Below are 44,499 nucleotides of genomic sequence, written 5' to 3' on the forward strand. Positions count from 1 at the left end.
CGGTCCCGCAGCCCGCGGTCCACTGCCAGCCGTGCTGGTTGGAGGCCAGGTCGGCGTCCACGAGCCAGTGCATGAAGTGCCGGGCGCCGTGCTGCCACTCCAGGTGGAGGTCCTTCACCAGGAAGCTCGCGACGATCATCCGGACCCGGTTGTGCATCCACCCGACGGCGCGCAGCTGGCGCATCCCGGCGTCGACGACCGGGAAGCCGGTCCGACCCTCCTGCCACGCCTCGAGCTGGGTGCCCGGCCGGTCGTAGGCCATCCGCGCGAACTCGGTCCGGAGGTACTCCCGCGCCGTCCGTGGCTCGCGGAAGAGCACGCCGGCGTAGAACTCACGCCACGCGAGCTCCTTGCGGTACGTCGCGGCGCCCGTGCTGCGCTTGCGGGCCAGCGCGGCCAGCATCGTGCGCGGGTGGATCTCGCCCCACTTCAGGTGCACCGACATGCGCGAGGTCCCGTCGACCCCGGGCTTGTCACGGTCCTCGTCGTAGGCGTCGACGCGGTCGAGGAACTCCTCCCAGCGGCGCAGCGCCGCGGCCTCGCCCGCCTCGGGCAGCTCCAGTCCCGCCGGGGGAGCGGGGTCGGGGATCTCGGTCGTGCCGTCCTCGAGCACGGTCCAGCTCGCGCCGGAGGGCGGGTCGGCCGGCGCTCGCCAGCCGTGCTCGGACCACGCCCGGGAGAACGGCGTGAAGACCCGGTAGCCCTCGCCGGAGCCGTTCGTGACCCGGCCCGGTGCGACGGCGTACGGCGTCCCGGTGCGCACCAGCTCGATGCCGGCCTCTGCGAGCGCGGCCTCGACCGCGGAGTCGCGGCGCCGGCCGTAGGGACCGAAGTCCGCCGCGGCGTGCACCCGCTCGGCGCCGACCGCACGGGCGGCCAGCACCACCCGGCGCACGGGGTCGCCGCGGACGACGGAGAGCCGGGTCCGGTGCTGGCGCAGCTGCTCGTCGAGGGCGCGCAGCGAGGCTCCCAGGTAGGCGCGCCTGGTCGGCCCGGCAGGACCCCAGAGCGCAGGATCGAGGACGAACAGCGGCAGCACCGGCCCGTCGGCGACCGCGTCGAGGAGGGCGGGGTTGTCGGCCAGCCGCAGGTCGCGGCGGAACCACATCACGCTCGTCGGCATCGCGACCGTCCCTCCTCGGCGTCCAGGCCGGGGCCGGTACCCGCTCGTAGGACAGAATGTCTCGTGTGACCACCCCACGAAACCGCGCCGGAGAGGCGCTTCGCGCGGAGGCCGCTCGCTTCCGCGGGGACCCCGGAGAAGCATGAGCGACCTGATCGACACCACGGAGATGTACCTCCGGACCATCTACGAGCTGGTCGAGGAGGGCATCGTCCCGCTGCGTGCGCGGATCGCGGAGCGGCTGCACCAGAGCGGGCCCACCGTCTCGCAGACCGTGGCGCGGATGGAGCGCGACGGCCTTGTCACGGTCGAGGGCGACCGTCACCTCCAGCTGACCGAGGAGGGCATGCGCCTCGCCACCCGGGTGATGCGCAAGCACCGCCTCGCGGAGCGGCTGCTCACCGACGTGATCGGCCTCGACTGGGAGCTCGTGCACGAGGAGGCCTGCCGCTGGGAGCACGTCATGTCCGAGACCGTGGAGCGGCGGCTGGTCGAGCTGCTCGACCATCCGACCGAGTCGCCGTACGGCAACCCGATCCCGGGCCTGGCCGAGCTCGGCGAGGAGACGCTCGGCGAGCACTTCATGACCGGTGTCGAGGCGCTGTCCGACGCCGCCTCCCGCGAGGAGGGCCGGGTGCTGGTCCGCCGCATCTCCGAGGAGATGCAGAAGGACGAGTCCCTGATGAGCGCGCTGCGCCGCGTGGGTGCCCTGCCCGACAAGACGATCACGGTCATCTCCACGCCCGAGGGCGTGCTGGTCGGCTCCGGCGGCGAGACCGCCGAGATCGTGCCGGAGGCGGCAGACCACATCTTCGTGCGCAAGCTCTGAGCTTCGGCACTCTCCGGTGACGCGCTAGGAGGCGTGGGGAGCCCGCCGCAGGTCGAGCGCGGTCAGGAACTCCGACGTCCCCGCGTGCAGGCGGTACGTCGCCAGGTCGTCGCCGCGCGTCTCGCCGCGGTTGACGACCACGACGGGCGTGCCCGCCTTGGCCGCGCGCCGGACGAAGCGGAAGCCGCTCATCACCGTCAGGCTCGAGCCGGCGACCAGCAGGGCCCCGTCGCACCCCGTGAGCGCGTCGACGGCGGCGTAGCAGCGCTCGACGCGGTCGGCCGGCACGTTCTCGCCGAAGAACACCACGTGCGGCTTGAGCACGCCGCCGCAGTCCTGGCAGCCGGCGACCACGAAGCCGGAGGTGTCCTCGAGCTCGACGTCACCGTCGGGGCGCACGTCGGCGGCCAGGTGCCGCTCCGCGAAGCCCGGGTTGAGCTCGGTCAGCCGCTGCTGCAGCGCGCTCCGCGCCGTGACCGCCCGGCAGGCCAGGCAGACGACGTCGGCGATCCGGCCGTGCAGGGCCACCACCCGCCGCGATCCGGCCCGCTCGTGCAGCCCGTCGACGTTCTGGGTGACGAGCAGCGCGGGGTCGATGCGGGCCAGCGCGTGGTGACCGGCGTTCGGCTCGGCGGTGCGCATCCGGCTCCACCCGAGGTGGCTGCGGGCCCAGTAGCGCTGCTGCGCCTCGGGACCCGACACGAACTCCTGGTAGGTCATCGGGGTGCGCGCCGGGCTGCCCGGCCCGCGGTAGTCGGGGATGCCGGAGTCCGTCGAGCACCCCGCGCCGGTGAGCGCGACCAGCGGACGGTCGGCCAGGAAGTCGAGGACCTCCGTCGCCGCTGGTTGAGGAGGTCGTTCTGCGACCGTCTCGAAACCCCGGCCGGCCAACGTCATTGCGCGTAGCGGAGCGCCGCCCGCTCGCGCGCCTTCGCGGCCTCGACCTCGCGGTCCTTGGGCGGCGCGGTGGTGACCAGGTCGTCGATCAGGTGCCGGACGACGTGCGCGATGTCGTGCACGGCCTGGTCGAAGATCGCCTGGTTGGCGGCCGACGGCTTGGTCGCCCCGCTGACCTTGCGCACGAACTGCAGGGCCGCGGCGGTCACCTCGTCATCGGTCGCCGGGGGCTCGAAGTTGTTGAGCGGACGGATGTTGCGGCACATGTCTGCAAGATTACGTCGGCGAAGCATCGCCGTTGGTCGAGCTTGTCGAGACCGCCGCAACGAGCGGTGCACCGGCCCCAGCCCGGGCTGCGGCGTGTCTCGACCCGCTGCAGCGACTTCGTTCCTCAGTCGCTGCGCTCGCTCGACCCGACCTCGCCCACGTCGTCCGCTCGTTCCTCGCGGTCGACTGCGAGGTCGAAAAAGTCGGCACCGTCGCCGGTCACCAGCACCACCCGGCCGTCGGCCAGCGGCACCAGCCGGACGGCGGTGACCTCGTCGCCGTGCTCCACCTCGACCATCCGGTTGGACAGCTCGCCGTCCCCCAGCGTGAGCACCGAGACGTAGCCGACGTTGCCGCGGTCGCCGTACTCCGCGACCACGGTGAGGACCGTGCGGCCGTCGGGCAGCCAGGTCAGCTGGCGGGGGTCCTGCGCGGCCAGCGCCTGGCTGCCCGGGCCGAACTCGACGACGTCGAGCTGGCGCGGGTGGGTCAGGTCGGTGACGTTGAACAGCCCCGCCTGGGCGCCCCACGCGCCGCGCTCGCCCTGCAGCTGCCCGAGGCCGAGGAGGCGGTGCCGGCCGAGCGGATGGAGGTAGCCCGAGTAGCCCGGGATCTTGAGCGAGCCCATCAGCCTCGGCTGGTCGGAGGTGAGGTCGACGGCGTAGAGCGGGTCGACCTGGCGGAAGGTGACGACGATCGCGAGGGTGTCGAACCACCGCACCGACTCGATCTGCTCCCCGACGCCGAGGTCGTCGAGGCGGCCCGCCTCGACGAGGTCGTTGCCCTCCTGGCGGAAGGTGACGACGGAGTTGAAGTCGCCGGTGCTGGCGCTGGGACCGACCGCGACGCGGAGGACGGCGTCGGTGCCGCTGCCGACGGCGTCCATCGACCAGCGGTCGCGGATCACGCCGTCGACCTGGCCCGACGCGGCGAAGGTCGTGTCGATGCCGTCGAGGTCGAAGGCGTAGAGGTGGCTGGAGCCGTCGTACGCCGCGGAGGTGGTCGCCGGGCCGCGGCGGCCGGTGAGCCAGCCCGGGAGGAACCCGCCCGACTCCGGCGCCGGACCCGGCGGCAGGCACTCCCAGCAGCCGAACGCGAAGGTCGGGCTCGTGGCGAGGTAGAGCTGGTCGGCCGAGGCGTAGGCGAGGTCGGTGTCCGCCGCCAGCCCGCTGACCGACGGCGCCTCGGGTGCCGACGCGTCGAAGCCGACCACGGCGAGGGTGCCGAGCGACGCACCGTCGTCGGGGACGGCGACGTCCTCGCAGGCGAGCAGGGGCTCGCGGTCGGCCTCGTCGAGCGAGGCGCCCGGCAACCAGTCGCCGATGGTGCTGGCTCGCACGGCCGCCTGGTTGGCCTCGGTGGCCTCGAACTCCGTCGTCGTCCGGTCGGGGAGGGTGAAGTCGAGGTCGGGCAGGCCGGCACCGAGCACGACACGGACCACGCCGTCGTGGAGGCGCGCGGTGACCAGGCCGCTGTCGTAGTCCACCGTGTGGGTGACCTCGGGGTCGGCCGGGTCGGAGACGTCGATGGTCGCGATCCGGGTCTCGGCCCGGCGGGCTCCGTCGTCGTCGCGGTGGGAGAGGGCGACGACGGTGTCGCCGGCCAGGAGGATCTCGGTCGCACCGCCGCTGAGGGTGTGGGGCAGGTCGAGCGAGGTGAGCCGCTCGACCTCGGCGCCGCTCACGTCGTAGGTGACCAGGTCGCCGTCCTGGACCCGGAAGAGCGTGTGCCCGTCGGTCTTCACGACGTCGGGCTCGTCGACGCCGGCCTCCTGCACGTTGGTGCCGGTCTCGCCGTTGGTCGAGCGCACCGGCGACGGCGCCAGCGGCCCGCGCGAGGACGGCGCGGCCTCGGCGGCCTGCGGCACCAGGACGCCGCCGCCGACCGAGCTCTGTGCGAAGTCGTAGACGACGTCGGGGTTGCCGGCCCAGCCGTAGGGGCCGACCAGCTCGAGCCCGCGCTCGACGTACCAGTCCAGCAGGTCGTCGCAGGAGCCCGGCACCGACAGGTCGGAGCCCGAGAACGCCGCCGGCGACACCCGGGTATCCGGCCCTCGCTCGCCGCGGGTGCCGGCGTGGTCGGTGCCGCCGTACGACGTGCCGAGCACGAACGCGCCAGCGAGGCCGGCGAGCGCGGTGAGGGAGACGAGGCTGCGGGACAACAGCGGCGGCAGGGACATGATCTGGTCCTTCGACGATCAGGAGCCGGCCCGACCGGCGGGCTCCGCCGATCGGACGCGCCGGGCGCGCCCCTGGTTCCTTCTGGGAGAGTCGGACCATGCCGTCCGCCGCCCAGGAGCCGTCCTCGCGAGACCTCGACATCGTCCTGCTCGGTGCCACCGGGTTCACCGGGGCGCTCACGGCCGAGTACCTCGCCGACCACGGGCCCACGGGGCTGCGCTGGGCGCTGGCCGGCCGCAACCGCGGCAAGCTCGAGGCGGTGCGCGACAAGCTCGCGACGATCGACCCCGCGCTGGCCGACCTCGAGCTGATCGAGGCCGACAGCGGCGACCGCGCCTCGCTCGACGCGATGGTCCGCCGCGCGAAGGTCGTGATCTCGACGGTCGGGCCCTACATCCACTTCGGTGAGCCCCTGGTCGCCGCGTGCGCGGAGGCCGGCACCGACTACGTCGACCTCACCGGCGAGCCGCTGTTCGTCGACCTGATGTACGTCGCCCACCACGCGACGGCGGTGAAGAGCGGCGCCCGGATCGTGCACTCCTGCGGCTTCGACTCGATCCCGCACGACCTCGGCGCCTACTACACGGTCAAGGAGCTGGCCGCGAAGGGGCCGGTCGCGGTGCGTGGAGTCGTGCGGGCCGGCGGCGTGCCGTCCGGCGGCACCTTCCACTCGGCGATGGAGATCATGTCCCGCGCCCGCGAGACCCGCGCGGCCGCGAAGGCGCGCAGGGCTGTCGAGCGCCGCCCCGAGGGCCGCTCGTCCAAGGCCGTGGCCGGCAAGCCGCACCGCGACAAGGTGCTCGGCTGGTGGCTGCTGCCGCTGCCGACCATCGACCCGGCGATCGTGGCGCGCAGCGGGGCCGCCCTGCCGGCGTACGGGCCGCGCTTCACCTACTCCCACTACGCCGGCGCCAAGAAGCCCTGGAACGCCGCGGGGGTCGCCCTCGGTGCCGGAGCAGTGATGGCGTCGGCCCAGGTGGCGCCGCTGCGCAACTTCCTGCTCGGCCGGGTCAAGCAGGGGGACGGTCCCGACGAGGCCCGGCGTGCGAAGTCGTGGTTCACGGTCGACTTCGTGGGCGAGGGCGACGGGCGCACCGTGCACACGCGGGTGAAGGGCGGCGACCCGGGCTACGGCGAGACCTCGAAGATGCTCGCGGAGTCCGCGCTCTGCCTCGCCTTCGACGACAACCCGAAGACCGCCGGCAGCGTGACCACCGCCGAGGCGATGGGTGACAACCTGATGGCCCGCCTCGTTGCCGCGGGGATCACCTTCGAGACCCGCTGAGCCGTTTGCGCCGGGCCCGAACCGGCTACCCCTCAAGACGGATCGCGGCCCGTTCGGCTGCGACCTGGACTGAGGAGATTGTGATGGGTTACGGCTTCGGCGGATTCCTGCTGGTGGTCGGGCTGGTGCTGGCACTGGCCGTCACCGACCAGGTGAACGGTGTCGACCTGACCACGGTCGGCTGGATCATGGCGCTCGTGGGCGCCCTCATCATCGTGCTGACCGCTGCCACGCTGGCCCGGGCCCGCGGCACCCGCTCGGTGGCGACCACCACCCACTCCGACGGCACCGAGACGGTGAGCGAGCGGCGTACCGAGATCTGAGCCCAGATGGGCGCTCTCGGGCTGAGGGCCTTGAGGGCTCGGCTACCATGAAGGCACGACTGCAAGTGTTCGACCGCGTGCCGTGACCCACGGCGCAGTGCGACCCTGACGCCAGCAGCGACCTGAGGCGGCGGCGACATCTCGCGGCAGTGCACCAGTCATCGACCTTGCGCGGCGAGGACCCGGTGATCTCGTTCGTCTGGTCGCCCGGAGAGCGGCTCCCTGCGGGCACCGGAGGCTCGGAGAACTACACCGTGGGCCAGGTCCGCGAGCTGAACAGGCGCGGGATCGCCGCGCGGGTCGTGACGATCGGCCTTGGCTCTGCCGACGGGCGCTCGGAGTTCGTCGACATCCCGTTCCACTCGCTCGCTCACCTCGACGACGTCGGCCGGCTGGACGACACGATCGTGTTCGTCACCCATGCCCCGCACCTGGCCACCCGACGTCCGGCCTACCAGATCCTGCACGTCCCGCCGCCGCTGCGCACCCTCCAGCGGGCCGCAGTCGTGAGCGCGACTCGCGACCGGATCTTGATCGCGACGAGCACGTACGCCGCGGCGTTGTGGGCCCGCTTCCTCGACGTGGACGTGGCAACGGTGCACGTCGTGCACCCGTTCGCCGAGCCCGCCTTCGGCCTCGAGCCGCGGACGGCGCGGACCGCGGGTCGACAACGGGTGCTCTACGCCGGGCGGTTGAGCCCGGAGAAGGGGATCTACACCCTTCTCTCGATGCTGCACAACGACCTGATCGAGGACGACGAGTCCCTGGTCTTCACCGTGACGACCGCCGGATCGGACAAGCGGCAAGGTCGCATCATCGAACGGATGCTCCGCACGCATCCGCGCGTCGAGCTGGTGCCTGCGCGGACCACTCCTGACGGCATGGCCGCGCTCATGGCCGAGCACGACGTCGTGGTGATGCCCTCGAACGGGCAGTACTGGCACGAGACCTTCGGGATCGTCTCGATCGAGGCCCAGCACGCGGGTGCCCGCGTGGTGGCGTCCGACGACGGCGGCCTGCCGGAGACCCAGTGCGGCGCCCTGCACCTGGTGGAGCCCGACAACTCAGAGGCACTGGCCCTGGGCATCATCGACGCCCTGTCGCGAGGCCCCGTCTCGCCAGCGGCGCGCGGGTCGGCGGCGCGCTGCTTCACCGTGGGTCAATCCGTCGACTCGCTCCTCGAGGTGGTGCGCAGCCCCCAGCCGGTCACGCCGTTCCGCCTGGTCCACGAGCTCGAGGAGCTGCTGACCTTCGCGCCGAACCCGCCCGACCCGAGGCTCACCACGCCGGGAGCTGTGTCGGTCGCGTCGGGCACGTCTGGATGGACAGGAGCAGCCACATGACCATTGCGCCGCTTGCCCCGAGGCATGGCTTCAACGGAGCCGACCTCCGCTACCTCCGGGGTGCCGTGCAGACCCTGTCCGATGCGCTCGGAGCCAGCAGGGTGGCCGCTGACCAGGCGGTCCATCCCGCCGTGCGAGCGTTGGCAGCGCGGGTGACCCAGACGCTCACAGACGACATCGGCGCGGTCACCGCACTGCTGGGCGGATGGGGCGACCAGGAGGGCGTTCGCAACCAGGCTTCACAGCTACGGCAGGGGCCTCTCGAGACCTCCGGAACGAGCGAGCTGCGCTCCTGCAGCGGTGTCGAGGTCGACCTACGCTTCCTGGAGATCCTCGCGGCGCACACGCACACGGTCCTCGCGGGGACCCGCGAAGAGATGAACGAAGGGTTCGCGCTGCCAAGCCGGGTCCACGCGGAACAGGCCAGCCGCAGGTGCTGGCAGGAGCTCACCGCGCTCACGGTGGTCCAAGGTGAGCTCGACCCCTTGGTGGGGCCGGCTTCTGCCGGCGGAACCCCCGCGCCGGGCGCCGGCACAGCGAACGCTCTGGTGCCCCAGGCAGGAGTCGAGCTTGCGGTGCCCCAGGCAGGAGTCGAACCTGCGACCTTTCGCTTAGGAGGCGGCTGCTCTATCCGCTGAGCTACTGGGGCTGGTGGTGCTGGTGGTCGTCGATGCAGTGAGACCGCCGGTCATCTTGTCACGGAGGCTCGCGCCGAGGTGTCGCGGATGTTTGGCGTTACCGGCCGGTCACGGCCATCATTTACCTCACACCCGTAATCTGGCGCGGACGAGCGCGCACCCATGTGAGCGGTCCTCCTCCTCGTCAACCAGACACCGGCCCATGTGAAGGTGACGATGCCCGACGCTGCGCAGCACTCTGCCCAGCCCGAGCTGCCGTCCCCTTATCAACCCGGCAAGCGTCGCGGGCGCGCCCGCCGATCGCACACCGTCGCCAAGGTGCTGCTCTCGACGCTGCTCACCCTGGGCCTGGTCAGCGGCCTGTCCGTGGCGTTCCTCTACCGCCACCTCGACGGCAACATCAACCACCAAGAGGTGGCCGACCAGCTCTACGACCGGCCGGAGAAGGTGCACATCGACGCGCCGAAGCAGCCGATCAACATCCTGGTGATGGGCAGCGACTCGCGCGACTGTGAGGGCTGCGGCATCGACGGCGAGGCCGGCGGCGGGTCCGACACCACGATCCTGTTCCACCTCTCGGCCGACCGGCAGTCGGCGTACGGCGTCTCGATCCCGCGCGACTCGCTGGTCGACCGGCCCGACTGCAAGACCGAGGACGGCGACACCATCCCGGGCGGCAGCAACGCGATGTGGAACGCCGCCTACACCTACGGCGGCCCCGCCTGCACGATCCAGCAGTTCGAGCAGGACACCGGCATCAAGGTCGACAACTACGTCGTCGTCGACTTCGGCAGCTTCAAGGGCATGGTCGACGCCGTCGACGGCGTCGAGGTGTGCGTGCCCGAGGACATCGACTCCTCCGAGTACGGCATCACCATCCCGGCCGGCACCCGCACCCTCGACGGCAAGGAGGCGCTCGCCTACGTGCGCGTGCGCCACGGCGTCGGCGACGGCAGCGACATCGGCCGCATCAAGCGCCAGCAGGCCTTCATCGGGGCCCTGGTCGCCAAGGTGCTCTCCAGCGGCACCCTGACCCGCTTCGACCGGCTGGTCCGGTTCCTCAACGCCGCGACCAAGGGCCTGACCACCGACATCAACAGCATCAAGGACATGGCGAAGGTCGGCCTGCAGTTCCAGGACATCGGCCTCAAGCGCATCCGGTTCATCACCGTGCCGTTCGTCTACAGCACCGCCCAGCCCGGCCGGGTCGAGTGGACCTCGGACGCCGCCGTCCTGTGGGACCGGATCGCCCACGACAAGCCGCTGGGCAAGCTGCGCGACGGCTCGCTCGGGGCCAACCAGGTGCCGAGCGGCACGGCGAGCGAGTCGGCGTCGGGCACCTCCTCGCCGTCGGGCTCCGAGTCGTCCAGCAGCGAGTCGTCCAGCAGCGAGTCCGCCGACACCGAGTCGCCGTCGAGCACGACGTCGCCGTCCGCCGACGAGACCGAGGAGTCCGACGACGGCGTCGACGCGAGCGCCGACGACCTTGAGTTCGCCGGACTGTGCACATGAGCACGCCCGAGCCCGACTGGCAGCGCAAGCGGCGGCTGACCGAGGTCTTCGGCGACGTGCTTCCGGAGACGACCAGCGACGAGCGCGACCCCGCCGAGCAGGACGGGAGCGCGGCCGAGCGCAGCGACACCTGGCTCAAGGAGCAGGTGCCGCCGCACCACGGCAGCTAGATCAGACGGTCGGCGGGACGGCGGGGGGAACGCCGCCACCCTGCTGGGCCGCGAGCAGGTCGCGGATCTCCTGGAGCAGCTTGATGTCCTCGGGCGTGCCCGGCTCGGGGCTCGGGAAGTAGCGCTCCTTGGCCTCGGTGTAGGGCAGGACGATCACGAAGTAGACGACCGCGGCCAGGATCAGGAACGTGATCACCGCGGTGATCCACGCGCCCACGCTCACCCCGCCGGGATGGTAGTTGGAGAAGTCGGGCGTGCCGCCGATCTTGCCGACGAGGTCCATCAGCATGTTGACGGTCGCCGTCACGACTGCGGCGAACGCCGCCGCCATCACGAACGCCACGGCGAGCTCGACCAGGTTGCCGCGCAGGATGAAGTTCTTGAAGCCGGTCACGATGACCTCCGAGTCGGTTGGATCCGGCCACGCTAATGGGACCAGGCCACGGTGAGGAACCTCGTCAGCGTCGCGGACGAGACGCCGGCGACCTCCGACGGACGCACGCCCAGCACCACGAGCCGCCCGGGCAGGCCGTCGGCCGCGGCGTCGGCGGGCGGGGGTGGGAGGGCCAGCACCAGCGCGGCGCGGGCCACGGTCGAGGCCGGCCCGCCCTGCGGGTCGACGGAGATCACGTCGACCTCGTCGCCGGTGCGGAGCAGGTCGGCCATGGCCGTGTCGGGCAGCCGGACCGGCAGCGCCACGAGGTCTGGACGGTCGCGCACCAGCGCGGCGCCGAGCAGCGCGGCGTCGGTGATCGGCTGGCCCCGCCGCAGCGGCCCGGCCAGCCGGCGTCCGACCGGGTCACGGAGGTGGCCGGCCGGGACCGTGCCCGGGGCGAAGCGGGCCGTGGTGAGGTCGTCGGGCTCGAGCACCGCCCCCGCGCCGAGGTCGTGGGCGGCGACGGTCACCGGCACCCGGTCGGGCGGTGGCGCCGCCGTCGCCCGGAGGCCGGCCCACACCGCGAGCAGGGCGCAGAGGGCGGCGAGCAGCCGTCGGCGTCGCAGCCCCGCACGACGCACGCGGCGGCCGGCGGAGCGCAGTCGGGTCAGGAGGGACACGCGGGCGACGCTACGAGCGCGCGCCTATGGCCCTCAGCCCCCGGACAGCGGGCTGTGGAGAAGACTCAGCTGGCGGTCGGCTGGGGAGACTTCGTGGCCGAGCTGGACGAGCTCGATGAGCCCGACGAGCCCGAGTCGCTCGACGTCGACGTCGAGGACGACGAGCTGTCGCTGGACGAGGTCGACTTCTCCGACGAGGCGGCGGGCTCGGACGAGGTCTGCTTGCCGCGGCTGTCGGTGCGGTAGAACCCGGAGCCCTTGAAGACCACGCCCACGGCGTTGAACACCTTGCGCAGCCTGCCCTGGCACTGCGGGCAGACGGTCAGGGCGTCGTCACTGAAGCTCTGGACCTGCTCGAACGCGTGCCCGCACTCGGTGCAGGCGTACTGGTAAGTGGGCAACGGAGCTCCTCGGGAGGTTTAGCACTCGACCGGGTCGACTGCCAGATGGTACCCCGTCAGAACGCCGACACGAACCTCGTGATTCCCGCCGGGCTGGCGGCGGCCGTCACCGGCCGGTCGTGGGGCTCCACCGGGACGTCGAGGCCGACCTCGTCGTCGTAGAGCAGCACGCAGGTGAAGGTCCCCACCGGCACCCGCGCCAGGGCCCGGTCGTAGGACCCGCCGCCGCGCCCCAGCCGCTCGCCCCGCGCCGAGACCGCGAGGCCCGGGAGCAGCACCACGTCGGCGGTGGCCACGGCCTCGGGCCCCAGCCGCGGACCGCCCGGCTCGAACAGCCCGAACCGCGCCGGCACGAGGTCGTCGTCTCCGGCGTACGCCGCCCAGTCGAGGTCGTGGTCGGGCAGCAGCACCGGCAGCACGATGCGCGTGCCGGCGGTCGCGAGCGCGTGCAGCAGGGGAGCGGTCCCGGGCTCCGGCCCGGTCGCGACGTACGCCGCCACCGTGGCCGCCCGGTGGAGCTCCGGAGCGGCGAGGAGGTGACGCGCGATCTCGCCCGCGGCCTCCGAGCGTTCGAGCAGCGGGCGCCGGTTGCGGGTGGTCACCAGCTGGTCGCGCATCGCCGTCTTCGCCCCGACCACGAAGCCAGCCTACGATCAAGGTATGGGTAGTTCAGGGCTCAACAAGGCCCGCGACAAGATGGCCGCCGCCGGGGTGGACGAGGTCGCCATCGAGACGTTCGCGCACTACTTCCGCCTGCTCGAGCACGGCGAGACCGGGATGATCCCCGAGTCCATGATCGAGCCGGTCGACATCGAGGCCCTCGCCGACGTCGAGGTCGGCGACGACGACGCCGCGGCCGCGATCCGCACCACCGCCGTCATCAAGCTCAACGGCGGCCTCGGCACCTCGATGGGCATGGACCGCGCCAAGTCGCTGCTCTGCGTGCGCCGCGGCCTCTCGTTCCTCGACATCATCGCCCGGCAGGTGCTCCACCTCCGCCGGGAGTACGACGCCCCGCTGCCGCTGCTGTTCATGAACAGCTTCCGCACCTCCGAGGACACGATGGCCGCCCTGGCGCGCTACGAGGACCTCCCGGTCGAGGGGCTGCCGCTGGAGTTCCTGCAGAACAAGGAGCCCAAGCTCCTGGCCAAGGACCTCTCGCCGGTGAGCTGGCCCAAGGACCCCGACCTCGAGTGGTGCCCGCCCGGCCACGGCGACCTCTACACCGCGCTGCGCGGCACCGGTCTCCTCGAGCAGCTCATCGAGGCGGGCTACGACCGCGTGTTCGTGTCCAACTCCGACAACCTCGGCGCCGTCCCCGACGCGCGCGTGGCCGGCTGGTTCGCGACCAGCGGCGCGCCGTTCGCGATCGAGGCCGTCCGGCGCACCCCCTCGGACAAGAAGGGCGGCCACTTCGCGCGCCGCCGGTCCGACGGGCGGATCGTCCTGCGCGAGACCGCGCAGACCCTCCCGGAGGACCGCGAGTCGCTCGCCGACCTCGGCCGGCACAGGTTCTGCTCGACCAACAACCTGTGGTTCGACCTGCGCAAGATGAAGGAGGCCCTCGACGTCCGCGACGGCATCCTCGGCCTGCCGCTGATCCGCAACGAGAAGACCGTCGACCCGGGTGATGCCTCGAGCCCCGCGGTCATCCAGGTCGAGACCGCGATGGGCGCGGCCGTGGAGGTCTTCCCCGACTCCCGGCTGATCGAGGTCGGTCGCGACCGCTTCGTGCCGGTCAAGACGACCAACGACCTGCTCGTCATCCGCTCCGACGTCTACGACATCGGCTCCGACTTCGTGCTCGACCAGGTCTCCGACGAGATCCCCTACGTCGACCTCGACGGCAAGGTCTACAAGGTGGTCGGCGAGTTCGACCGGCGGTTCCCGGCAGGCACGCCGTCGATGAGGAAGGCGACCAGCCTCACCGTCTCGGGCGACTTCACCTTCGGCGCCCACGTCCAGGTGGTCGGCGAGGTCGAGCTGTCGACGACCTCGGCGGAGCGGATCCCCGACGACGCCGTTCTTGCTGCAGACTCCTGAGCGTGATGGACCAGCCCTGCACCGTCGAGGAGCACCTCGCGCGCGTGCTCGGGGGCGTGCGTCCGATGGCGCCGGTCTCCCAGCCGCTGCTCGACACGCTCGGCCTGGCCTGCGCCGAGGACGTCGTCGCCGCGGTCTCGCTGCCGGGCTTCGACAACTCCGCGATGGACGGCTACGCCGTACGCCGGGCGGACGTCGCGTCCGCCACCGCGGACCAGCCGGTGACGCTGCCGGTGGCCGGCCAGATCGGCGCCGGGCAGGCGACGCTGCGCGAGCTGCCGGCCGGCGCGGCGGCCAAGATCATGACCGGCGCGCCGATCCCCGAGGGCGCCGACGCGGTGGTCCCCTACGAGTGGACCGACCGCGGCGCCGACGTCGTCCGGATCAGCCAGGCGCCCGCCGCCGGGCAGCACGTGCGGCCGCAGGGCGACGACCTCTCCGCGGGTGACCTCGTCGTGGCCGAGGGCACGGTGCTCGGCCCGCGACACCTCGGGCTGCTCGCCTCGGTCGGCCGCGCCAGGGTGCTCGCGCGCCCGCGGCCCCGCGTCGTCATCCTCTCCACGGGCTCCGAGCTGCGCGAGCCGGGCGACGAGCTCGGCCACGACTCGATCTACGACGGCAACTCCTACCTGCTCGCCGCCGCGGTGCTGCGGGCCGGTGCGGTGCCCCACCGCGTCGGCATCGTCACCGACGAGGCCGGGGTCTTCCTCAAGACGCTGCACCAGGAGCTGGCCGGCGCCGACCTGGTGGTCACCTCGGGTGGCGTCTCCCAGGGCGACTTCGACGTCGTGAAGGAGGCCCTGCGCGAGGAGGGCGTGTGGTTCGGCGGGGTCGCCATGCAGCCCGGCAAGCCCCAGGGCTTCGGGCTGGTCGGCCCGGAGGGCCGCGGGGTGCCGATCGTGACCCTGCCCGGCAACTCCGTCTCGGCGTACATCTCCTTCGAGGTGTTCGTGCTGCCGGCGATCCGCACGCTGATGGGCCTGACACCGACCTCGCGTCCGCTGGTCGAGGCGCGGCTCACCCGCGCCATGACGTCGCCCGCGGGCCGGCGCCAGTTCATGCGCGGCGAGGTCGGCACCGACGCCGGCGGGCGGTACGTCGACCCCGTGGGCGGCCCCGGCTCGCACCTGATCGGCGCGCTGGCCGAGGCCAACAGCCTGATCGTCGTCCCCGAGGACGCCACCGAGCTGGCCGAGGGCGACCGGGTCCAGGTGCTGGTGCTGGACGGGGAGTTCTGAGATGGCCATCGGCGACCGCCTCACCCACGTCGACGAGTCCGGGGCCGCCCGCATGGTCGACGTCTCCGACAAGGACGTCACCGCGCGCTCCGCGACCGCCAGCGGCCGGGTGCTCGTGTCGGCGCGGGTCGTCGAGCTGCTCAGGGGCGAGGGCGTCCCCAAGGGCGACGCGCTCGCGGTCGCGCGGCTCGCCGGGATCATGGGCGCCAAGCAGACGCCGTCGCTGATCCCGCTCTGCCACCCGCTCGCCATCTCGGGAGTCACCGTCGACCTCGCCGTCTCCGACGAGTCGGTCGACATCACCGCCACCGTGCGCACCACCGACCGCACGGGGGTGGAGATGGAGGCGCTCACCGCGGTCTCCGTCGCCGCGCTCACGGTCGTCGACATGGTCAAGGCCGTCGACAAGGCCGCCGTGATCACCGACGTGCGGGTCGAGGCGAAGTCCGGCGGCCGGTCGGGGGACTGGTCGCGATGACCGCGGAGCCGATGCTCGGCGTCGTCGTCGTGGCCTCCAACCGCGCCGCCGCCGGGGTCTACGAGGACACCACCGGCCCGCTGCTCGTCGAGTTCCTCGCCGGGCTCGGGTTCGAGACCGGGCCGCCGGCCGTCGTACCCGACGGCGAGCCCGTTGCCGACGCCATCCGCGCGGCCGTGGGCTCGGGGGCGCGCGTCGTCCTCACCACCGGCGGCACCGGCCTCACGCCGACCGACCGGACGCCGGAGGTGACCAGGCCGCTGCTGGACGCCGAGATCCCCGGGCTGGCCGAGGCGATCCGCGCCCACGGGGTCGACAAGGGTGTGCCCACCGCCGTCCTCTCGCGCGGGCTGGCCGGCCGGGTCGGCAGCTGCGTGGTCGTGAACCTGCCCGGCTCCCGCGGCGGAGTGAAGGACGCCATCGCGGTGCTCCAGGACGTGCTGGTGCACGCCGCCGAGCAGGTGGTGGGCAGTGACCACTGACTGGCCGGTGCGACTCGTCGACGGCGAGCTCACGCTGCGGCCGCTCGCGACCAGCGACCACGAGGCGTGGCGCCGGGCCCGGCAGCGGAACGCCGCGTGGCTGGTGCCCTGGGACGCCACGGTGCCCCCCGGCGGCGAGGCGCGGCCGACGAGCTTCAAGCAGCTGGTCCGCCGTCTCTCCAGGCAGGCGCGTCAGGGCGTGACGTTCCCGTTCGCGATCGAGGTCGACGGGCAGTTCGCGGGTCAGGTCACCGTCAACAACATCGTGCGCGGCTCGGCGCAGTTCGCGTCCGTCGGCTACTGGCTCGACAAGGACTTCGCCGGGCGCGGGCTGATGCCGCGGGCGGTGGCCATGGTGATCGACCACTGCTTCTTCGTCGCGGGTCTGCACCGCATCGAGGTCGCGATCCGCCCGGAGAACTCCAACTCGCTGCGGGTGGTCGAGAAGCTCCAGATCCGCGAGGTCGGCTACGCCCCGAAGTTCCTGCACATCGACGGCGACTGGCGCGACCACCGCATCTACGCCATCACCAAGGAGGAGGTGCCGGACGGCGTGCTCGCCCGACTGCGCGCCACCGAGACGGCGACGCCGCAGGCCGAACCTCAGTAGTCACACGAGACTTTTTGCGACACACGGGTTGACATGCGCCCCGTGATGCGCTGCGCCTCCTAGCCTCAGCAGCGTGGATCCCAGCGCACTGATCTTCGTGGCCCTGGCCGTGGCCTGGGCCGTCTACCTGATCCCGAAGGCGCTCGAGCACCACGAGGAGAGCGCCCGCACCCGCACCGTCGAGCGGTTCTCCAAGACCATGCGCGTCCTGGCGCGCCGCGAGCCCGTCAACCGCCGCACCGCTCGGCTGGTGCCCGCCGGTGCGCCGTCGAGTGACCCCGTGCGGTCGTCCGAGGCCCGCCTGAGCAGCCACGGGGGGTCACTCGACGACAAGCAGCGGCTGCACGCCCACCGCCTGGCCGCCGCCCGTGCCGCCAAGCGCCGCCTGCGGGTGGTGACGCTGATCCTGGTCGCCAACGTCGGGGTGGCCGTGGCGGCCTACCTCACGGTGTTCGACTGGGTCTGGTGCGCGGTCCCGGTCGGCGTGCTCGCCGTCTGGCTCGTCGCGTGCCGCGTCATGGTCAAGCGCGAGCGCGCGGTCCGGCCGCGCGGCCGCATCCCTGCAGAGATCCCCGGCGACCGGCCCGCCGACCCCCGGGCGAGCACCGGCGAGATCGCCCGCGTCGACGCACCCGTGGCCGAGCAGGAGCGCGACCCCGACAGCTGGGACCCCGTCTCGGTGCCGCTGCCCACCTACGTCTCCAAGCCGGTCGCCGCGCGCAGCGTCACCACGATCGACCTCGACTCGACCGGCGTCTGGAGCTCGGGCCACAACGCCGCCGACAGCCGGCTGGCGCGCGAGGCCGAGGCCGTCGACCGTTCCGGTTCGGAGTCCGCCGCGACCGACCGGCGCGCATCCGGCGCCTAGGCCGAGACATGGCCTAGGCCTACCGTGGGGCTCGTGCCCCGCGTGCTCCCGGTCCTCCTGCTCGCCGGCCTCCTGGCCGCGCTGCCGTTCTCGCCCGGCCCCGGCGGTGCGTCGTACGCCGGTGCGCCGCACGCCGGCGCGGCCCACCGCGTGGTCGGGCACGGCACGCCTGCGAGCTGCACGGCGGCGGCCTTCCGCAAGGCGGTCGCGAAGGGCGGCACCATCACCTTCGACTGCGGCCCTGACCCGGTCACGATCGTCATGGACCGCCAGGCCGAGGTCCACAACGACGCGGCGCGCAAGGTCGTGATCGACGGCGGCGGCCTCGTGACGCTGAGCGGCGGCGGCAAGCACCGCATCCTCTACCAGAACACCTGCGACCAGCGTCTCGCGTGGACCACCTCGCACTGCCAGGACCAGGCAACCCCCCGCCTGGTGCTGCGCAACCTCACCTTCACCCGCGGCAACGCGACCGGCGCCCACGAGGAGGGCGGGGGAGGCGGTGCGGTGCTCGTCCGCGGCGGGCGGCTCACCGTCGTCAACTCGGTCTTCACCCGCAACCGCTGCGACAGGACCGGGCCTGACCTGGGCGGCGCGGCGATCCGGGTGCTCGACCAGTTCCGCGACCGCCCGGTGCGAGTCAGCGGGAGCACGTTCCGGAGCGGCCGCTGCTCCAATGGCGGCGCCCTGTCCAGCATCGGGGTCTCGTGGCTCGTCACCGACAGCACCTTCCGGGGCAACAAGGCCGTCGGGCGCGGCGCCAACCCGGCCGGCGCCGGCACCCCGGGTGGTGGGAGCGGTGGCGCGATCTACCTCGACGGCAACCTCTTCACGCTCCGCCTCGTGCGCAGCACGATCGAGGGCAACGTCGCCCGCGAGGGCGGTGGGGCGGTGTTCTTCGTGAGCAACGACCGCACCGGCACCCTCACCATCCAGGACTCCACGCTGCGCGACAACCCGAGCCTCGGCTTCGAGAACTACCCCGGGATCTTCTTCCTCGGCCACGGCCAGCCGCAGGTCACGGGCTCCACCGTCGAGTAGATCGCCGCGCGGCGAGGTTCGATTCGGACGCGCGCGACGCGGCTGATACCGTTTCCGCTCGCGTCTCCGGACGCATCCAGGGGCTGTGGCGCAGCTGGTAGCGCACCTCGTTCGCAACGAGGGGGTCAGGGGTTCGAGTCCCCTCAGCTCCACTCGCGGCACTCTGCGGTTGCGCAACCGGACCCGCGATCGACCGACATAGGTATGGACCACCGGCCGCGAGGCAGGTCAGGTAGCGGCATTCCGCCCCCCGCCAGACCGCCCGCGTGCCAGCCTGAGCGCGCGGCGCGCGCCAGCCCCCGCCTCCGGCGCTGCCGCTCACCCCCACACCTCGAGCGAGCACCCCCCCATGACACCTGTCTCCAGGCAGCCGACCGCGCCCGCGCGCAGCCGTCGTTCGGTCGGCCGCGCCGTCGTGGGCGGCGTGGCGGCCCTGGCCGTGTCGCCCGCGCTGGGCCGGACGGAGACCGCCCGCGCCGCCGAGCCGGAGAAGCGCAGGCCGAAGAAGAAGTGGCACCGCTGCAAGGTCCACACCAAGCACACCTGCTGGCACGCGCGCACCTGCCGGCACCGCAAGCACAAGCCGACCACGCCCACCGAGCCGCCGCCCGGGCCGCCCACGCCGCCCACGCCGACACCGCCCGGCGCCTACGACCAGCCGGCCGCCGTCGACGGGCTGGCGACCGCGCTCGCCCTGCACGTCGCCAACCGCTTCACCTACGGCATGACGCCCGCGCTGCTGCAGGAGATGAGCGGCTACCCGACCGTCCAGGCGTGGCTCGACGCCCAGCTGGCGCCGGCGACGCTCGGCGACCCCGCGGGCGACGCCCTCGCGACGTGGTGGCCGCGGCTCGCCTGGGACGCGCCGACCATGTGGGCGCACGAGCAGGCGAAGTCGGGTGAGGCGTGGACCGCCATGGCCGACTACCAGCGCTGGTGCCTGCTGCGCCGGATGCGGTCGAGGCGCCAGCTGCTGGAGTCGGTGACCGAGTTCTTCGAGAACCACCTGCACGTGCCGGTGCACGACGACGGCGTCTTCGGGTTCCGCGTCGACTACGGCCGCACGATCCGCACCCACGCGCTCGGCCGCTTCGACCAGATGCTCGTCGCGGCCATCACGCACCCGGCGATGGGCATCAGCCTCGACAACGCGAACTCGAAGAAGAACGCGCCCAACGAGAACCTCGGCCGCGAGCTGCTCGAGCTGCACACCGTCGGGCGAGGCAGCTACACCGAGGACGACGTCAAGGCCTCCGCGAAGATCCTCACCGGCTACAAGGTCGCGATGTGGACCACGTGGGAGACGTCCTACGACCCGTCCGCGCACTACACCGGCCCGGTGCAGGTGATGGGCTTCAGCCACCCGAACGCCGACCCCGACGGCCGGCCGGTCGTCGCGGCGTACCTCACCTACCTCGCCCACCACCCCGCCACCGCGCACCGCCTCGCCCGCAAGCTCGCGGTGCGCTACGTCTCCGACGACCCGTCGGCCGGCCTGGTCGACCACCTGGCGCAGGTCTACCTCGCCCACGACACGGCGATCGTGCCGGTGCTGCGGGCGCTGATGGCGCACCCCGAGTTCATCGCCGCACGGGGTGCGAAGGTCCGCAACCCCGCCGACGACGTCGTCGCGACGTGGCGCGCGCTCGACGTCCAGGCCGCCCCGCCGACCAGCGACGCCGCCGGCGCCAACGCGGTGCTGTGGCAGACCGTCGAGCTGGGCCAGGCACCGTTCGACTGGGCGCGGCCAGACGGCCAGCCCGAGGACGGCGCGTCGTGGTCGTCGGTCTCGCGCGTGCTCGCCTCCTTCGAGGTCCACTACACGCTGTCCGGCGGCTGGTGGCCGACCGCGCAGACCACCTACCACCCGGTCGCGTCGTGGGTGCCGCTCCAGCCCGGGCAGTCGATGCGCTTCGACGCGCTCGTCGAGCACCTGTCGCGCACCCTCCTCGGTCGCACCACGCCGGTGCGCCTGCTCCAGGCGTGCTGCCTGGCCACCGGGCTCACCGCGGCGACCTCCGTCACCCTCAACCACGCGCTCGTGAAGTGGGGCATGCCCGTGCTGCTGACCACCCTGCTCGACAGCCCCGAGCACATGAGCCGGTGAGGGAGGAACCCATGGAGACCACGGCGCACGGCTGCTGCGAGGAGTTCGAGCGCGCCGCTCGCCTCGGCCGCCGCGGCTTCCTGCGCGGCCTCGCCGCGGTGGGCGGCACCGCCACCGTCACGGCTGCGTACGGCGAGGCGTTCACCTCCACGGCGTACGCCGCCGCGCCGGTCGACAACGTGCTCGTGCTGCTCTCGATGCGCGGGGCGTGCGACGGCCTCAACCTGGTCGTCCCGCACGGCGACCCCGCCTACTACGCCGCGCGGCCGTCGATCCAGGTGCCGTCATCGCGGCTGCTCGCGAAGGACGGGTTCTTCGGGCTGCACCCCGCGCTGGCCCCGCTGCTGCCGTGGTGGAACGCCGGCTCGATCGCGGCCGTCCACGCGACCGGGCTGCCGGCGCCGAACCGCTCGCACTTCTCGGCGATGGAGGAGCTCGAGGACGCCGACCCGGGCTCGTCGGCGCGGATCGGCTGGCTCAACCGCCTCGTGGGGCAGAACGCCGCGAGCACCCCCATCGAGGCCATCCAGTTCGGCGGCGGGGTGCCGATGACCGCGCTGGCCGGGCCCGAGCCCGCGCTGGTCACCACCGACGTCGACTCCGTGAGCCTGTCGGGCTACTGGGACGCCGCCTCCGAGGCGGCTCGGCGGGCCTCCCTGGCGACGCTCTGGGACGGTGTGGCCGGCCCGCTCGGAGCGGGTGCCCGCAACGCCTTCGAGGTGGTCGACGAGTTCGAGCCGGTCAGGGACGGCCCGACCGCCCCGGCGAACGGCGCGGCGTACCCCGCGGGCTCCGACCTCGGCACCGCACTGGCCGCCGCGGCGCGCACGATCCGGGCCGACGTCGGGGCGGAGGTCATCGCGGTCGACCACGGCTCGTGGGATCACCACACCTGGATCGGCACCCCCGACAGCGGCAACCTGCGTCAGATGGCCGACGAGCTCGCGCTCAGCCTGGCGGCGTTCCTCACCGACCTGGGGCCGCTGGCCGCGAACGTCACGGTGGTGACCGTCAGCGAGTTCGGCCGTCGGGTCAAGGAGAACGCCAACCAGGGCCTCGACCACGGCTACGGCAACGTGATGTTCCTGCTCGGCGGGGGCGTGAAGGGTGGCTACTACGGCACCTGGCCGGGCCTGGCCACCAGCGTGGACGCCGACCTCCTGGTCACCACCGACTACCGCAGCGTGCTCAGCGAGGTGGTCACCCGACGGCTCGGGGCCTCGGCGGCGGCGGTGTTCCCGGGCTTCACCCCGGAGCCCGTGGGAGCGGTGCTCTCGATCTGAGCGTGCTGGTGTGCGGCTCACCGCTCTGACCTGCACGTAGGTGGTGTCGACAGCGGTCCGGAGTGGGTAAATTACCGGTGAGATCGGTAGGCACGACCCCCTCGGAGCACTCGCATGGACGACGAGACGAGCGCGGTGGAACACTCCCACACGGCTCTGGAGGCTGGCGTGGTCACGGAGTACAGCGCCCGCATGGGTGAGCTCGCGCGCACCCTGCGGTCCCAGCGCACCTTCCTGCTGACGCTCCAGCACGTCGTGACCGCGGCGTGCGAGATGGTCAAGAACTGCGACGACGCCGCCGTGACGCTGGCACGCACCGACGGCTCGGTCGAGACCCGCGCGTCGCTCGGATCGGGGCTGGCCGACCAGGCGGACCAGCTCCAGGCCCAGCTGGGCGAGGGGCCGTGCATCTCCAGCGCGTGGGACACCCCGCTCGTGCGCGCCGTCGACCTCCCGACCGACGGCCCCTGGCCGCGCTGGGGCGCGGCGGTCGTCGACCAGCTCGGGATCCGCAGCGTGCTGTGCGTCCAGCTCTACACCCACGAGAACCACGAGCTCGGTGCGCTCCAGCTCTTCGCCACCCAGCCCCACGCCTTCGGGCCCGACGCGAGCGACGAGGTGATGGGCATCGCGTCGCAGGCGGCGGTCGCCCTCGGGGCGATCGCCAACCACGAGTCCCTCCAGTTCGGGCTCGTGCGGCGCACGATGATCGGGCAGGCGACGGGCATCCTCATGGAGCGCTACCAGCTCGACCAGCACGCGGCGTTCGAGGTGCTGCGCCGCATCTCCCAGGAGAGCGGCCGCAAGGTCTACGACCTCGCGATCGACCTCGTCAACGGCCTCAACCCGTCCGGGCTCTGAGCCCGCCGGGAGCGTCCGCCCGGGTCGCGGATGGCGACTTCCGGGGCCAGGGGGAGTAGGGTCCAAGAAGAGGACCGCGGCGCAAACCCTGCTGCACCTCCATTTCCCGAAGTCTGGCGTTGCACTCGGCAGGCATCCGTTCCCGCCGGCACACGCGCGTCGGTGGCTCTCTCCAGAGAGCGGTGCCAACGTGACGTCCACTTTCCTCAGGTCGGTGCGCCCGACGACCGGGTCGAACCCCGCAGCGAGCCGACGGTCCTACACCGTACGTCCTCCCGTCCGCTCGACGATCCAGCTGTCCTACCCGCCCGCCCCGCCGCCGCCGGCGTGGGGCCGGGTGCTGGTGAGCGGCCGACGCAGGGCGCCGGGCTTCGTGCCTCGCGTCGTCGGCGCCGACGAGGCGGGTGAGTGATCCCGGTGCTCCCCGTCTCCGACCTCCCGCTGCCCGGGCGCCCCACCGGTCCGCGCCTGTCCGTGGTCCTCGTCGACGACGACGAGGACTTCCGCGGGGTGGTCCAGCGCTACTTCGAGCGCACCGACGAGCTCGCGATCGTCGGCGAGGCGGTCGACGGTGCCACCGGGGTCGAGGTCGCGGCCGCACTGCACCCCGACGTCGTCCTCCTCGACATCGACCTGCTCGCGCTGGGCGGCCTCGAGACGCTGCCCGCTCTCGCGCAGCGGTGTCCCGGCACGATCGTCGTGATGCTCACCGCGATGTCGCCGAGCGCGCAGCTCGACGCCGCACTGCGCGCGGGAGCCGCGGGCATCATCCGCAAGGGCTCCTCGATGGCCAACATGGTGGCGCAGCTTCGCGGCCTGGTCGGGCTCGCGCAGATCCCCGAGATCGAGATCGAAGGGGTCGGCTGACCCCGCCCCCCACCTCCGGTGGCCAGGTCGGGCGTGACCTGGACCCCCGCGTCGTCGTTGGGTGAGCATCGTCCCGTGGGGGCCGAGGGACCCGTCCGTCGCGATACTGGAGGAGCATCAGTGTCCGTGCTGCTGGCTCGAGTGCGCACGCACCCGGTGCTCGGTCGCATCTTCCGGTTCCGCCCGCTCGCTCCGCTGATCGCCGTGCTCCTCGTGCTGGCGACCGCCACCGCCACGGCCGAGGCGCCGACCGGCTCGGTCATCTACGGCCGCCTCAAGGCCCAGGACGTCCGCCTGTCGATGCCTCCGACCGAGCACCCCAAGGGCATTGCCATCTACTTCCACGGGCAGAACGGCGGCGTCGACAACCGGATGGACGAGCCCTGGCTCCAGGCGCTCGTGCGGGCCGGCTGGATCGTCGCGTCGTCCGACTTCCACACCGACTCCTGGGGCAACGAGGCGTCGACCCAGGACACCACCAACCTGGTCGCGTGGGCGGAGGAGCAGAGCGGCGGCGTGCCGATCAAGCTCTACGTCTCGGGGTCGATGGGCGGCACGGTCTCGCTCAACGCCATGACCCACGCCGGACTCGCGCCGCCGTGCTGGTACGGCGTGAAGCCGGCGATCGACCTGACGAAGATGGACAAGGTGCCCGGTGGCCCGCGAATCATCCGCGAGGCGTTCGGGGGCGACGTGCCCTTCGACCGCAACCCGGTCAACACGATCGACCAGCTGCCGACCTCGACCCGCTACCGGATGGTGACCTCCCCGGAGGACACGTGGGTCCGGGAGTCGGAGAACTCCGGGCGGCTGGCCGCCGGCCTCCAGGCGCGCGGCGCGGACGCGTCTCTGTACGTCGTCCACGGCCCCCACGACGACCCGTCGCACTTCGACGTCGACGACCTGCTGTCCTTCGCCGCCAGCTGCGAGAGCGAGGAGGGCCAGGCGGTCACCGGCGACGGCACCGCCAACGCCGCGTCGTAACCGACGGCGCCCCGCGCGCGCTCAGATCCAGCGCCGGAACCAGATCCGTCCGACCCACTCGCTGTGCGTGAGCAGCTGGTCGGTGAAGATCGGCCAGAACCACGCGAAGTTGAGCAGGGTCAGCACCACGAACGACCCGCCGACCACCACGCCGGCCGTACGCCGCGCCGAGGGCGCGCGGGACCTGCCGATCAGCTTGCCGATGGTGAGGGTGAGCGCGAGCACGACGAACGGCAGGATCGCCACGGCGTAGAACAGGAAGATCGGCCGGGTGTCGTACTGCAGCCACGGCAGCCACGTCGACGCCGTGCCCACGACGGCCACCCCGAACCGCCAGTCGCGCGCACCGACCCACATCCCCACGGCGTACACCAGCGCGAGGATCCCGCCCCACCAGATCGTCGGCGTGCCGATCAGCAGCACCTGCTTGATGCAGCTGCTCCCCTCGGGCGCGTCGCAGCCGCGGGTGCCCGGCTTGATGTCGGTGTCGGCGGCGACGCCTACCGGCCGGTTGAGCAGCAGCCAGCCCGACGGCTTGGAGGCGTAGGTGTGCGTCGAGCAGTTCAGGAAGTGCGTGTGGAAGGTGTAGAGGTCGCGGTGGTAGTAGTACAGCGACCGCAGCGACTGGACGGCCTCGCCGAGGCCGTGCGCGTCGGGCTCGCTCGCCGTCGGCCAGCGCTTGCCGCTGTCGGCGACGTTGTTGTCGGAGGTCTCGGTGGTGCCGTCGTCCTTGACGGTCACCTTGCAGGGCTGCTCCTTGACGAACTGGGTGTACTGCGTCGACGACAGCGACTTCTCGTACTCGTGCGCGTGCACCAGCCAGCCGGTCCACGTCGCGGTGTAGACGATCCCGCCGATCACGACCAGGTGCACGAACGCCGGCACGCCGTCGGTGACGACCGAGCGCAGCGTCGCCCACCGGACGCCGAACGAGCGCCGCGCGCCGGCGCCCCACAGCCAGACCAGGACGCCGAAGGCCGCGAGCGGGTAGATCGCGGTCCACTTGGTGCCGATCGCCAGGCCCCAGCAGACCCCGCTGGCGAGCAGCCACGGCCGGAAGAGCAGCCCGCGCACCGGCCCGTACGACGCCGGGTCGGACACCTGCTCCGGGACGAGCCGGGCCATCCGGGCGCGGTACCAGTCGCGGTCGGCGACCAGGCACGAGACGGCGCAGAGGATGAAGAACGCCAGGAAGATGTCGAGCAGCGCCAGCCGCGACAGCACGAACTGCAGCCCGTCGAGGCTGAGCAGCAGCCCGCCGACCAGCCCGAGCGCGGTGGAGCCGGTCATCCGGCGCACGAGCCGGCACATCACCAGCACCATGAGCGAGCCGACCACCGCCGCCGCGATCCGCCAGCCGAAGGGGTCCATGCCGAAGGCCTTCTCGCCGAGTGCGATCAGCCACTTGCCGGCCTCGGGGTGCACGATCATCGACGGGCCGTCGGTCCACTGGCCCATGGTGTGGCCGTCGAGGATCTTCTCGTTGGCGTCGTCGACGTAGCCCCGCGCGTAGCCGTGGTGGAGCAGCGACCACGCGTCCTTGGCGTAGTAGGTCTCGTCGAACTCGAAGGTCCGCGGCGACCCCAGCTTCCACAGCCGCAGGAACAGCGCCAGCAGCGTGAGCCCGATGCTCGCCGTCCAGCCGACCACCGGGTCCTCGAGGTCGACCCGGCGCCGCGCTCGCTCCCACGCCGTCGGCACGCGGCGGCCGGAGGAGTCGGAGGACAAGGCCTCCTGCTCCACCACAGCCGTCACGACGCGCAACTGTACGGGTGATCGGGCCGACACCCTGCGATGATCGGCGGCATGGCCACCCCCGGGACGCTGGTGCTCGCGGGCACGCCGATCGGGCGGGTGGAGGACGCCTCGCCGCGGTTGGCGCGCGAGCTCGCCGAGGCCGACGTGGTCGCCGCGGAGGACACCCGGCGGCTCAAGCGGCTCACGACCGAGCTGGGCGTCACGGTCGGCGGGCGCATCGTGTCCTACTTCGAGGGCAACGAGTCGCAGCGCACGCCCGCGCTGCTCGAGGAGCTCGAGGCCGGACGCAGGGTCCTGCTCGTGACCGACGCGGGCATGCCGAGCGTCTCCGACCCGGGCTACCGGCTCGTGGCGGCGGCGGTGGCGGCCGACGTACCGGTCACCACCGTGCCCGGCCCCTCCGCGGTGCTCGCCGCGCTGGCGGTGTCGGGGCTGCCGGTCGACCGCTTCTGCTTCGAGGGCTTCCTGCCGCGCAAGCAGGGCGAGCGGGCGCGGCGGCTGGCCGCGCTCGCGGGCGAGGAGCGGACGATGGTGTTCTTCGAGGCGCCGCACCGCACCGAAGCCGCGCTGGCGGCGATGGCCGAGGCCTGGGGTGACGACCGCGCGGCCGCGGTCTGCCGCGAGCTGACCAAGACCCACGAGGAGGTACGCCGCGGGCCGCTCGCCGAGCTCGCCGCCTGGGCCTCCGACGGCGTGCGTGGCGAGGTCACGGTCGTCGTGGCCGGCGCCGGCCCCGAGCCGGGCGTCGCGGCCGACGACGACAGCCTGCGCGCGGCCGTGGACGAGCGGGAGGCCGCCGGCATGACGCGCAAGGAGGCGATCGTGGAGGTGGCCCGCTCGGCCGGGGTACCTCGCCGGGTGGTCTACAACCTCGTGCACTCGAAAGGCCCGCGATGACCCGCCTGCTGCGCTACCGCCACGACGGCCTCACCTTCGACGTGAAGGACGAGGGGCCGCTCGACGGCGACCCGGTGGTGCTGCTGCACGGCTTCCCCCAGCGGGCCACCTGCTGGCGCCTCCTCACGCCGCTCCTGCACCCCCACGGGCTCCGCACCTACGCGCCCGACCAGCGCGGCTACTCGCCCGGCGCGCGGCCCGGGCGGCGCCGCGACTACCGGCTGCCACACCTCGCGGACGACGTCGCCGCGCTGGTGCAGACGATCGGCCGGCCGGTGCACCTGGTCGGCCACGACTGGGGCGCGGTCGTCGCCTGGGCGGTGGCCGCCCAGCGGCCCGACGACGTCCGCGCGCTCACGGCCGTCTCCGTGCCGCACCCGGCCGCCTTCCTCCGGGCCTTCGCGACGTCGACCCAGGCGATGCGCTCGTGGTACATGGCCGCCTTCCAGGTGCCGTTCCTCCCCGAGCGGATCGGCCGCACCCGGTGGTCCGACGCGAGCCTGGCGCGGATGGGCATGGACGAGGCGAGCCGCGCCCGCTTCCGCAGCGAGATCGTCGACGACGGCGCTCTCCCGGGCGGCCTGATGTGGTACCGCGCCCTGCCCCTGGTGACCCCCGGGCACCTCGGCGGCACGGTCCGCGTGCCGACGACCTTCGTCTGGAGCGACGGCGACCCGACCATCGCTCGGGCCGGCGGGCTGCGCACCCACGAGCACGTCGACGCGCCGTACGAGTACGTCGAGCTCGAGGGCGTGAGCCACTGGATCCCCGAGGACGCGCCCGACCTGCTGGCGCGGGCGATCCTCGACCGGGTGGCGACGGTGGCGCCCGCGTGAGCGAGCGGCCGCCCGCACCGGACCCGCTCCCGCACCCGGTCGTCGACAACCACTGCCACCTCGACGTGGCGCGCGGCGACGAGGCCGCGCTGCCGGTCGAGGAGGCGCTCGCGGCCGCGGCCGCGGTCGGCGTGCCGCGCATCGTGCAGATCGGCTGCGACCTGCGCGGCGCGCGGTGGGCGGTGGAGGCAGCCGCCACCCACCCGGAGCTGGTGGCCGGCGTCGCGCTGCACCCCAACGAGGCGCCCCGCCTCGCCGACCTCGACGCGGCCCTGACCGAGATCGAGCAGCTCGCCGCGGCGCACGACCGGGTGCGGGCGGTGGGGGAGACCGGCCTCGACACCTACCGCACCGGCGCGGAGGGCCGGGCGGTCCAGGAGGAGTCGTTCCGGCGCCACGTCGACCTCGCGAAGCGGCTCGACAAGACGCTGGTGATCCACGACCGCGACGCCCACGACGACGTGCTGCGCGTGATCGACGACGAGGGCGCACCCGAGCGATGGGTGATGCACTGCTTCTCGGGCGACGCGGCGTTCGCGCGGGCCTGCCTCGACCGCGGCGCGCACCTCAGCTTCGCCGGCACGGTGACGTTCAAGAACGCCGACCAGGTCCGCGAGGCCGCCGCGATCGCGCCGATCGACCGGGTGCTCGTCGAGACCGATGCGCCCTACCTCACGCCGATGCCCCACCGCGGCCGGAGCAACGCGTCCTACCTCGTGCCGCTCACCGTGCGCACCCTCGCTGACCTGCGAAAAGACGACCTGGAGACGCTCTGCGCGGCCATCGACGAGAACACCGAGGGGGCCTTCGGAGGGCCCTGGTAGCGCCCGCACAGGGCCTCTTGACGGGCAGGGAGAGGCTCGTCACACCGGGGGGTCAGGATTTGGACCGACCCCCGCAACGCTGGTGTTGTCGTGACCCATGCAGTCACAGATCCGCAATGCCAGCAGCCGTGTCGGCGTGCGTGCAGCGGCCCTCGCGGCCCTCACCACCCTCGTCCTGACGGGCACCGCCGGCGCCTCCTCACCGGCCCAGGCGGTCGAGTCGGGCGGGGAGTACGTCGCGGTGACGACGGTCCAGAAGCACGTCAAGCGCGAGCGCTTCGCGGCGCCCGTCGTCGAGAAGAAGGACAGCTCGATGACCTCCGGCGAGACCCGGGTCGTCCGCGACGGCAAGCCCGGCGTGCGCAACGTGACCTACACGTTCGTCTACGCCGACGGCAAGCTCACCGCGAAGCACGTCAAGAGCCAGCACGTCCTGAAGAAGCCGCGGCCCAAGGTCGTCCGCGTCGGCACCAAGATCTCGACCGGTGTCTGGGACCGCCTCGCGAAGTGCGAGTCGGGCGGCAACTGGCACATCAACACCGGCAACGGCTACTACGGCGGCCTGCAGTTCAGCCTCGGCACGTGGCACTCCTACGGCGGCGCCGGCCTGCCGAGCGAGCACAGCCGCGAGACCCAGATCGCCGTCGCGACGAAGCTCCGCAACGCCTCCGGCGGCTACGGCGCCTGGCCGGCGTGCGCGGCGAAGCTCGGTCTGCCTCGCTGAGAGGCGGCACCCGCAGGGACAGCGCGGGCCGACCACGGCTACCCGACGACACCCGCCCAACTAACCTGCCCACGTGGAAAGCCTGGTTCGACTGCTCGGCGCGGCCGACGTACGCCGGCTGGCCGCCGAGCTCGACCTGCGGCCCACCAAGCAGCGCGGGCAGAACTTCGTGATCGACGCCAACACGGTGCGTCGCATCGTCCGTGAGTCCGGGGTCGGCCCCGACGACGTGGTCGTCGAGGTCGGCCCCGGACTCGGCTCGCTCACCCTCGCGCTGCTCGAGGTGGCCGACCGGGTCGTGGCCGTCGAGGTCGACGACCTGCTCGCGGCCCGGCTGCCGGCGACGATCGCGGAGCGGGCGGGGGAGCGCGCCGCTCGCTGCGAGGTGCTCCACGCAGATGCGCTGCGCATCGACGGGGTACCAGGACCGCCACCGACCGCCCTGGTCGCCAACCTTCCCTACAACGTCTCGGTGCCCGTGCTCCTCCACCTCCTCACCGTCCTCCCGTCGCTGGAGAAGGGCCTGGTCATGGTCCAGGCCGAGGTGGCCGACCGCCTGGCCGCGCCGCCCGGGTCGCGCACCTACGGCGTGCCGTCGGTGAAGGCCGCGTGGTTCGCCGACGTGCGCCGTGCGGGTGCCGTCGGCCGCAACGTCTTCTGGCCGGCCCCCAACGTCGACTCCGGCCTCGTCGCCTGGACCCGGCGCGAGCCGCCCGAGACGACGGCGTCGCGCGAGCAGGTCTTCGCGGTCGTGGACGCCGCCTTCGCCCAGCGGCGCAAGACGCTGCGCGGCGCCCTCGCGCGCCTCGCGGGATCGGCCACTGCCGCCGAGACCGCCCTGCGCGCCGCGGGCGTCGACCCCACCGCGCGCGGGGAGGTGCTCGAGGTGTCGGCGTACGTCCGCATCGCCGAGGCCCTCGCGCAGGAGGCGCCGGCATGACGGTCACCGTCCGCGCGCCGGCGAAGATCAACCTGCACCTCGGCGTCGGTGCGCCGCGCGCCGACGGCTTCCACCCGCTGGTGACCGTCTACCAGGCCGTCGGACTGTGCGACGACGTCACGGCCGAGTCCTCGCCCGGCTGGCTGCTCGACGTGACCGTCCCCGACTGGATGGACGCCGACGCCGTGCCGGTCACCGGCGACAACCTCGTCGACCGCGCCGCACGGCTGCTCGCCGGGCACCACGGCATCGACGCACTGGCCTCGGTCTCGGTCGCGAAGGCGATCCCGGTCGCGGGTGGCATGGCCGGTGGCTCGGCCGACGCCGCGGCCGCCCTCGTCGCGCTCGACCGGCTCTGGCAGCTGCACACCTCCGACGACGACCTGCTCGCGCTCGCGGCCCGGCTCGGCAGCGACGTGCCGTTCGCCCTGCTGGGCGGTACGGCGCTCGGCACCGGCCGCGGAGAGCTCGTCGAGCCGGTGCCCGACCAGGCCACGTGGTGGTGGGTCGCGGTGCCCTCGGGCGAGGGGCTCTCGACGCCCGCGGTCTACCGGCGCTTCGACGACCTCACCCCCGACGCGCCCGCGGAGCCGGAGGGAGCGGGCGCGGTGCTGCTCGCCCTCTCGACCGGCGACCCCGAGATCCTGGCCGGCGCGCTCCACAACGACCTCGAGGCGGCCGCCCTCGACCTGCGCCCTGACCTCGGCGACCTGCTCGAGCTCGGCGAGCGCTGCGGCGCGCTGCGCGGGCTGGTGTCGGGGTCCGGGCCGACCTGCGTGTTCCTCGCCGAGAGCGCCGACGCCGCCCGCGGCGTCGCCGGCCGCCTCGCGGAGCACCACGAGGTCGTGCTGGTCACCAACGGCCCCGTCGCCGGCGCCCACGTGGTCACCTATGGCTAGCCCGGCGACGAACCTGCTCAACCTCGAGCGGGTCTCCAAGTCCTACGGCGTCCGGCCCCTGCTCACCGAGGTCTCCCTCGGCGTCGGCGCCGGCGAGCGGATCGGTGTGGTGGGCCGCAACGGCGACGGCAAGACCACGCTGCTCAACGTGATGACCGGGCTCACGGAGCCCGACTCGGGCCGGGTCTCCCGCCAGCGTGGTCTCCTCGTCGGCCACCTGCGCCAGCACGACGAGCTCGTGGACACCCACACCGTCCGCGAGGCGGTGCTGGGCGGGCGCTCCGACCACGAGTGGGCCGCCGACGCGGGCACCCGCGAGGTGGTCGAGGTGCTGCTGGCCGGGGTCACGCTCGACCGAGCGGTCGCGGGGCTCTCCGGCGGCGAGCGCCGCCGGTGCTCGCTGGCGGCGCTGCTGCTGGGTGACCACGACCTGGTCGTCCTCGACGAGCCGACCAACCATCTCGACGTGGAGGCCGTGGCGTGGCTGGCCGACCACCTCGCACACCGTGCCTCGGCGCTCGTGGTCGTCACGCACGACCGGTGGTTCCTCGACGAGGTGTGCCAGTGGACGTGGGAGGTGCACGACGGGGAGGTCGACGTCTACGAGGGCGGCTACGCGTCGTACGTCCTCGCGCAGGCCGAGCGCCAGCGCCAGGCGGCGGCCACCGAGCTGCGCCGCCGCAACCTCGTGCGCAAGGAGCTCGCCTGGCTGCGGCGCGGGCCGCCGGCGCGGACCTCCAAGCCGAAGTTCCGCATCGACGCCGCCAACGAGCTGATCGAGGACGTCCCCGCGCCGCGCGATCGCCTCGAGCTGCAGCGGTTCGCGACGCAGCGCCTCGGCAAGGACGTGATCGACCTCGAGGACGTCGACCTGCGGCGCGGTGACCGCCAGCTGCTGTCGCACGCCACGTGGCGGCTCGGTCCCGGCGACCGGGTGGGACTCGTCGGCGTCAACGGCGCCGGCAAGAGCTCGGTGCTCGGCCTGCTGTCGGGCGAGCTCGCGCCGTCTGCCGGGAAGGTGCGGCAGGGGCGCACGGTCGCGCTCCAGCACCTCACCCAGCACATCGACGACCTCGACCCCGAGGCGCGGGTGCTCGCCACCGTGGAGTCGGTCCGACGGGTCACCAAGACCGCCGACGGCGAGATCACGGCGACGTCGATGCTCGAGCGCTTCGGGTTCACCGGCGACCGGCTCACCGCGCGCCTCGGCGACCTCTCCGGCGGCGAGCGCCGGCGCTTCCAGCTGCTCCGGCTGCTGCTCACCGAGCCCAACGTGCTGCTGCTCGACGAGCCCACCAACGACCTCGACATCGAGACCTTGACCGTCCTCGAGGACTTCCTCGACGGCTGGCCCGGCACCCTGGTCGTCGTCTCCCACGACCGCTACTTCCTCGAGCGCACCGTCGACACCGTCTGGGCCCTCCTCGACGACGGCCAGGTCTCGATGCTCCCGCGCGGCGTGGAGGAGTACCTCGAGCGCCGGGCCCGCGCCCTCCACGCCGAGTCGGTGGTTCCGCCGGTTGACTCGGGACTTCCGCCGGTTGACTCCGGACTTCCGCCGGCCACCAAGGCCGCCAAGGGCAGCGCCGAGGAACGTGAGGCCCGCAAGGCCCTCGCCCGCGTCGACCGGCAGCTCGAGCGGGTCGGCGCCCGCGAGGCGGAGCTGAACGACGCCATCCTCGCCGCCGGCCAGGACTACGAGCGGCTCGCGGAGCTGAGCGCCGAGCTCCAGGAGCTCACCGCCGAGCGCGACGCCCTCGAGCTCGAGTGGCTCGAGGTCGCCGAGGTGCTCGAGTAGCCGCTACTCCGAGCCGAACGGCACCAGCAGCCGCCGCAGCAGCCCGGCCAGCTCCTTCTGCGCCGGGGCCGGCAGGTCGGCGAGCAGCGCCTTCTCGGCCTCGACGAGCGCGGTGAAGGCACCGTCGACCGCGGCCTTGCCCTCCCGGGTGAGCCGGACGATCACACCCCGCCGGTCGGCCGGGTCGGGGTGGCGCTCCACGAAGCCGCGGTCGGCGAGGCGGTCGACCCGGTTGGTCATCGTGCCGCTCGTGACCAGGGTGGCGCGGAGCAGCCGGCCAGGCGAGAGCTCGTACGGCGCACCAGCACGCCGCAGCGCCGCGAGCACGTCGAACTCCCACGACTCGATGTCGTGCTCCGCGAACGCCGCCCCGCGCGCCCGGTCGAGGTGGCGCGCGAGCCGGGAGATCCGGCTGAAGACCGCGATGGCGCCGAGGTCGAGGTCGGGTCGCTCGCGGGCCCACGCCTCGGTGAGCTCGTCGACCTCGTCTCGCATGCGTGCAGCCTAGCCGCATCGATCGAGAATCTTGACATCAAGAGAGTTTGCGAGGGAAGATGGCAATCTATCTTGACGTCAAGATATTAGGGAGCCGCCTCATGCCGCACACCTGGGACCCGGACCGCTACCTCGCCTACGCCGACGAGCGCGGTCGCCCGTTCGTCGAGCTCGTGGCCAGGGTCGGGGCGACCGACCCCGCCGAGGTGGTCGACCTGGGGTGCGGGCCGGGCAACCTCACCGGCCTGCTCGCCGGACGATGGCCCGGCGCGCACGTCGTCGGGCTCGACTCCAGCCCCGAGATGATCGCCTCGGCTCAGGCGGGCGCCCCTCGCGGCGGAGGGCCGGTCGAGTACGCCGTCGCCGACCTGCGCGACTGGACCCCGCCCCGGCCGGTCGATGTCCTCGTCAGCAACGCGACGCTCCAGTGGGTGCCCGGGCACCTCGAGCTCCTGCCCCGGCTCGTCGCCGCGGTCGCGGACGGCGGCTGGCTCGCCTTCCAGGTGCCGGGCAACTTCGACGAGCCGAGCCACACCCTCCGCGCCGAGCTCGCCGGCGAGCCGGCGTACGCCGAGCACACGGCCGGCGTCGCCGCGCCGTCCTCCCACGACCCGGCCGACTACTACGACGTCCTCGCTGCGGCGGGCTGCGAGGTCGACGTGTGGGAGACCACCTACACCCACGTGCTGCGCGGGCCCGACCCCGTGTTCACCTGGGTCTCCGGCACCGGCGCCCGCCCGACGCTCCAGGCGCTGCCCGACGACCTGCGGGCGGAGTTCGAGCGCGAGTTCCGGCGCCGCCTCGCGGCCGCCTACCCGGTGCGCGCCGACGGCACCGTGCTGCTGCCGTTCCGCCGGGTCTTCGCGGTGGCGCGGGTCGGCGCCGCGTGACCGCGATGCGGCTGCACCACGTCCAGGTCGCGTGCCCGCCCGGTGGCGAGGACGCCGCCCGCAGGTTCTACGGCGAGGGGCTCGGCCTGACCGAGGTCGCCAAGCCGGAGTCGCTGGCCGGCCGCGGCGGCGTGTGGTTCCGCGCCCACGACGACGAGGGCCGGGTGACGGCCGAGCTGCACGTCGGCGTCGAGGAACCGTTCGCGCCGGCCCGCAAGGCGCACCCGGCGTTCGTCCTCCCGTCGCTCGAGGTGCTCCACGAGGTGGCGGCCCGTCTGGACCGCCTGGGGTGCGCCGTGGACCGCCGTGAGTGGGACACCTTTCCGGGGTACCACCGGGTGCACGTTCCTGACGCCTGCGGCAACCGGGTCGAGCTGCTCGCCTGACCCGACCGTCGCGTCGTACCACCGCCACCGCGCGGTTGACAGCCCGGCGTCCGAGCGAGGAACGTGCTTGGAGCCAGACGTCGTTCTCGGGGGGAGTGGGGCTGACGTGACACAGGCAGACACGCCGACGTCGATCGGCGCGACGCAGGTCGTCAACCGCATCAAGCGGGCACAGGGGCAGCTCTCGGGCGTGCTCCGCATGCTCGAGGAGGGTCGCGACCTCCAGGAGATCGTGAACCAGCTCAAGGCCGTCTCGCGCGCGCTCGACCGCGCCGGGTTCGCGATCATCGCGAGCGAGCTGCGCGAGTCGGCCCGCAAGGGCGCGGTGACCGAGGAGGAGCTCGACCAGCTGGAGCGGTTCTTCCTCTCGCTCGCCTAGCGAGGCTCAGCCGGCCGGGACCGCGCGTCCCGGGTTGGTGGGCAGGGTGTCGAGCCCGCCGGGACGTACGCCGCGCCACGCGTCGAGCACGGGCGCGAGCTCGGCCGGGGTCGCGCCGTGCAGCACCACGCTGTCGGCGCCGGCGTCGAGCTGGTCCTGGATGCGCCGCGCGCAGTCCTGCGTCGACCCGGTCGCCGACGCGGCGAGCCACTCGGCCGGCAGCACGTCGTCGCGGAGGTGGCGCAGCTCCTCGACGGTCCCGATCGCGTCGAACGCTCCGGGGTAGCCCCGCACCAGGTCGTCGGCGCGGAACCGCTCGAGGGCGGCGAGGTCCCAGCCGTTCACGCGGACCAGCACCTCGCCGTACCCCTGGAGGTAGGTCGCGAGCCGCCCGACCAGCCTGCGCAGCCGCTGCTCCTCGGTGATCGAGTCCTCCACGGTGGCCAGCACCGACCAGACCCGCACCGACGCCGGGTCGCGGCCGGCGCGCTCGGCGCTCGCGCGGACCGTGCGCACGGCACGCGCCAGCGTCTCGTCGGTGAGGAACGTGTGGAGCACGACCCCGTCGGCGACCCGGCCGGCGAGCTCGAGGCTCTTCGGGCCGATGGCCATCATCAGCACCGGTATGTCCTCGTCGAAGCCGCGGTCCTGCGACAGGTAGGGATAGCGGCCCGCCGGTCCGTCGTGGCCGAACGCCTCGCCGTGCCAGAGCCTGCGGTAGATGCCGATCGCGTCCTCGAGCTGGGCGCCGGTGATGCGGGGCAGGCCCATCACGTCGAAGAGCAGGTCGAAGCCGCGCCCCAGGCCCAGGGCGTAGCGGCCGCCGCTCAGCCGGTGCAGCGTGGTCGCCATCGTGGCGGTCACCATCGGGTGGCGGGTGTTGTGGTTGGTCGCCGCGGTTGCGATGCCCAGCCGCGTCGTCGCGGCCGCCACCGCGCCGGCGAGCACGCCGGCGTCCTTGAGGTTGAACCGCTCGGAGAGGAACGCCGACCCCAGCCCGAGCTCCTCGGCCAACCGGACCTCGTCGAGCAGGTCCGCCGGCTGGTCGGTGTGCCCGGCGAGGCCGTAGCAGGCGAGCTCGGGCAGCGGGGTGTGCACGCTCGGACGGTAGCGGCGAACTTGACACGTGTCAGGTGCCAGTTCCTACTCATGGGTAACATGACCGCATGAGCCAGGTCCTCTCGCTGTGGCAGAAGTGCCGCTCGATCCCGGTGGTCGGCACCCGGGTCTTCTCGATCGCCTTCGGGCAGAAGGCGCCGTACTTCGCCTCGATCCGCCCGCGGTTCACCGTCATCGAGCCTGACCACGCCGAGCTGGTGATCCCCGACCGGCGGCGCGTGCACAACCACCTCGGCACCGTGCACGCCATCGCGCTGTGCAACGGCCTCGAGGCCGCGATGGGCGCCCTCGCGGAGGCCACGATTCCGTCGACCAAGCGCTGGATCCCCAAGGGGATGACCGTCTCCTACACCGCGAAGGCCGTCGGCGACATCACCTGCATCGCCGAGACCGACGCCGAGCAGTGGACCTCGTCCGACCCCGACCTCCCCGTGCGCGTCCGCGGGGTGATGGCCGACGGCACGGTGGTCATCGAGGGCGTCATCAACCTCTGGGTGACCCAGAAGTCCGCCGCGTTCGCCGGCTAGGAGCAGGGCGACGAGCCGCTAGAACACCTGGCGCCGGCGGCCCCAGAACCACCGGTGGCCGGCGACCGCCACCAAGGACAGCGCCGCGAGCGCCACGGTCGAGCCGCGCGGAAGCTTCCCGTCCGTACGCCGCCCGAGCAGCGCCCGGGTCGCCTGGCTCGACGCCACCGACCCGTCGCTCTGGTGCGACAGCACCGAGCCCGTCGACTGGTGCGAGAGCCACGAGCCCATGCTCTGCGACGAGCCGACCGAGAACGCCGAGGCGAACGACCCGACGCTCCCGATGCTGGCGCACGAGCCCACGGAGCCGATCGACAGCACCGAGTGGTCCGACCAGAGCGAGAGCACCGAGCGGTGCGACCCGATCGACCACCGGCTCTTCCTCGCCCGAGTCATCGCCCGAGTCGTCGCCCGAGTCGTCGTCGGAGTCATCGTTCGAGCACCGTGGCGGTGCCCACCTGCCGCCCCTCGTCGAACACCCCGAGCACCAGCGCCGTCGTGACGTTCGTCCAGGCGCTGAGGTCGACCGGCTGCACGTCGACCTCGATCGTGGTGCCGGGCACGAGCATCGGGTTCTCGGGCAGCAGCGTCACGGCCGCCGCACCCAGGTCCACGTCGCCGTGCCCCTCGGTGCTCGCCCGGAAGTCGGGGGAGTAGCCGTCGAAGACCGGCGTGTGCCGACCGCCCTGCTCCTTGGTCCACATCTCCAGCCGCACCCGCACCGGTGAAGTATGGCGTCACCGGCACCACACCAGGCAAGCCGATGTGGTGACCGACCTGACCCTCCGGAGGCGCGTCGCGCTCCGTTGCGTGTGGGATCCTTGACCTGCCAGCACAGGCACCCCGGACGAGGTCCGCCGTACCCGGTCCCACGACAAGACGGCGCGAAACCGGGAGTGGTCGTGTCCATCGAAGCCGTCAGCACCGTCGTCCAGATCGCCGGGTCGCTGCTCATCCTCGGGCCGTTCGTCCTCGTGCAGCTGCGGCGGCTCCGGCCCGAGGCGCGGACCTATGTGGTCCTCAACCTCGTCGGCTCCACGGTCCTCGCGGCCGACGCCCTGCACGGTCGCCAGTGGGGATTCCTCCTGCTCGAAGGAGTGTGGGCGGTGGTCTCGCTGGCCTCGCTGATTCGTGGGACCCGGCGTGATCCCTCGTACTCTTGACCGGTCATGCGCACCTACCAGGTCCGCACCTACGGGTGCCAGATGAACGGTTGCCTGGCGGCACCCTGACGGGTCACGACTCATGTGCGGCGACGCGTGGAAGTTCGACGGTTGATAGGTCGCAAAGCGTAAGACTTGAGTCCGAAGGTTTTCACGCTCCAGCCAGGGACAAATGCCCAACGGCTCGCCTCCCCTGCCACCCCGGGGTGACCTTGGGGAGGCGAGCCGCCTCGGTCGCGCTCTTCCTCGATACGAGGGAGGGGTTCGGCCCAACGCTTGTCGACGTAGAGCCAGGCCTCGCGAGACCTGTCGAGACCTTAGCACACGAGCTGCCTTTGCTGCTGATGGCCCTGCGATAGCATGTTCCATCGGCACGGGCGCTGAGCCTGCCTCAAGGCGCTCTGCCGGCGCCTGTTCGTTTGTAGCATGTCAAGTGATACGTTTGTTGCATGGTATCCCTGACGTTTGCTCATCTACTAGTAGATATCTAGTCTAGGACTAAGTCGATGACTAGCCCCGAGCGCGCGCGAAACGCGACCATCCGCGAGCCTTTCGAAGTGCTCGCGCCCCGAGCCGTCGAGACCGCTGCTGTGCTCTCCGAACGAGTAAAGGGCCGAGACGCTCAGTTGCGCCGCAGCTTCCTTCGGCGGGGTCGTTCGGAGAAGCCAACTCCCATGATGACCATGCTGCGAGGGGGTCGCGGAGGGGAGGTGAGGCTAAAGCTGTATCTCAGCCTGTTGTGGATAGCAGTCGCCCCTCCCCACAACGTCAGTTACCCGGCCCGCACCTGGGCAGCACTGGTTGGATTGGCGGACCCACCGGGGCGCGGGGCTCGTCGCATCAACGACGCGCTGCGATGGCTGTCGGAGAACGACTTTGTGGAAGTTCAAGGCGAGAAGGGCGTGCCACCGATTGTCACCGTCCGGAGTGAGTCGGGCGACGGCAGCCGGTACTCACTCCCGGGCTCGACCATCAAGCGCCTGCAGCTTGAAGGGAAGCCTTGGAACAGGCATGCCTACGAGAAAGTTCCAGGGCAGCTGTGGACCAACGGTTGGATGGCTGCGCTGGATGGGCCGGCGCTCGCTTGCCTGCTTGTCTTGCGCTCGGTCCCACCAGCGGTCGACGCGGTGTTCGATGTGGGGGCCTGGTTCTCACCGGCCTTGCTCCGCGAGCGCTACGACATGTCAGATGACACGCGCAAGAGGGGTATGCGACGGCTGAATGAACTCGGAATCATAAAGACAGAGAGCCGCGTGTTGGGCCGAACATCGGCTGACTTCCAGCGGTCGCGCACGGAGTACCACCTCCAGGCCGGAGTGCTGGCGCAGAGTCCCTTCAGTACGCCGTCGCGCCCTATTGACCTAGGGCATGACGAGGCTCGACTTTGACAACTGCATAAGTCAGCAGCCGAACGAGCCGGGGTACTGCCCCGCTGCATGGTGGCGCACGCGCGGATGGAGCGCTGGGGCTACTGGCTGAAGATGTACCAAGAGCCGCCGATGTTGTCATCTGACTGAGGCGCGATGGCGATGAGTGTGTAACCCTGAGAGGCGAGGCTGTTCAGCGTCACCTCGAGTGCGCTAGTGCTGATTGTTTGACCCGCGGCCATGCCTACGAGTGTCGCTTGGTCACGAACGATGTATGCCATCTGTGGCTCTCCTTATGAGGGACAAGTACGGGCTTGTCGAGTCGTTGCCGAAGGGCTCCCATGCACCGCCGCATTCGAGTGCGTGCCAGGTGCCCTCGGTCGCGAACCGGCTCAACGCACCTGACCCTATGGGCACGGTGTCAGGTTGGTGCATCCGCTTCGCGCGAACGAAGGAGGCTCTGACTCTGTATGTCCTTTCGCTCGACCTGTACGGATTTAGCTCGACTCTGTAGAGAGTTTCCAGGCGCGAGAATGCATAACTGCGAGGCAGGCGCTTGATACGCGCCCGGCCGCGAGCTCATGCGCTACGGATAGTGCGCCCAACCTCCTCCTCCTACTAGTCGGCAGACCAAGGGTCGGCTGACGCGTCGCGAATGGACCAGGCGCCCAGACTGCGCTGGGTCGCTCGCTCATCGACGTAGGGGTCGGACTCCTCTCGTCCGAGTAACTCCGTCCGATGCAGTTCCTGACTTAGATGCACGTCGCGATTGGCCATAGCGACTCGGAGGGCCACGTCTATCGAGAGAGTGTCGCTGTCTCTGAGGCGTCCTATCTCGACATTGCCCACGGAGGATGTGAAGGCCTGCTCGAAGTCAGCGCGGAGGGCGAACTCTCCGGGTGCCGTGGCTACGACGTAGTCCTCCCTGATGTAGACGCCGAACCTCGGGGGAGGCGGCGGGCTAGGAGCGTGTTCCATGCCGGGCCAGTAGAAGCTCGGTCCACTGCCAAGCGAGGTCGGGAGGTTGGCGATGAGGCGGCTACTGTCGTCCCGTAGTCGCATCTTGATACCTCGTGCTGGCAGCGTCACTGCGGAGTCGCCGACGTATCCAACGAAAACACGCATGACGCAGACGAGTTCCAGCCTGGGTCCGGAGTTGGCTGGCTCAGTGTGGAGAGTTGCCCGGACGGTAGCTTCGGCAATCGACATTGGCGGCACCTGAACATTGGCGGCGAGCATGTCGACTAGCTCGTAACGATGGGCGCTTCTGGTGGTGGCGCCGGACCGCATCGGGACGTCGCGATTTCCACTGTCCGTCTTGACCACGTATGGCACATCTTCCGTCGAGAAGACCAAAGCGGTCGCAAAATCGGTCTCATCCAATTGGACAACCCGATGCATGTCCAGACGCGGGGGCGGTTGGTCGAACTGCTTAGAAAGCCTCGCGAGCCACTCACCAGCCTCAACGGGACTCGGTTGCACGGCGCGTCCGCTCCTTTCGTCAACTCCGATGACGTAGAAGAGCGGCTCCCCGGCCAGTCGATTCGCCGAGGCCGCGAGCTGGCGTGCCTTATCGACAGTTGGCCAATCTGACTTGAACTCGAAACGGTCGTCCTCGTTGTGACCACGCCGGAGCGCTTGGACGCGGTCGCGTACCAAAGACTCCAACTCCTGAGGTGTCATGACGAGAGTCTAGAGCGGCATACATTAAACGTCCGTTTACTGTACAAAAGCCGGTCCGGCTGAAATAATCGAGCCATGAAGAAGCGGGCTTCCCGAGTCATCGCCTACACGCGAGTCAGCACCGAAGAGCAGGCAGTTAGTGGTCTGGGTCTGGCTGACCAACGCGCCGTCATCGCTGCTGAGGCTGTTCGTCGTGGCTGGGATGACATCGAGTATCTGAGCGATGAGGGTTTCTCGGCGAAGAACCTTGCTCGACCTGCCATCGGTACCGCGCTCGACCAACTTCGCAAGGGCGAGGCGTCCATCCTCGTTGTCTCCAAACTGGACCGGCTGTCACGCTCGCTCCTGGACTTCTGCACTCTCATGGAGTCGGCCAACAAGCAGGGCTGGCAGATTGTCGTTCTGGACCTAGCCGTAGACACCACCACGCCCTCAGGTCAGCTCATGGCTAACGTGATGTCGGCTTTCGCTCAGTACGAGCGTCAGTTGATTGGTGCTCGTACGTCTGCGGCCTTGCAGCAGCTGAAGGCGCAGGGGAAGAGGCTTGGCCGGCCAGTCGCTCTGCCTATGCAGATTAGGCAACGCATCGTGGCTGAGCGTGAGTCCGGGATGACTTTGGCTGCCATCGCCAACCGTTTAAACGGCGACCGCATCGCTACCGCTCGCGGTGGTGCGTCTTGGTATCCCTCGACAGTGAAAGCGGTGCTTGCCTCCGCTGAGTTGGATGCGACGGCTGCCTAGTTCGACTTGCAAGTCAGCTTCTTGCCGTCCGGATACGTCAGCTCGGATGAGCCGTTGCCGCCCTCTGGGCCGACGGCGACGCGCAGTTGGCCGGGCAGCCCGAGGGCTATCGAGGTGCCTTGACCTTGCTGCGCTGTGAAGGAGACGACGATGGCGTCATCGCCTCGGTTGTCGGTGGTGAGCGTGACCTTCTCGTTGACGCCGTAGGTGTAGTCCAGCACCGCGGTCGCGCCATCGATGTGGCACGAGTCGAACCGCCGCTCCTGGGCATCGCCCACTTTCTGGTGGCTGCTCCGGTACCAGCCGACGGAGGTCACAACCAGACCGAGGCACAGAACGACAACAGCTCCGAATAGCAGGCGGTTCTTGAGCATCCCGGGACACTACTCGGCCATGGCACTCTTTCGGCATGAGCGACGACGCCGACCGTGAGCCACGAGTCCCGGAATTGAGCGAAGTCCCACCTGGCCGGTGCTGGTGTGAGTGCCCTGGTTGCGAAGACGGGTACGGCCACTGCAAGAACCCCAAGCGAGGATGTCGCTGGGGTCAGACTCGTTAGGAGTTGCCATGAGCCAAGACATCGAGAGCATGAGCTGTCCTCATTGCGATACCCCGCTGGTAGCCCTTGAAGGTAAGGCGTGGTGTCAGCACTGCGATGCGTTCAGAGGGCCCGACTGCCAAGACGAAGGCTGCGAGTACTGCTCGCCGGAAGAGGCGTGAGCCTTCTCGGTACCGGCCCGTCGTAGCGTGGTTGCATGGTTCGCAAGCCTAAGAATGTTGCTTGGGTCGGCTTCACGCCGGAGCAGGTCGAACTGCTGGACTTCCTGGATTTCGTTGGCAACAACGCCTGGGACCGCAACGGCCAGACCGACGAGCTGATGCCGAAGCTTCTGGCTGACTGCGCAGAAGCAGCCTTGTCCCTGGCTCGAATCAAGCAGGCTATGGAGTCAGTGGGATACAGCCGTCAAGCTTTGCACCAACTCGACCGGTGGGAGTCGAAGCGAACCACGGGCCGGTTTGGCGGGTAGTTAGCGCAGGCTTCGCCTGACGCGCCTCGCTGCGCTCGACTCGTTGCCTACGTTAGACAACAAAGCCAGAGCTCTCATCCGAGCTTGCTGCGGTACTCAGGAACACCTTGCGGGACTTTGGCCGGTACAGAGAGGTATTCCTACCGCCTCCGCTGCGCTGCGGCGGTACACAGGAGAACCCACTTTCTCTTAACCATCCTGATGCTCCTTGGTTCGCAATGGCCGACCGCAGGGAGGTCATGGAGGTGCGAAGCACCGACTGGTTAGCTCTTCCGAGCTTCCAAGGGTTCCTGAGGTTGTGTTGACCTTCATCTGGGCAGCACCTTCCTCAGAGGTGGCTACTCAAAGCCTGTTGACTCAGCACGCCCTACTGACGTCCCTGGAAGTTGAATCGCGCTGCTCGCGGCCAGGGGGAGGTAGGTAAACATCCGTCAAACCTCTGGGCCCTCAATGAGAAGACCCGGTAGGCGGAACACCACTAACGCCTAACCGGGCCTGCTTGATGCGAAGTCTTCGCTTGCTCTCCTGGTTCGAGGTGGTGCTCAACCTTATATACTAAGTATAGCATCTTGGTATGGAATCGTCAAGTTGAGAAGCACCCCTCGAGACGCTTCCGCACGTGCATTCAAAGCGACACCATAGCCACGACCACCGACAGTCCGGCCCGTCCAATCGAAGCCGTTCGCTTAGTGAAGCGACCTTTGACCACGGCACATTTTTCCGCGTGCTCTCACGGGGCCTTCGTGTGCCTCTACAGGCCCCGGAACGGGAACTACCCGGCTGTCAGGGCATAGCCTTGCATCGTGGATGTGAATCGCCCTGGGTTTTGTAGAGGCTCGGGCTATTGGATTCCGGCCAGGGTCTGGTCGGTCCGGGTCTGAGCGTAGAACGCTTCTTCGTACTCTGCTGGTGGGACGTCGTTGAGGTAGCCGTGGAGCCGTTGGTTGTTGTGCCAGTGGACCCAGCCGAGGGTGGCGAGCTCGACGTCCTCGACGCTCTTCCAGGGCCGGCCCTCCTGGGCGGGGCCGCGGATGAGCTCGGCCTTGTAGTAGCCGTTGAGGGTCTCGGCCAGGGCGTTGTCGTAGGAGTCGCCCACCGAGCCGATCGAGGGTGTCGCTTTGATCTCGGCGAGTCGTTCCCCGTAGCGGATGGAGGTGAA

The 44,499-nt window shown here is 71.4% G+C and carries 50 protein-coding genes, 2 tRNA genes, 1 pseudogene and 1 riboswitch (1 of these 54 running past the window's edge); of the genes and pseudogenes, 36 read left to right on the forward strand and 17 right to left on the reverse strand.

From position 1 onward, the window contains the following. On the reverse strand, positions 1-1,123 hold the 5' portion of the coding sequence (locus tag G514_RS0122655; protein ID WP_028653606.1) for a cryptochrome/photolyase family protein. It extends 230 nt beyond the left edge of the window; the window shows 1,123 of its 1,353 coding nt (coding positions 1-1,123); the start codon lies at positions 1,121-1,123; its stop codon lies beyond the left edge, outside the window. Between the two features lie 142 nt (positions 1,124-1,265). On the opposite strand from G514_RS0122655, the gene G514_RS0122660 reads away from it, so the two are divergent. Then, on the forward strand, positions 1,266-1,952 hold the full coding sequence (locus G514_RS0122660; protein ID WP_028653607.1) for an iron-dependent transcriptional repressor DtxR: 687 nt from the start codon (positions 1,266-1,268) through the stop codon (positions 1,950-1,952). A gap of 24 nt (positions 1,953-1,976) precedes the next feature. Here the strand turns inward: G514_RS0122660 and G514_RS0122665 are convergent, their stop codons facing one another. From G514_RS0122665 to G514_RS28485, 3 genes are all read right to left on the reverse strand, one after another. Then, the gene (locus G514_RS0122665) at positions 1,977-2,849 is read right to left on the reverse strand and encodes a Sir2 family NAD-dependent protein deacetylase (RefSeq protein ID WP_028653608.1); all 873 of its coding nucleotides are present in this window, start codon (positions 2,847-2,849) and stop codon (positions 1,977-1,979) included. After that, positions 2,846-3,115: a DUF2277 domain-containing protein gene (locus G514_RS0122670; RefSeq protein ID WP_028653609.1), complete on the reverse strand. Its 270-nt coding sequence runs from the start codon at positions 3,113-3,115 to the stop codon at positions 2,846-2,848. Before G514_RS0122670 ends, G514_RS0122665 begins: the two co-directional genes overlap by 4 nt. A gap of 125 nt (positions 3,116-3,240) precedes the next feature. Continuing rightward, positions 3,241-5,295: a beta-propeller domain-containing protein gene (locus tag G514_RS28485; RefSeq protein WP_036566020.1), complete on the reverse strand. Its 2,055-nt coding sequence runs from the start codon at positions 5,293-5,295 to the stop codon at positions 3,241-3,243. A 98-nt stretch (positions 5,296-5,393) separates the two neighbouring features. On the opposite strand from G514_RS28485, the gene G514_RS0122680 reads away from it, so the two are divergent. From G514_RS0122680 to G514_RS31395, 4 genes and pseudogenes are all read left to right on the forward strand, one after another. Next, positions 5,394-6,581 (forward strand): saccharopine dehydrogenase family protein, encoded by a 1,188-nt coding sequence (locus G514_RS0122680; protein WP_036566023.1) that lies wholly within the window; start codon positions 5,394-5,396, stop codon positions 6,579-6,581. Between the two features lie 83 nt (positions 6,582-6,664). Then, positions 6,665-6,904 carry a DUF6458 family protein gene (locus G514_RS0122685; protein WP_028653611.1) on the forward strand — a complete coding sequence of 80 codons (240 nt, stop codon included), beginning with the start codon at positions 6,665-6,667 and terminating at the stop codon, positions 6,902-6,904. A 149-nt stretch (positions 6,905-7,053) separates the two neighbouring features. Beyond that, positions 7,054-8,247: a glycosyltransferase family 4 protein gene (locus G514_RS28490; RefSeq protein WP_169576549.1), complete on the forward strand. Its 1,194-nt coding sequence runs from the start codon at positions 7,054-7,056 to the stop codon at positions 8,245-8,247. Beyond that, positions 8,244-8,624, forward strand: a pseudogene (locus tag G514_RS31395) (DUF305 domain-containing protein); the annotation flags it as partial. The gene G514_RS28490 and the pseudogene G514_RS31395, both read left to right, overlap by 4 nt. A 199-nt stretch (positions 8,625-8,823) precedes the next feature. Here the strand turns inward: G514_RS31395 and G514_RS0122695 are convergent. Next, positions 8,824-8,896: transfer RNA gene (locus tag G514_RS0122695), tRNA-Arg, on the reverse strand. 205 nt (positions 8,897-9,101) lie between these two features. Here G514_RS0122695 and G514_RS28500 point away from each other — a divergent pair. Continuing rightward, a complete protein-coding gene (locus tag G514_RS28500) occupies positions 9,102-10,397 on the forward strand; it encodes an LCP family protein (protein WP_084152340.1) in 1,296 nt (431 codons plus the stop codon). After that, a complete protein-coding gene (locus tag G514_RS30815; RefSeq protein ID WP_169576551.1) occupies positions 10,394-10,567 on the forward strand; it encodes a hypothetical protein in 174 nt (57 codons plus the stop codon). The genes G514_RS28500 and G514_RS30815 overlap by 4 nt, the downstream gene beginning before the upstream one ends. 1 nt (position 10,568) lies before the next feature. On the opposite strand, the gene G514_RS28505 is transcribed toward G514_RS30815, so the two are convergent. The 4 genes from G514_RS28505 to G514_RS0122725 form a co-directional block, all read right to left on the reverse strand. Beyond that, positions 10,569-10,961, reverse strand: coding sequence for an MscL family protein (locus tag G514_RS28505; protein ID WP_051248117.1), 393 nt, complete (start codon positions 10,959-10,961; stop codon positions 10,569-10,571). 32 nt (positions 10,962-10,993) lie between these two features. After that, entirely contained in the window at positions 10,994-11,623 is a 630-nt protein-coding gene (locus G514_RS0122715; RefSeq protein ID WP_028653612.1) for an SAF domain-containing protein, read from the reverse strand. Between the two features lie 65 nt (positions 11,624-11,688). Then, complete coding sequence (locus G514_RS30045; RefSeq protein WP_084152329.1) at positions 11,689-12,024, reverse strand: FmdB family zinc ribbon protein; 336 nt, start codon at positions 12,022-12,024, stop codon at positions 11,689-11,691. A 56-nt stretch (positions 12,025-12,080) separates the two neighbouring features. After that, positions 12,081-12,662: a 5-formyltetrahydrofolate cyclo-ligase gene (locus G514_RS0122725; RefSeq protein ID WP_245582310.1), complete on the reverse strand. Its 582-nt coding sequence runs from the start codon at positions 12,660-12,662 to the stop codon at positions 12,081-12,083. A 22-nt stretch (positions 12,663-12,684) separates the two neighbouring features. On the opposite strand from G514_RS0122725, the gene G514_RS0122730 reads away from it, so the two are divergent. From G514_RS0122730 to G514_RS0122795, 14 genes are all read left to right on the forward strand, one after another. Beyond that, complete coding sequence (locus G514_RS0122730; protein WP_028653615.1) at positions 12,685-14,067, forward strand: UTP--glucose-1-phosphate uridylyltransferase; 1,383 nt, start codon at positions 12,685-12,687, stop codon at positions 14,065-14,067. A 5-nt stretch (positions 14,068-14,072) separates the two neighbouring features. Further along, a complete protein-coding gene (gene glp / locus G514_RS0122735; protein ID WP_028653616.1) occupies positions 14,073-15,305 on the forward strand; it encodes a molybdotransferase-like divisome protein Glp in 1,233 nt (410 codons plus the stop codon). A 1-nt stretch (position 15,306) separates the two neighbouring features. Beyond that, positions 15,307-15,783 (forward strand): cyclic pyranopterin monophosphate synthase MoaC, encoded by a 477-nt coding sequence (moaC, locus tag G514_RS0122740; RefSeq protein WP_028653617.1) that lies wholly within the window; start codon positions 15,307-15,309, stop codon positions 15,781-15,783. Next, positions 15,780-16,265 carry a MogA/MoaB family molybdenum cofactor biosynthesis protein gene (locus G514_RS0122745; RefSeq protein ID WP_028653618.1) on the forward strand — a complete coding sequence of 162 codons (486 nt, stop codon included), beginning with the start codon at positions 15,780-15,782 and terminating at the stop codon, positions 16,263-16,265. Before moaC ends, G514_RS0122745 begins: the two co-directional genes overlap by 4 nt. After that, a complete protein-coding gene (locus G514_RS0122750; RefSeq protein ID WP_028653619.1) occupies positions 16,255-16,875 on the forward strand; it encodes a GNAT family N-acetyltransferase in 621 nt (206 codons plus the stop codon). The genes G514_RS0122745 and G514_RS0122750 overlap by 11 nt, the downstream gene beginning before the upstream one ends. Before the next feature lie 73 nt (positions 16,876-16,948). Then, entirely contained in the window at positions 16,949-17,743 is a 795-nt protein-coding gene (gene sepX / locus G514_RS0122755; RefSeq protein ID WP_028653620.1) for a divisome protein SepX/GlpR, read from the forward strand. A gap of 33 nt (positions 17,744-17,776) precedes the next feature. Then, positions 17,777-18,784 carry a hypothetical protein gene (locus G514_RS28510; protein WP_211222213.1) on the forward strand — a complete coding sequence of 336 codons (1,008 nt, stop codon included), beginning with the start codon at positions 17,777-17,779 and terminating at the stop codon, positions 18,782-18,784. Between the two features lie 79 nt (positions 18,785-18,863). Next, positions 18,864-18,936, forward strand: a tRNA-Ala gene (locus G514_RS0122765). A gap of 197 nt (positions 18,937-19,133) precedes the next feature. After that, positions 19,134-20,891 (forward strand): DUF1800 domain-containing protein, encoded by a 1,758-nt coding sequence (locus G514_RS28515; RefSeq protein ID WP_084152330.1) that lies wholly within the window; start codon positions 19,134-19,136, stop codon positions 20,889-20,891. An 11-nt stretch (positions 20,892-20,902) separates the two neighbouring features. Continuing rightward, entirely contained in the window at positions 20,903-22,174 is a 1,272-nt protein-coding gene (locus tag G514_RS28520; RefSeq protein WP_051248124.1) for a DUF1501 domain-containing protein, read from the forward strand. Positions 22,175-22,288: 114 nt separating this feature from the next. Further along, positions 22,289-23,035 carry a GAF and ANTAR domain-containing protein gene (locus tag G514_RS0122780; protein ID WP_051248126.1) on the forward strand — a complete coding sequence of 249 codons (747 nt, stop codon included), beginning with the start codon at positions 22,289-22,291 and terminating at the stop codon, positions 23,033-23,035. A gap of 190 nt (positions 23,036-23,225) precedes the next feature. Continuing rightward, the gene (locus G514_RS0122785; RefSeq protein WP_157545159.1) at positions 23,226-23,447 is read left to right on the forward strand and encodes a hypothetical protein; all 222 of its coding nucleotides are present in this window, start codon (positions 23,226-23,228) and stop codon (positions 23,445-23,447) included. After that, a complete protein-coding gene (locus G514_RS28525) occupies positions 23,444-23,902 on the forward strand; it encodes a response regulator (protein ID WP_051248128.1) in 459 nt (152 codons plus the stop codon). The genes G514_RS0122785 and G514_RS28525 overlap by 4 nt, the downstream gene beginning before the upstream one ends. A 126-nt stretch (positions 23,903-24,028) precedes the next feature. Then, positions 24,029-24,886, forward strand: coding sequence for an alpha/beta hydrolase family protein (locus tag G514_RS0122795; protein WP_157545162.1), 858 nt, complete (start codon positions 24,029-24,031; stop codon positions 24,884-24,886). Between the two features lie 21 nt (positions 24,887-24,907). On the opposite strand, the gene G514_RS0122800 is transcribed toward G514_RS0122795, so the two are convergent. Next, positions 24,908-26,641, reverse strand: a complete 1,734-nt coding sequence (locus tag G514_RS0122800; protein WP_245582311.1) for a dolichyl-phosphate-mannose--protein mannosyltransferase — start codon at positions 26,639-26,641, stop codon at positions 24,908-24,910. Positions 26,642-26,692: 51 nt separating this feature from the next. Here G514_RS0122800 and rsmI point away from each other — a divergent pair, with 51 nt between their 5' ends. The 7 genes from rsmI to G514_RS0122835 all read left to right on the forward strand — a co-directional run bounded on the left by rsmI (position 26,693) and on the right by G514_RS0122835 (position 33,562). Then, positions 26,693-27,541, forward strand: a complete 849-nt coding sequence (gene rsmI / locus G514_RS0122805; RefSeq protein ID WP_028653625.1) for a 16S rRNA (cytidine(1402)-2'-O)-methyltransferase — start codon at positions 26,693-26,695, stop codon at positions 27,539-27,541. Beyond that, entirely contained in the window at positions 27,538-28,377 is an 840-nt protein-coding gene (locus tag G514_RS0122810; protein ID WP_028653626.1) for an alpha/beta fold hydrolase, read from the forward strand. The genes rsmI and G514_RS0122810 overlap by 4 nt, the downstream gene beginning before the upstream one ends. Next, the gene (locus G514_RS0122815; RefSeq protein WP_028653627.1) at positions 28,374-29,201 is read left to right on the forward strand and encodes a TatD family hydrolase; all 828 of its coding nucleotides are present in this window, start codon (positions 28,374-28,376) and stop codon (positions 29,199-29,201) included. Before G514_RS0122810 ends, G514_RS0122815 begins: the two co-directional genes overlap by 4 nt. Before the next feature lie 136 nt (positions 29,202-29,337). Then, the gene (locus G514_RS31330; protein WP_281167648.1) at positions 29,338-29,925 is read left to right on the forward strand and encodes a resuscitation-promoting factor; all 588 of its coding nucleotides are present in this window, start codon (positions 29,338-29,340) and stop codon (positions 29,923-29,925) included. Positions 29,926-29,998: 73 nt separating this feature from the next. After that, on the forward strand, positions 29,999-30,865 hold the full coding sequence (gene rsmA, locus G514_RS0122825) for a 16S rRNA (adenine(1518)-N(6)/adenine(1519)-N(6))-dimethyltransferase RsmA (RefSeq protein ID WP_028653628.1): 867 nt from the start codon (positions 29,999-30,001) through the stop codon (positions 30,863-30,865). Then, a complete protein-coding gene (locus G514_RS0122830) occupies positions 30,862-31,764 on the forward strand; it encodes a 4-(cytidine 5'-diphospho)-2-C-methyl-D-erythritol kinase (RefSeq protein WP_028653629.1) in 903 nt (300 codons plus the stop codon). Before rsmA ends, G514_RS0122830 begins: the two co-directional genes overlap by 4 nt. Beyond that, positions 31,757-33,562 carry an ABC-F family ATP-binding cassette domain-containing protein gene (locus tag G514_RS0122835; RefSeq protein WP_028653630.1) on the forward strand — a complete coding sequence of 602 codons (1,806 nt, stop codon included), beginning with the start codon at positions 31,757-31,759 and terminating at the stop codon, positions 33,560-33,562. Before G514_RS0122830 ends, G514_RS0122835 begins: the two co-directional genes overlap by 8 nt. Before the next feature lie 3 nt (positions 33,563-33,565). Here G514_RS0122835 and G514_RS0122840 read toward each other — a convergent pair whose 3' ends face one another. Beyond that, complete coding sequence (locus G514_RS0122840; RefSeq protein ID WP_028653631.1) at positions 33,566-34,057, reverse strand: MarR family winged helix-turn-helix transcriptional regulator; 492 nt, start codon at positions 34,055-34,057, stop codon at positions 33,566-33,568. Between the two features lie 101 nt (positions 34,058-34,158). Here G514_RS0122840 and G514_RS0122845 point away from each other — a divergent pair, with 101 nt between their 5' ends. From G514_RS0122845 to G514_RS0122855, 3 genes are all read left to right on the forward strand, one after another. Further along, positions 34,159-34,947 carry a trans-aconitate 2-methyltransferase gene (locus G514_RS0122845; RefSeq protein WP_028653632.1) on the forward strand — a complete coding sequence of 263 codons (789 nt, stop codon included), beginning with the start codon at positions 34,159-34,161 and terminating at the stop codon, positions 34,945-34,947. A 5-nt stretch (positions 34,948-34,952) separates the two neighbouring features. Further along, positions 34,953-35,333, forward strand: coding sequence for a VOC family protein (locus G514_RS0122850; protein WP_028653633.1), 381 nt, complete (start codon positions 34,953-34,955; stop codon positions 35,331-35,333). A 106-nt stretch (positions 35,334-35,439) separates the two neighbouring features. Beyond that, the gene (locus G514_RS0122855; RefSeq protein ID WP_211222214.1) at positions 35,440-35,712 is read left to right on the forward strand and encodes a metal-sensitive transcriptional regulator; all 273 of its coding nucleotides are present in this window, start codon (positions 35,440-35,442) and stop codon (positions 35,710-35,712) included. Between the two features lie 6 nt (positions 35,713-35,718). On the opposite strand, the gene G514_RS0122860 is transcribed toward G514_RS0122855, so the two are convergent. Continuing rightward, a complete protein-coding gene (locus G514_RS0122860; protein ID WP_028653635.1) occupies positions 35,719-36,810 on the reverse strand; it encodes a TIGR03857 family LLM class F420-dependent oxidoreductase in 1,092 nt (363 codons plus the stop codon). 68 nt (positions 36,811-36,878) lie between these two features. Between G514_RS0122860 and G514_RS0122865 the strand changes: the two genes are divergently transcribed. Continuing rightward, complete coding sequence (locus G514_RS0122865) at positions 36,879-37,358, forward strand: hotdog fold domain-containing protein (protein ID WP_028653636.1); 480 nt, start codon at positions 36,879-36,881, stop codon at positions 37,356-37,358. A gap of 18 nt (positions 37,359-37,376) precedes the next feature. Here G514_RS0122865 and G514_RS28535 read toward each other — a convergent pair whose 3' ends face one another. Continuing rightward, positions 37,377-37,754: a hypothetical protein gene (locus G514_RS28535; protein WP_084152332.1), complete on the reverse strand. Its 378-nt coding sequence runs from the start codon at positions 37,752-37,754 to the stop codon at positions 37,377-37,379. 32 nt (positions 37,755-37,786) lie between these two features. Then, positions 37,787-38,080, reverse strand: a complete 294-nt coding sequence (locus G514_RS0122875) for a hypothetical protein (protein ID WP_028653637.1) — start codon at positions 38,078-38,080, stop codon at positions 37,787-37,789. Between the two features lie 100 nt (positions 38,081-38,180). Continuing rightward, positions 38,181-38,247, forward strand: a riboswitch (guanidine-III (ykkC-III) riboswitch). A 13-nt stretch (positions 38,248-38,260) separates the two neighbouring features. Here G514_RS0122875 and G514_RS0122880 point away from each other — a divergent pair. Further along, positions 38,261-38,521 carry a CBU_0592 family membrane protein gene (locus G514_RS0122880; RefSeq protein ID WP_245582312.1) on the forward strand — a complete coding sequence of 87 codons (261 nt, stop codon included), beginning with the start codon at positions 38,261-38,263 and terminating at the stop codon, positions 38,519-38,521. A gap of 674 nt (positions 38,522-39,195) precedes the next feature. Continuing rightward, a complete protein-coding gene (locus G514_RS30550; protein ID WP_157545165.1) occupies positions 39,196-39,909 on the forward strand; it encodes a hypothetical protein in 714 nt (237 codons plus the stop codon). A 597-nt stretch (positions 39,910-40,506) separates the two neighbouring features. Here the strand turns inward: G514_RS30550 and G514_RS0122895 are convergent. Further along, on the reverse strand, positions 40,507-41,571 hold the full coding sequence (locus tag G514_RS0122895; protein WP_028653641.1) for a hypothetical protein: 1,065 nt from the start codon (positions 41,569-41,571) through the stop codon (positions 40,507-40,509). Between the two features lie 75 nt (positions 41,572-41,646). On the opposite strand from G514_RS0122895, the gene G514_RS0122900 reads away from it, so the two are divergent. Further along, positions 41,647-42,312, forward strand: a complete 666-nt coding sequence (locus tag G514_RS0122900; protein WP_028653642.1) for a recombinase family protein — start codon at positions 41,647-41,649, stop codon at positions 42,310-42,312. On the opposite strand, the gene G514_RS0122905 is transcribed toward G514_RS0122900, so the two are convergent. Next, positions 42,309-42,686, reverse strand: a complete 378-nt coding sequence (locus tag G514_RS0122905; RefSeq protein WP_157545169.1) for a hypothetical protein — start codon at positions 42,684-42,686, stop codon at positions 42,309-42,311. The genes G514_RS0122900 and G514_RS0122905 overlap by 4 nt on opposite strands. A gap of 381 nt (positions 42,687-43,067) precedes the next feature. On the opposite strand from G514_RS0122905, the gene G514_RS0122910 reads away from it, so the two are divergent. Next, entirely contained in the window at positions 43,068-43,340 is a 273-nt protein-coding gene (locus G514_RS0122910) for a hypothetical protein (protein ID WP_028653644.1), read from the forward strand. Between the two features lie 841 nt (positions 43,341-44,181). Here the strand turns inward: G514_RS0122910 and G514_RS0122915 are convergent. Then, a partial coding sequence (locus tag G514_RS0122915; protein ID WP_028653645.1) for an integrase core domain-containing protein occupies positions 44,182-44,499 on the reverse strand: 318 nt, incomplete at its 5' end.

This window comes from Nocardioides halotolerans DSM 19273 (assembly GCF_000422805.1).
GTDB lineage: Bacteria > Actinomycetota > Actinomycetes > Propionibacteriales > Nocardioidaceae > Nocardioides > Nocardioides halotolerans.

Bases quoted from the DNA above. Each gene is read 5' to 3' on its own strand.
- G514_RS0122840 (WP_028653631.1), bottom strand. From the start codon at position 34,057: ATGCGAGACGAGGTCGACGAGCTCACCGAGGCGTGGGCCCGCGAGCGA.
- G514_RS0122845 (WP_028653632.1), top strand. From the start codon at position 34,159: ATGCCGCACACCTGGGACCCGGACCGCTACCTCGCCTACGCCGACGAG.
- G514_RS28515 (WP_084152330.1), top strand. From the start codon at position 19,134: ATGACACCTGTCTCCAGGCAGCCGACCGCGCCCGCGCGCAGCCGTCGT.
- G514_RS0122745 (WP_028653618.1), top strand. From the start codon at position 15,780: ATGACCGCGGAGCCGATGCTCGGCGTCGTCGTCGTGGCCTCCAACCGC.
- G514_RS0122865 (WP_028653636.1), top strand. From the start codon at position 36,879: ATGAGCCAGGTCCTCTCGCTGTGGCAGAAGTGCCGCTCGATCCCGGTG.
- G514_RS0122810 (WP_028653626.1), top strand. From the start codon at position 27,538: ATGACCCGCCTGCTGCGCTACCGCCACGACGGCCTCACCTTCGACGTG.
- G514_RS0122660 (WP_028653607.1), top strand. From the start codon at position 1,266: ATGAGCGACCTGATCGACACCACGGAGATGTACCTCCGGACCATCTAC.
- G514_RS0122895 (WP_028653641.1), bottom strand. From the start codon at position 41,571: ATGACACCTCAGGAGTTGGAGTCTTTGGTACGCGACCGCGTCCAAGCG.
- glp (WP_028653616.1), top strand. From the start codon at position 14,073: ATGGACCAGCCCTGCACCGTCGAGGAGCACCTCGCGCGCGTGCTCGGG.
- G514_RS0122905 (WP_157545169.1), bottom strand. From the start codon at position 42,686: ATGCTCAAGAACCGCCTGCTATTCGGAGCTGTTGTCGTTCTGTGCCTC.
- rsmI (WP_028653625.1), top strand. From the start codon at position 26,693: ATGGCCACCCCCGGGACGCTGGTGCTCGCGGGCACGCCGATCGGGCGG.
- G514_RS30550 (WP_157545165.1), top strand. From the start codon at position 39,196: ATGATGACCATGCTGCGAGGGGGTCGCGGAGGGGAGGTGAGGCTAAAG.
- G514_RS0122780 (WP_051248126.1), top strand. From the start codon at position 22,289: ATGGACGACGAGACGAGCGCGGTGGAACACTCCCACACGGCTCTGGAG.
- G514_RS0122830 (WP_028653629.1), top strand. From the start codon at position 30,862: ATGACGGTCACCGTCCGCGCGCCGGCGAAGATCAACCTGCACCTCGGC.
- G514_RS0122670 (WP_028653609.1), bottom strand. From the start codon at position 3,115: ATGTGCCGCAACATCCGTCCGCTCAACAACTTCGAGCCCCCGGCGACC.
- G514_RS30815 (WP_169576551.1), top strand. From the start codon at position 10,394: ATGAGCACGCCCGAGCCCGACTGGCAGCGCAAGCGGCGGCTGACCGAG.
- G514_RS0122665 (WP_028653608.1), bottom strand. From the start codon at position 2,849: ATGACGTTGGCCGGCCGGGGTTTCGAGACGGTCGCAGAACGACCTCCT.
- G514_RS28520 (WP_051248124.1), top strand. From the start codon at position 20,903: ATGGAGACCACGGCGCACGGCTGCTGCGAGGAGTTCGAGCGCGCCGCT.
- moaC (WP_028653617.1), top strand. From the start codon at position 15,307: ATGGCCATCGGCGACCGCCTCACCCACGTCGACGAGTCCGGGGCCGCC.
- G514_RS28500 (WP_084152340.1), top strand. From the start codon at position 9,102: ATGCCCGACGCTGCGCAGCACTCTGCCCAGCCCGAGCTGCCGTCCCCT.
- G514_RS0122835 (WP_028653630.1), top strand. From the start codon at position 31,757: ATGGCTAGCCCGGCGACGAACCTGCTCAACCTCGAGCGGGTCTCCAAG.
- G514_RS0122730 (WP_028653615.1), top strand. From the start codon at position 12,685: ATGGGTAGTTCAGGGCTCAACAAGGCCCGCGACAAGATGGCCGCCGCC.
- G514_RS0122685 (WP_028653611.1), top strand. From the start codon at position 6,665: ATGGGTTACGGCTTCGGCGGATTCCTGCTGGTGGTCGGGCTGGTGCTG.
- G514_RS28485 (WP_036566020.1), bottom strand. From the start codon at position 5,295: ATGTCCCTGCCGCCGCTGTTGTCCCGCAGCCTCGTCTCCCTCACCGCG.
- G514_RS0122850 (WP_028653633.1), top strand. From the start codon at position 34,953: ATGCGGCTGCACCACGTCCAGGTCGCGTGCCCGCCCGGTGGCGAGGAC.
- G514_RS28535 (WP_084152332.1), bottom strand. From the start codon at position 37,754: ATGACTCGGGCGAGGAAGAGCCGGTGGTCGATCGGGTCGCACCGCTCG.
- G514_RS0122900 (WP_028653642.1), top strand. From the start codon at position 41,647: ATGAAGAAGCGGGCTTCCCGAGTCATCGCCTACACGCGAGTCAGCACC.
- G514_RS0122680 (WP_036566023.1), top strand. From the start codon at position 5,394: ATGCCGTCCGCCGCCCAGGAGCCGTCCTCGCGAGACCTCGACATCGTC.
- G514_RS0122910 (WP_028653644.1), top strand. From the start codon at position 43,068: ATGGTTCGCAAGCCTAAGAATGTTGCTTGGGTCGGCTTCACGCCGGAG.